A 56171-nucleotide genomic window follows, 5' to 3' on the forward strand; every position below is an offset into this window, starting at 1 on the left:
ACGACGCCAGCAAAAGGGCAGCGGTGGGAACGATAAGGCGCAGCATGAAACTCTCCTGATTCAGTGACTGGTGGTTCGACCAGCCCTGTGGCTGTGCGTTCAGTGGCGGCGAATTATAGGGGAGCAGGCCTGGACGGTACAGGCTTGCGCCCACCGCTCTGGTAAACTGCCGCACTTTAATGCCCTGCCGAGTGTGTTTCGTGTCGATTTCCCTTACCTGCCGGTGCCACCTGCGATGAGCCAGGCCACGATTTTTTCGGTGAATGCCGTTGCCCGTCTGCGCGATCAGCGTGAAGAGGAGGGCATCAAGCCGATTCAGGCCCGTGGCTGGAGGGCGCCTCGCTGCCGTGCCTGCCGCGTGATCGAGAGCCACTGCCTGTGTGCGTGGCGTCCGCAGGTCGAAACCCGCTCCGGCGTCTGCCTGATCATGACCAACAAGGAAGTGTTCAAGCCGAGCAACACCGGCTGGCTGATCGCTGACGTGGTGCGCGATAACCACGCGTTCATCTGGTCGCGAACCGAAGTCGACCCGCAACTGCTGGCACTGTTGGCCGATCCCCAATGGCAACCGTATCTGGTCTTTCCCGGTGAATACGTCGAGCCCGCACGCGTGACCAATAGCGTAGCAACGGATATCGGCAAGCGGCCGCTGTTTATCTTGCTGGACGCCACCTGGACCGAAGCCCGAAAGATCTTCCGCAAAAGCCCTTATTTCGATCGCCTGCCGATCCTGAGCCTGCTGCCTGAAAAACTGTCGCGCTATCGCTTGCGCCGTTCGACCCGTAGCGAGCACCTGTGTACGGCTGAAGTGGCCGCACTGTGTCTCGATCTGGCGGGCGATACCGATGCCGCCTCGGCGCTGGATGCCTATTTTGATGTGTTCAGCCAGCACTATCTGGATGCCAAGCATCAACTGGACATGAATGTGTCAACGCCGGCTCACGCTGAACTGTTGCCTTTTGTCCAGGGCACGCCCCCGCAATCGCCCATACTGTAGAGAATCAGGGTCTTTGGTCTAAGGTCGTACAACTTGACCACCCAGACTTCGCTGGGCATGCTGGGCGCCGATTGGGGCGCGGCCGAGTTTTGATACGCCGCCGCTTTTCTACGTGAAGAGCCATGTGATTGGCGTTGAACGTGCCCTGTTGGTGCAGCTCTGTGGCTGTACCTCGAGTTGTTTTGGCGAGGCCCGAATGCATTGGGCATCCCATGAAAAACAGGATCATTTGAAAAATGGCCACATACGAAATCCTGATTGCCGATGACCACCCTCTTTTTCGCAGCGCCCTGCATCAGGCGTTGACCCTGGGCCTCGGCCCGCAGGTCCGTCTGGTGGAAGTGGCAAGCATTGCCGAGCTGGAAACCCGCCTCACCGAAAAAGCCGATTGGGATCTGGTGCTGCTGGACCTGAACATGCCAGGGGCCTACGGGTTTTCCGGGCTGGTGCTGTTGCGCGGGCAATACCCGCAGATACCGGTGGTCATGGTGTCGGCTCAGGAAGAAGCATCGATCATGGTCAAGTCCCGTGAGTTCGGGGCCAGCGGCTTCATACCCAAGTCCAGCGACCTGACGGTCATTCAAAACGCCGTGCGCGCGGTGCTGGATGGCGACGTCTTCTGGCCGCCTCAAGCGTTCGAAGCTGTCAGCGTTTCCGACGAAGCCAAAGCCGCCAGCGCAGGCCTGGCCAGTCTTACACCCCAGCAGTTCCGGGTGTTGACCATGGTCTGTGAAGGTCTGCTGAACAAGCAGATTGCCTATGAGTTGAGCGTTTCCGAGGCGACCATCAAGGCCCACGTCACGGCGATTTTCCGTAAACTCAATGTGCGGACTCGGACCCAGGCGGCATTGCTCTTGCAACAACTTGAGTCAATTTCGAGCCACTAAGTCACTGCCGATTCACGCTTTTTTGACTTTCGTTGATCTAGCTTTCCCATTCCTTTTGGTTCAGTTGCCCACTCTTATGTCACCTTTCAAAGGCCAGACCGGCCTAAAACGCATCCTCAACGCCTCCGGCTACTCCCTGGACGGTCTGCGCGCAGCCTTTACCGGCGAAGCGGCCTTTCGCCAACTGGTGCTGCTCAACGTTATCCTGATTCCGCTGTCGTTTTTCCTCAGCGTCAGCCGCGTCGAGCAGGCGTTGCTGATCGCCGTGTGCCTGCTGGCACTGATTGTCGAGTTGCTCAATTCGGCGGTTGAAGCGGCCATTGACCGCATTTCCCTTGAGTTGCACCCGTTGTCCAAGAACGCCAAGGACATGGGCAGCGCAGCGCAATTCGTGGCGTTGACCATGATCGCGCTGGTGTGGGCGGTGATTCTGCTTTAAGCGATGCTGGGCAGGACGATCTCGTCGCTGCGCTGCACCCCGGCGGTGAAGGCACGGCACAGATCGAGGAATTCGCGCATCGCCGACGTCTGATATTTCTGTTTGTGCCAGATGAAATAGAACTGCCGCGCCAGGTCCAGATCCGGCGTCTCCACCGGCACCAGACTGCCCCGGCGAAACGCATCGCGCAGCGCCAGCCGCGAAATGCAGCCAATCCCCAGCCCTGACTCCACCGCACGCTTGATCGCTTCGGTGTGCTCCAGCTCCAGTCGAATGTTCAACGCGCTGCGGTGGTGGCGCATGGCCTGGTCAAACGTCAGTCGCGTACCAGAACCCTGCTCACGCAGAATCCACGCTTCGCGGGTCAGCTCTTCCATGGAAGCACGGCCACGCTGGGCCAGCGGATGCTGCGGCGCACAGAACACCACCAGCTCATCCTCGACCCAGCTTTGCACTTCGATATCAGGATGGCTGCAATCGCCTTCAATCAGACCCAGATCAATTTCGTAATGAGCAACTTGTTGCACGATGTTGGCCGTGTTCTGCACATGCAGCTTCACCTGGCTTTCCGGGTGGCGCTGCATGAAGCTGCCGATCAACAGGGTGGCCAGATAATTGCCGATGGTCAGGGTGGCACCGACCGCCAGCGAGCCAAAACCGGACTTGCCGTTGAGCAGGTCTTCGATTTCCTTGGCTTGATCAAGCAGTGCCACCGCCTGGGGCAGCAGCTGTTTGCCGAGAGCGTTGAGGCTCAGCCGTTTGCCGGCGCGGTCGAACAGCTGGCAGCTGGACTGGCGCTCTAGCTCGGTGATCGAGGTGCTGGCGGCCGATTGCGAAAGGTTAAGCAGGCCCGCAGCACGGGACACGCTTTCCTGTTGGGCAACGGCGACGAATACTTGAAGTTGACGGAGAGTAAATCGCATATCTATATAACCGATAACCCTTATCTTGATAATCCATTTAACAGATATTGTCGTCGCGATTAGAATACGATGCAATTGCGCAAGCTGGCTTGGCGCAGAGCATGCGCAGACAAATCTCCAGGAGTCCCACGTACATGAGCAACATGAACCACGAGCGTGTCCTCAGTGTTCACCACTGGAACGACACTCTGTTCAGCTTCAAGTGCACCCGTGATCCGGGCCTGCGCTTCGAGAACGGTCAGTTCGTGATGATCGGCCTGCAACAGCCCAATGGCCGCCCGCTTATGCGTGCTTACTCGATTGCCAGCCCGAACTGGGAAGAGCATCTGGAATTCTTCAGCATCAAGGTGCCGGATGGCCCGCTGACTTCCCAGTTGCAGCACCTCAAGGAAGGCGACGAGATCATCATCAGCAAAAAGCCTACCGGCACGCTGGTGCTGGACGACTTGAAGCCTGGCAAACATTTGTACCTGCTCAGCACTGGTACCGGTCTGGCGCCGTTCATGAGCGTCATCCAGGACCCGGAAACCTATGAGCGTTTCGAAAAAGTGATCCTGTGCCACGGCGTGCGTTACGTCAACGAAGTCGCCTACCGCGAATTCATCACCGAGCACCTGCCGCAGAACGAGTTCTTCGGCGAAGCGCTGCGTGACAAGTTGATCTACTACCCGACGGTGACCCGCGAGCCTTTCGAAAACGAAGGCCGCCTGACCGACCTGATGCGCAGCGGCAAGCTGTTCAGTGACATCGGTCTGCCACCGATCAACCCGCAGGACGACCGCGCCATGCTGTGCGGCAGCCCGAGCATGCTCGACGAGACCAGCGAAGTGTTGAACAGCTTCGGCCTGAAAGTTTCGCCACGGATGCGCGAGCCGGGTGATTACCTGATCGAGCGAGCGTTCGTCGAGAAGTAAACACCACTGAACGGCTCTGCTTTCCCCTGTGGGAGCGAGCCTGCTCACGAAGGGGGTGTGTCATTCAACTTCAAGGTTGTCTGACACGCCCCCTTCGTGAGCAGGCTCGCTCCCACAGTGGTTTCTGGCGCTCACATTTTTGCGGGGATGACTTCCAGCACCCGGATAACGCCGGCTTGCGGGTAATGCCAACGCACATCCAGATCCCAGAACTGCGCGCCATATTCCCGCTCAGGCGTTGGCGTCTGGTACGCCGGCCGTGGATCCTGTGCCAGACACTGCTCGATCAGCTCAACCAATGGCTCTTCAAGGCGCTGAGCATGGCCATGGGCCTGTTTCAGGGCCGAGTCCGTCCACTGCACGGGAATCAGCTGTGGCGCGGCGCTGGCGATGCTGTTGGAGGCTTTGTCGATGATGTCGGCGTAAGGCACGTAGGGCTTGATGTCGAGCACCGGTGTGCCGTCCAGCAGGTCAATGCCCGAGATGAACAGGCGATTGGCTTCAACCCTGTCCAGCTTCACCACCGACTGGCCGATGCCATTGGGGCGGTGCGTCGCCCGGGTGGCGAACACGCCCATGGATTTGTTACCGCCCAGGCGAGGAGGGCGGACTTTGAGTCGTGGCTTTTCTTCCAGTGCCTGATGGAACACAAACAGCAGCCAGACATGGCTGACGTGTTCCAGTCCTTGCACGGCGTCGCCCTGATCGAACGGCGCCACCAGCTCCAGCACGCCACGGGCGGCAGGCGCCAGTTGTGGCTGACGCGGGATGGCGAATTTCTCCTTGAAACAGGAATGCACGAAGCCGATGGGGGAGACGCTGTAGGTCATGGTCTGGGGTCGAGGCGGGAAGAGAAAATGGCGATGAAGCATGAACCTGTGGGAGCGAGCTTGCTCGCGATTGCGATGGATCAGTCAACATTGATGCTGGATGTCGGACCGCTATCGCGAGCAAGCTCGCTCCCACATTTGTTTCGCAGCGTTCGGTTATTGCGGGCGAACGCGCAGGGTCAGGCCCTTGAGAAAGTTGCGCAGCAACTGATCGCCACAGGTGCGGTAGTTGGTGTGGCCGAACTTGCGGAACAGTGCACTCAGCTCAGGCTTGGACACGGGGAACTCGGCAGCCTTGAGGATGGCATGCATGTCGTCTTCTTTCAGTTCGAAGGCCACGCGCAGTTTCTTGAGGATGATGTTGTTGGTTACCGGTACTTCGATAGGCTGTGGCGGACGGCTTTCGTCCTTGCCACGCTTGAAGATCACCAGCCCATCAAGGAAGTGCGCCATGACTTCATCCGGGCAGCGTACGAAGCCTTCCTCGTCTTCTTCTTTCTTGTCGAGATAGGTCAACAGGTCTTCCAGGCTCACGTCCATGCCGCCGACCTTGATGATCTCGATGAGTTTCTTGTCGCTGATGTCAAGCATGTAGCGCACGCTGCGCAGTACGTCGTTATGAATCATGTGGGTAGTCCTGATAATGCGTTGTGAGCGCTGCGCAAAGCGGCAGCGCTGAAATGTATGGCGGCAAAAAAAGTCTTAGAACTTCTCTTTGCCGGACAGGTAGCGCCATTGCCCCAGCGGCACTTTGCCAATGGACACGCCGCCGATGCGGATGCGACGGATGGCGACCACCTTCAGGCCGACGGCCTGGCAGAACAGGGCGATGACGCCCGGTTGCGGGTTCTTCATGGCGAAGCGCAGACGGTTTTCGTTCTGCCAGCTTGCCTTGACCGGCGGCAGTTCCTTGCCCTTGTACGTCAGCCCGTGGTTCAGACGGTTGAGGCCGTGAGCCACCATCTCGCCTTCCACCTCGACCACATACTCTTGCTCGATTTTGGCGGCGTCGGCGGTGAGCTTGCGCAAGATCTTCCAGTCCTGGGTGAACACCAGCAGACCGCTGGCATTGGCCTGCAGGTCGGTGCTGGCGGTCAGGCGCAGGAAGTGGCCCTTGAGCGGGCGTTTGCTGAAACTGTGTTCTTCGCTCAGGGTTTGCGGGCTGAGGCTCGCCATGGCCGTGTCCGCATCCATGCCCGCGGGCACGTTCAGCAGCAGGGTCACCGGCTCCGGCGCAGTGGCCTTGGCGTCCTTGTCGAGTTCCACTTTCTGGTTCTCGACCTTGAACTGAGGCTCGTCGATCACTTCACCGTCCACGGTGACCCAGCCGCCCTCGATGAACAGCTCAGCCTCCCGACGGGAACAGCCGACGAGTTCGATGAGGCGTTTGGAGAGACGAATCGGGTCAGTCATGACAGGGCCGTAACAAAAAAGGGGTGGGCATTGTACCTGCTGGACGCCGGTTAATCGCGGGTCCATTTCAGTGTGGATGTTTTTTGTGGGAGCTGGCTTGCCTGCGATGCCGGCAACGCGGTCTGCCAGTTGCACCGAGGTGCCTGTATCGCAGGCAAGCCAGCTCCCACATTTCTATGTCGTGTCAGCCATTGCGTGCCAGTTGTTGCCCTTGGCGCATGCGCATGTGCAGCAGCGGATAGGGCTGGCCCATGCCATCAACTTCCGAGCGACCGATCACCTCGAAGCCCTGTTTGAAGTAAAATCCCAGGGCTTGCGGGTTCTGTTCGTTGACGTCCAGTTCATTGGCGTTCAAGTGTTCCAGGGCGTAACGCAGCAGCTGTTTGCCCAGCCCCTGGCCCCGATGCTCCGGGTCGATGAAGAGCATTTCGATCTTGCCCGCCGCCACCCCGGCGAACCCGGTGATGCGCTGGCGCGAGTCTCTGGTGCAGATCAGCATCACCGCGTCGAGGTAGCGGGTCAGCACCAGGTTTTTCAGCAGCTCGATGTAGCTCTCGGGCAGGAAGTCATGGGTAGCGCGCACCGATGCTTCCCAGACACGGGTCAGTTCTTCGTAGTCGCTGTGTTTTGGTGTATGGATGACCGACTGTCGGCGCATGCCGCCTACCCCTTTTTGCGGTGAATGACGAGAATCCGTTCTTCACGAAACGATAGCCGTAAAAAAGCCCCGCATCTCGTCAAGAGAGCGGGGCTTTGTGTATTTTTTGCGTTTAGATCTGTTCAGCCCACAGGTCGTATTCGTCGGCGTCAGTCACTTTGCACCAGACCTTGTCGCCCGGCTTCAGGTTGCTGCCGTTGTCGATGAATACGTTACCGTCGATTTCCGGGGCATCGAAGAAGCAGCGACCCACGGCGCCTTGCTCGTCGACTTCATCCACCAGCACTTCGATTTCACGACCGACGCGCATTTGCAGGCGTGCCGAGCTGATGGCTTGTTGATGGGCCATGAAGCGGTCCCAACGGTCCTGCTTGACGTCGTCCGGCACGATGGCCGCGTCCAGCAGGTTGGCCGGTGCGCCTTCGACCGGCGAGTACTGGAAGCAGCCGACGCGGTCCAGCTGGGCCTCAGTCAGCCAGTCCAGCAGGTACTGGAAGTCTTCTTCGGTTTCGCCGGGGAAGCCGACGATGAAGGTCGAACGGATGATCAGGTCCGGGCAGATCACGCGCCAGTTCTTGATCCGCGCCAGGGTCTTGTCTTCGAAGGCTGGGCGTTTCATGGCTTTCAGGACTTTCGGGCTGGCATGCTGGAACGGGATGTCCAGGTACGGCAGGATCTTGCCGGCGGCCATCAGCGGGATCAGCTCGTCGACATGCGGGTACGGGTAGACGTAGTGCAGACGGACCCAGACGCCCAGCGTGCTGAGGGCTTCGCAGAGTTCGGTCATGCGGGTTTTCACCGGCGCGCCGTTCCAGAAACCGGTGCGGTATTTCACGTCGACGCCGTAGGCGCTGGTGTCCTGGGAGATCACCAGCAGCTCTTTGACGCCGGCCTTGACCAGGCGCTGGGCTTCGTCGAGCACGTCACCGACCGGGCGGCTGACCAGCTTGCCGCGCATCGACGGGATGATGCAGAAGCTGCAGCTGTGGTTGCAGCCTTCGGAAATCTTCAGATACGCATAGTGGCGCGGGGTCAACTTGATGCCTTGTGGCGGCACCAGGTCGATCAGCGGGTTGTGATCCTGGCGCGGCGGCACGGCGTCGTGCACGGCGTTGACCACTTGCTCGTACTGCTGCGGGCCGGTCACGGCCAGCACGCTTGGGTGCACCTTGCGAATGTTGCCTTCTTCGACACCCATGCAGCCGGTCACGATGACCTTGCCGTTTTCCTTGATCGCTTCGCCGATCACTTCCAGCGACTCAGCCTTGGCCGAGTCGATGAAGCCGCAGGTGTTGACCACCACGACGTCGGCGTCTTGATAAGTGGACACGACGTCATAGCCTTCCATACGCAGCTGGGTAAGGATGCGCTCGGAGTCGACCAGTGCTTTGGGGCAACCCAGGGATACGAAGCCAACCTTTGGATTGGCCGGCGCAGGAGTGGTGGACATGTCTAACCTCGGTATTTGTGACGCCTCAAGCCGATCAGGGCAGGGACGGACGGGCGTTTGGGCACGCCTCTGATCAAAAAGTGCGCAATTCTAGCGATGAGCCACGCACTTGACCAGCTTTATGCAGGGAAATACGACGAGTGCTGCGCTATGCTTCGCGCCGTTGGGCTTTACCGATTTTTTACAGTCAACAAAACGTCTGTAACCTTAAGTAAAACGGTGCATGCTGCACGGCAAAGCATAGTGCTTCTTATAAGAAGTCCGGGTCTGAGTAGTAGGAGTATTGGATGGGGCAGGCAAGTAGTCAGGCCGCGGGCACCGAGCATTCGACGGCAAAACCGTTGGGCATGCTGGTCGCGGCGGTCGGGGTGGTTTACGGCGATATCGGCACAAGCCCGCTGTACACCCTCAAAGAAGTGTTTACAGGCCACTACGGAGTGCCGGTCAATCATGACGGGGTCTTCGGGATTCTGGCGTTGATCTTCTGGTCGCTGGTCTGGGTAGTCTCAATCAAATATGTATTGTTCATCTTGCGCGCTGACAACCAGGGCGAAGGCGGGATCATGGCGTTGACGGCGCTGGCCCGTCGCGCCGCTGCGCCTTATCCGCGGTTGCGGGCGGTGCTGGTGATTCTGGGGTTGATTGGCGCTGCGCTGTTCTATGGCGACAGCATGATCACCCCGGCGATTTCCGTGTTGTCGGCAGTAGAAGGCCTGGAACTGGCCTTCGACGGACTGGAACGATGGGTGGTGCCATTGTCGTTGATTGTGCTGGTCGGGTTGTTCCTGATCCAGAAACACGGCACTGACAGGATCGGCAAGCTGTTCGGCCCGGTCATGGTGTTGTGGTTCGTGATGCTGGGCGTACTCGGTATCAATGGTATCCAGCAGCACCCTGAAGTGCTCAATGCGCTGAATCCGATCTGGGGCGTTCGATTCTTCACCTTGCACCCGGGCATGGGCGTGGCGATTCTCGGCGCCGTGGTGCTGGCGCTGACCGGTGCCGAGGCGTTGTACGCCGACATGGGCCACTTTGGGCGCAAGCCGATTGCTCGTGCCTGGTTCGCGCTGGTTCTGCCGGCGCTGGTGCTGAACTACTTCGGCCAGGGCGCCTTGCTGTTGGGCGATCCGGAAGCGGCGCGTAACCCGTTCTACCTGCTGGCACCGAGCTGGGCGTTGATTCCGCTGGTGGTGTTGTCGACGCTGGCCACGGTGATTGCGTCCCAAGCAGTGATTTCCGGTGCGTTCTCGCTGACCCGTCAGGCGATCCAGCTGGGTTACATCCCGCGCATGCACATTCAGCACACTTCCAGCGCCGAGCAGGGGCAGATTTATATCGGTGCTGTGAACTGGGCGCTGATGATCGGGGTCGTCCTGCTGGTCATCGGTTTTGAATCCTCCAGCGCCTTGGCCTCTGCCTACGGCGTGGCGGTGACCGGGACCATGCTCATCACCAGTATTCTGGTGTCGGCGGTGATGTTGCTGCTGTGGAAATGGCCTCCGATACTGGCGGTGCCAATCCTGATTGGCTTTGTGCTGGTGGACGGGCTGTATTTCGCCGCCAACGTGCCGAAAATCATTCAGGGCGGCGCCTTCCCGGTATTGGCGGGGATCGTGCTGTTTATCCTGATGACCACCTGGAAGCGCGGTAAGGAGCTGCTGGTGGACCGCCTGGACGAGGGTGGGCTGCCACTGCCGATCTTCATCAGCAGCATCCGCGTGCAGCCGCCGCATCGTGTTCAAGGCACCGCCGTGTTCCTGACCGCCCGCCCGGACGCTGTGCCTCACGCCTTGTTGCACAACCTGTTGCACAACCAGGTACTGCACGAGCAGGTGGTGCTGTTGACGGTGGTGTACGAAGACATCCCACGGGTGCCGGCGCAACGGCGTTTCGAGGTCGACTCCTACGGTGAAGGGTTCTTCCGTGTCATCTTGCACTTTGGCTTCATCGATGAGCCGGACGTGCCAGAGGCGCTGAAACTGTGTCATCTGGATGATCTGGATTTCAGCCCGATGCGCACCACCTACTTCCTCAGCCGCGAGACGGTCATCGCCTCCAAGATCGAGGGCATGGCGCGCTGGCGTGAGGCCTTGTTCGCCTTCATGCTGAAGAACGCCAACGGCAACTTGCGCTTCTTCAAGCTGCCGGTGAACCGGGTGATTGAGTTGGGTACTCAGGTCGAGATGTAAGCCCCATCAAAAAGCCCCCGTTGCCAGTCTGGTAGCGGGGGCTTTTTTTGTGTCTGGGGTGTCTTGCTTCAATGCAGTGAAGACCCTTTGTGGGAGCGAGCGGGCTCGCTCCCACAAAGGGTCTATGTATGTTCCCAGAGCGTAAAAAGCCCCCGCAACCTACAGGCTGCGGGGGCTTTTTGTCATGCGTGGCTCAGATCATTCCTGTGCCGTTGCATCATCCTGCGCCTGGCGCTTCTTGATGATGTCTACCAGGCGCTGTGCCAGCGCCGGGTAGTTCTCGTCGAAGTGGTGGCCGCCAGGCAGTTTCACGGCTTCGCCAACGGCGGTCTTGTCGGTGCAACCACTCTCGTCGACTTCTTCCGCGCCGTAGATGCACACCACTTTCGCCGGTGGCAGCTTGGCCATTTCCGGGCCGGTGGCGGCTTCTTTGCCGGCGTTGCCGAGCCAGCCTTCGACTTCGATTTCGAAGCTGCCGGTGCGGGCGAAGGCCAGCAGGATGATTGCATCGACCCGTTGCTGCTCGGATTCGGCTAGGCGGTTGTAGATCGCTGGCAGAACGTCGGCACCGAACGAGTAGCCGGTCAGAATGAAGCGCTTGGTGCCCCATTTCTGGCGGTAGTGCTGCATCAGTTCGGCCAGGTCCAGGGCGCTTTGCTCTGGGCTCTTGTGCTGCCAGTAGTAGCGCAGGGTGTCGATGCCGACCACCGGATAGCCGATCTTGGCCATCTCGCCCGCGACGTCGCGGTCCAGGTCGCGCCAGCCGCCGTCACCGGAAAGAAACAGGGTGACAGTGTCCTTCGCCTGACCCGCCGGCACTTCAACCACCGGGATTTGCAGACCGCCGTTGCCCTTGTCGGCACCCACGAGGATCTTGCGCAGCTCGTTATTCAGCACTTGCGGCAAGTTGATGTCGTAGTCGCTGATGCTGGTTTCGGCGTTCGGTTGATCGCGCACAAACCCGGCACTGGTATCGTCCGGGTTGTCGTTCCAGGCTACCAGCCAATGGCCGTGTGCCGCTTTCTTCGGCAGCAGTTTGGTGGTGCAGGTGGCTTTTTCCAGCGCCAGGTCCACCGAAATGGCCTGTGCCTTGTCGTCCTTCTGCTCCGCCAGCCAGCGCCAGGCCAGCACGGCACCTGGGCCGATACCGCTGACCAGGGTTGCCGGGGCGTGGAGTTCTCGCTCGGCCGCTTGCATGGCGCGGTCTTGCAGCAGGCAGTCCTTGGGCAGAATCACCTGAACGATATGCGCCGAAGCGCTACGGCTCAGCGCTTTCAGTTGCTGGTCGTTGAGCTTTTGTTCGTCGGTGACGGCCACGATCACCTGGGCTTTCGCCTGGGTGCCGGGTGTCACTCGAGTCAGCGCGACGCCGTCGGCCGGCGTCAACTGTTCGAGGGTCGGTTCCGGTGCCGGGCGTTTCAGGTACCAGTAACCGCCACCGAGAATCAGGGCCAGCACTACCAGAGTGGCCAGTACGTACCGCAGGGAGCGTTGAATCATCAGCGTTTCACCAATCCAGTCAAGCCGCCCGCAATCAGGGCAGCAGTATCGGCCAGGGCTACCAGCGGATCGAGTCCTGCTGGCACGGCCATATAACGGGGTTCCCAGTCAGGCTGGAACTTGTCTTTGAAGCGGCGCAAGCCTTGGAAATTGTAGAGCTGCTCACCACGGCGGAAGACCATCGAGCCCAGGCGCTGGGTCAGTGGTGCGCCACGACGGGGTTGCAACCCCGACAACGGCACCATGCCCAGGCTGAAACGCGCGTATCCATGATTTTTATAATGTTGAATCAGGCCGACCATCATGAACTCCATGGTCAGCTTCGGAGCGTCCGGGTGGGCGCGCATCAGGTCGAGGCTGGCCAGATCATGGCCATAAGTCTCGAGCAGGTTGGCGAACGCGACCGGACGCCCTTCGAAATGAATCACCGCGACGCGGAAATGCTTGATGTAGTCGTCGCTGAAGCGGCCCAGCGAGAAGCCTTTCTCGCGCACGTTCTTGCCGGTCAGCCAGGCATCGGAAATCACCCTGAGCTCGTCCATCGGCGCGTGCCCCGGTTCGTAGATCTCCAGTGACAGGCCGTCACGGCTGCCACGGTTCCAGGTGTAGCGCAGGTCTTTCATCTCTTTGCCTTTGGCTTCGAGATCAAAGCGATGCAGATCGACTCGGGCTTCTTCGCCCAGCTTGATCGCGGTCAGGCCGATGTCCATGTAGTACGGCAGGTTCTCGGCGCGCACCTGATAGAACACAGGACGAGCGTGGTGAAGATCGCACAGGTCGCGAAACTGCCAGATCATTTCCGCCCGTTGCTGGGTGGGGCCGATCGGGTCGTACAGCGCCACCAGGCTGCGGCCACGGCGGGCGTACATCAGAAACGCCTCGTCGTTGGGGTGAAACAGCAACGCCTTGTCACCGGTCAGCGCGAGGCCGCCGTCGGGCTGGGAGGAGGCCATGAGGATTTTCACGGCGCGATCCAGTTCGTCGGGAGTCGGCAGATGGATGATCGGGCGCGCGGTACGCAGCAGCCAGGTCAGGGACACCACCACCAACAGCACAGCGGCGCCGAGCAGCGAGCGCAGGCCCCGGGGTGCGTCTGCGTCGAGGGTGAACTGCCACCACAGTTGATGGCTGTAGGGGACGTCCTGATAGGCAAACAACAGCAGCCACATCGAGGCACCGAGTACACACAGGCTCGCGACCAGGTAAAGCGGCGAGAAGGGCACCTCGGTCAGGCGGCTCGGGCGGTAGAAAGAACGACGGAAAACCCCCAGCAGGCTCGCGGTCAGGGTCATCAGGCTGGCTTCTTCCCAGTCGAAACCCTTGAGTAGCGACAGCACTGCGCCCACCAGCAACAGAATGGTGGTCAGCATCCATGCCGCCGACAAGCGGCGACGCAGGCCCTGGGCCAACAACAGGCAGAGCACGCCGACCAGGCTGGCGCCAAAGTGGGAGGCGTCTACCAGGCGGTGCGGGATCAGAAAGCCGATGTGTTCCAGGCGGGTGTCGATTTCTGGCGTGGCACCGGAAAACAGCAGTACCACGCCCGACAGGAACACCAGCAGCGACAGAATCGGTGCAGCGAGACCGGACGCAGCACGCAGTGACTGCCGGGACTGGAACAGGCGCTGGCCTTCGTTGATCAGCAGGAATACGCACGCGACCAACAGCGGCAGCACCACATAGATCAGGCGATACAGCAGCAGCGCGGCGGCCAGTGGTGCGGCACCGAGCTTGTCGGCGAAGGCGGCCAGCAGAATCGCTTCGAACACCCCGACACCGCCGGGCACATGACTGAGCACGCCGGCGGCCAGTGCCAGCAGGTACACCAGCAGGAACGCGCCAAAGGGCGGAGCTTCGGGCAGCAACAGATAAAGCACGGTTGCGGCAGCGGCTACGTCCAGGGCGGTGATGAGCAGTTGCAGGAAAGTCAGGCGACGGCCGGGCAGGCGCAGGGTGCGGCGTCCGGCCTTGACCAGCAGGTTGTCCGGGTAAGGCTGTTCCGGCAGGCGACGGCGATAGATGCCGATCACCAATACCGACATCAGCAACAACACGCCGGCGGCAACCAGGCCCAGCAAGGTTTCGGAGAGCCCCAGGGCGGCGGAGGCGGCAGGCAGGTTGCTCAGGGTCGCCAGAGCGGCCAGAGGGGGCAGGGCGCAACCGAGCGAGAGGCTGGCGAACAACGTCATGTGGGCGACGTCGGAGGCCCCCAGGCCATGGCGTGCATATAAACGGTAGCGGACGGAGCCGCCCGACAGCATCGACAGGCCAATGGCATTGCCGATGGCAAAAGCGGTGAACCCGCCCAGGGCCATTGTTCGCGGCGCCAGTGTTACGCCGGCATAGCGGCTGGCGGACCATTCATAGCCCAGCAGGATAATGAAGCCGACGACGGTGGCGGCCAGTGCGCCGAGCAGGGCCGGTTTCGGAACTTCCAGAATCGAATCATGAAGCGCATACAGATCGAGTTCGCTCAACAGGTGGCGACAGGCAATCAGCGCGATAGCGAACAACAGCAAGGTAACCGCCAGGCCAATCGGCTGACGGTATTTGCTGACCAGATCAAGCAGGCGCAAACGCTCGGGCTTGATAGGGTGGGTCGCTGTGACGGTGTCTTGTGGATCAGACGAATTGGCGCGCATCAATCACCTCTTGGATTGTGCGCGACAGGATGGAGGTATCGAGCCAAGTTACCAATCCCTGTAGAAAAATAATCACGAATATTAACGCCCTCACCGGTTTTCGGCGATGACACGTCATCGATTGTAAAGGGTCTGCCCGCGACTCAGCATAGTCTGATCTCAGAGCCCGGTTATCCCGAACGGTTCAATACACAGTGACAGATCATTGTTGCGAAAGGACTTTTTCAGCAGATACAAAAAAGGCCACTCTTTCGAGCAGCCTTTTTTGATGTTTGGTTGCGGGAGCCGGATTTGAACCGACGACCTTCGGGTTATGAGCCCGACGAGCTACCAGACTGCTCCATCCCGCGTCTGTGTGGCGGCATTCTACAGGCGAACGGCGGGGTGTCAACCGTTAATCCAGATATAGGTCAAATAAGCGTAAATGAGTGGCAAGCGGTCGTCCTCGTCATCTTAAGTTTCGGAATCGGAACGCTTTCTCTATCCAGGCGTGTGCCGGCTGGATAGGGGTCTTTCTACAAAAAAGGCGCGCACAAAAAAGGCCACTCTTTCGAGTAGCCTTTTTTGATGTTTGGTTGCGGGAGCCGGATTTGAACCGACGACCTTCGGGTTATGAGCCCGACGAGCTACCAGACTGCTCCATCCCGCGTCTGTGTGTCGGCATTCTACAGCGGATCGCAGGGGTGTCAACCATCAATCCACAAAAAATCTGTTCCTGTTCAATCGCTTAGCTGTTTCAGGGGGTGGGCTGAAGCGCTGAAAGGCTTGTGCAGCAAGGCTTTCAGCTCTATCAGGCGATGCTTTTCGATTGAGAAAATAAATTCATCAGCGGCATTTCCTACGCTAGATGAAGAACATTCAGACTACTGGTGCTATATACAGGTGTCGGTGAGATACTGCTGATCCTGCTGACTTATCCTTCATTTAACTGTCATGAACGCCGCTTTTATATGACCCAGCGAAAAATCATCCACGTTGACTGTGACTGCTTCTACGCCGCCATCGAGATGCGTGACGACCCGCGTCTGGCAGGCAAGCCGCTGGCAGTGGGTGGGTCGGCGGACAGGCGCGGGGTGATTGCGACCTGTAATTATGAAGCGCGGGCTTTTGGTGTGCGGTCAGCGATGTCTTCGGGGCATGCCCTGAAGCTTTGCCCGGACCTGACCATCGTCAAGCCGCGCATGGATGCCTATAGAGAGGCGTCGAAGGAAATTCATACGATCTTCAGCGATTACACCGACCTGATCGAGCCGCTTTCTCTCGACGAGGCCTATCTGGATGTGTCGGATAGCCCGCATTTTGGCGGCAGCGCTACGCGCATTGCCCAGGATATCCGCCGCCGGGTTTCCAATCAGTTGCACATCACCGTTTCGGCGGGCGTGGCGCCCAACAAGTTTCTGGCCAAGATCGCCAGTGACTGGAAAAAGCCCAACGGTCTGTTTGTCATCACGCCGGACCAGGTCGAGGACTTTGTCAGTGGCTTGCCGGTGAGCAAGCTGCATGGCGTGGGCAAGGTGACCGCTGACAAGCTGGGCAAGCTGGGGATTGTCGACTGTTCGCAGTTGCGCGAATGGAACAAATTGGCGCTGGTGCGCGAATTTGGCAGCTTTGGCGAGCGACTCTGGAGCTTGGCGCGTGGGATTGATGATCGCCTGGTGCACAACGACAGCCGTCGGCAATCAATCAGCGTGGAAAATACCTACGATGTGGATTTGCCGGATCTGGTGAGTTGCCTGGACAAACTGCCGGAACTGCTGGAAACCCTTGCCGGACGAATGGCGCGGATCGACAGCAGCTATCGCCCGGGCAAGCCGTTCGTCAAAGTGAAATTCCATGACTTTACCCAGACGACGCTGGAGCAGGCCGGAGCAGGGCGGGATCTAGGCAGTTATCAGTTGTTGCTGACCCAGGCGTTCAATCGCGGCGGTAAGCCGGTGCGGTTGTTGGGGGTGGGGGTGCGGCTGGAGGATTTGCGGGGCGGGTTTGAGCAGATGGAGTTGTTTGAGCGGTAATGTCTGGCTTGGGTGTGGTGGTGAATATCAAGCCGCCTTCGCGAGCAGGCTCGCTCCCACATTTGGAACGCATGAGCCTGTGGGAGCGAGCCTGCTCGCGAAGCTTGTAGAGCTCTAGTTCACCCCAGGATCCGCCACCAGTCGCCCGGCATCCCTGGTCAGTGATTTCAGGAATTCGGCCTGCAGCTCAGGATCATTGCGAGTCAGCTCGATCAGGCTTTGCTCCAGCTCGCTGGCTTCTTCTTCCAGACCCAGTTCCGACAGGCGTTTGACCCGGTGGACCCACTGGCTCACTTCATCGTCTTCGAGGTCGTCGTAAATCAGCGCGTGGGCCTCAAGCAGTTTGCCGCGCAAGCTGTTGCTGATGGCCAGGGTCGAATCCGTGTGCACATCGTCCTGGGCATCTTCGACGGTGATTTGCAGGTTGCTCAGATGATTGAGGTCATGTTCGGCAAACGGGCTGTCCAGCAGGTTCAGGCGCAGCACGCCGTTCTTGTCGGTGCTCATTTCGAACGTGTTCTTGCCGGCCTTGACCTGCACCGGGCGCTCGCTCCATGGCAGGCTCGAATACTCCGTGCGTTTATCACGCTGGACTTCATCGATGCTCGCCAGGTTTTGCTGGGCGCGACCATGAGACTGCACGTTCATGAACGGGTTGACCCCGGCAAAGCCGTAGCTGAGCCAGTCCTTGGTCACGCTGTCTGGCAGCGTGCCGAACGCAAACACATTGACCACGTTCGCTCCGATACCGGCCACGATGGCCACCGCACCCAGCGGGATCTCATAGATCTCCCGCCAAGGCTGGTAAGGCGTGTAGCGATCGTAGTTGCGCGTGACTTCGAATTCGGTCACTTCGAAGGTCTTCTGCTCGTGGATGCGCACCCGACGTTGCGGCAATTCAAGCGCCTTCGGTTCGCCGACATCGATCTGCAGGCTGTGGTCGAGCAATTTCCGCTCGACCCGCTCCTCGTGCTCGCTGCGTTGTGACATCTGATTGGCACAGCCGCTGACCAGCAGGGCGCCGCACAGGGCGGCACCACCGAGGCCTAAGGTGTTTCGCTTGAACATGACTTCTCTATCTGGTGTCAGCGGCGGATACGGGCCTGAAGGAAAGACAATACGTCAGCAACCGGCAGCGCTTGCGCTTCGGCTTCAGTACGGCTCTTGTATTCCAGGTTGCCTTCGGCGAGGCCGCGGTCACTGACCACGATCCGGTGAGGAATGCCGATCAGCTCCATGTCCGCGAACTTGATGCCGGGGCTGGTTTTCTTGTCGCGGTCGTCCAGCAGTACTTCGAAACCGGCGGCGGTCAGTTGCGCATACAGCTTGTCGGTAGCTTCGCGAACCAGATCGGTTTCATAGCGCAATGGGACCAGGGCGATCTGGAACGGCGCCAGTGTGTCGCTCCAGATGATGCCTTTGTCGTCGTTGTTCTGCTCGATGGCCGCAGCCACCACGCGGGATACGCCAATGCCGTAGCAACCCATTTCCAGGGTCACCGGCTTGCCGTTCTCGCCCAGCACTTCGCACTTCATCGCCTTGCTGTACTTGTTGCCCAGCTGGAAGATGTGCCCGACTTCGATGCCGCGCTTGATTTCCAGGGTGCCCTGGCCATCAGGGCTTGGGTCGCCGGCCACGACATTGCGCAGGTCGGCCACGGCTGGAACCGGCAGGTCACGCTCCCAGTTCACGCCAAAGTAGTGCTTGTCGTCGATGTTGGCACCGATACCGAAGTCGCTCATCAGCTCGACCGAGCGATCGATGATGATCGGCAGTGGCAGGTTCAGCGGGCCGAGGGAGCCGGCACCGGCGCCAATGGCGTCGCGCAGCTCGGATTCCGACGCCATGACCAGCGGGCTGGCAACGCCAGGCTGGTTGGCGGCCTTGATTTCGTTCAGTTCGTGGTCGCCACGGATGATCAGGGCAATCAGCTTGCCTGCTTCTTCAGCGTGAACCACGAGGGTCTTGATGGTCTTTTCGATCGGCAGGTCGAAGCCTTCGACCAGTTGCGCGATGGTCTTGGCGTTCGGCGTGTCGACCAGGCGCAGCTCTTCGCTTGGTGCGGCGCGGGACGTTTCCCGTGGCACGGCTTCGGCTTTCTCGATGTTCGCGGCGTAGTCGGAGCCGTTGCTGAATACGATGTCGTCTTCGCCGGACTCGGCCAGCACGTGGAATTCGTGGGAGCCGGCACCGCCGATGGAGCCGTTGTCGGCTTCAACAGGGCGGAACTTCAGGCCCAGACGGGTGAACACGTTGCAGTACGCCTGGTGCATGCGGTCGTAGGTGAGCTGCAGCGATGGCTGGTCCGCGTGGAAGGAGTAGGCGTCCTTCATGATGAATTCGCGGCCGCGCATCAAGCCGAAGCGTGGACGGATTTCGTCACGGAACTTGGTCTGGATCTGATACAGGTTGATCGGCAGCTGTTTGTAGCTGCTCAATTCGTTGCGCATCAGGTCGGTGATGACTTCTTCATGGGTCGGGCCGGCGCAGAAATCGCGGCCATGACGATCCTTGAAGCGCAGCAGCTCCGGGCCGTACTCTTCCCAGCGACCGGATTCCTGCCACAGCTCAGCCGGTTGAGTGCTCGGCATCAACACTTCAAGAGAGCCGGCGGCGTTCATTTCTTCACGAACGACGGCTTCGACCTTGCGCATGACTCGCAAGCCCATCGGTAGCCAGGTGTAGAGGCCCGAGGCGAGTTTGCGGATCATGCCGGCGCGCAACATCAGCTGGTGGCTGATGACGACCGCGTCGGAAGGCGTTTCTTTCTGTGTGGCGAGCAAAAATTGACTGGTGCGCATGGTTGGCCGTTGTCGGTTGCTGATGACGAGAAATGACGGAGCATTGTACGGGCGAGATCCGCTGGCGTACAGGCGTGTGGCCGGCGGTGAGGCAGGAAGGGCGGAAATCTCCGGCCCTTCAGGACATTTCCTACGACTCTTCCGCGACCTGGGTGGGTACCCGCTCGGGTGCCGGCTGCGGCTCGGAGTTGGGGCCGTTGCGGCGGTTTTCCTGATACCAGTGCAGGGCAATCAGCAATAGCGTCGGAACGCCAAGCAGGGCGGTGATGATGAAGAAATTATGGTAGCCGAACTTTTCCACCATGACCCCCGAGTAGCCGCCGATCAGGCGTGGCAGCAAGAGCATGATCGAGCTGAGCAGGGCGTACTGGGTGGCCGAAAACTTCAGGTTGGTCAGGCTCGACAGGTAGGCGACGAACGCCGATGTCGCCATGCCTGAGCTGAAGTTGTCCAGCGAGATGGTGACGATCAGCATCTGCAGGTTGGCGCCCATGTCGGCGAGCATCACGAACAGCAGGTTGGTGGCGGCCGAAGCCACGCCACCGATGAACAGGATCGGCAGGATGCCGAAGCGCACGATCAGCAGGCCGCCCATGCCGGCACCGATCAGGGTCATGATCAGGCCGAAGATCTTGCTGACACCGGCGATCTGATCCTTGGTGAAGCCCTGGTCGATATAGAACACGTTCGCCATGACGCCCATGACCGTATCGGACATCCGGTACGTGGCGATCAGGCCGAGCAGCAGGAACGCTTGCCAGCGGTAGCGCAGAACAAAATCGTTGACCGGGGTTAGCACCGGCGCCAGGCCTCGGCGGCCCATGGTCGAGAGGCACAAGGCGGTCAGGAGGCCGTAAAGGATGGCCCGCAGGAATGCGCGGTCTTCGAGCAGCAAGTCCAGCGGGCTCGCACCGCCGAACAACACACTGGCGAAGTCGGTGTTGTAGAGCTGCGTCCCCAGGGCCGGTACCGATACCAACAGTACGATGAGTACAAATACCGACGCCAGTTGATGCCCAAAGCTGTAGCGCCCGGCCTGCAATTGCGTGCGCAGAGGCACCGGCGGTTCGCGCATGAACAGGGTGGTCAGCAGGGCCGGGATCATCAGGGCGCCAAACAGCACATAGGTGCCGGTCCAGGCCGAGTGTTTGTAATTGAAACCGGTAGAGCCGAAGCCTTCAGCGAAGAACAGTGCACCCGCTGTTGCCAGCAGTGCCGCGACCCGATAACCGGACATATAGCTGGCTGCCAGTGCTGCCTGTCGGCTGTCGTCGGCAATTTCCAGTCGATAGGCATCCACCGCAATGTCCTGCGTCGCCGAGGCGAAGGCGACGACCACGGCAATGGCGATCAGCCAGGAAAGGTGTTTTTGCGGGTCGCAGAAGCCCATGCCGATCAAGCCGAAGATCACCAGGGTCTGGGAGAGCACCAGCCAGGAGCGGCGACGGCCAAGTTTGCCCAGCAATGGCAGGCGCCATTGGTCGAGCAGCGGGGACCACACCCATTTAAAGGCGTAGGCGAGGCCGATCAGACTGGCATAGCCAATCGTTTCGCGAGCCACACCGGCTTCGCGCAGCCAGACCGAAAGTGTCGAAAACACCAGCATATACGGCAAGCCGGCGGCGAAACCAAGGAGCAACAGCACGAGCGTCGAGGGGCTGGCATAGGCGGCGAGCGCGGCGCGCCAGGTTTTACGGGGCATGGGCTGGAGTCTGCCTCAAGAGTTACGGAAACAAAGCGCGCACTCTAACCGCTGTGCTCTACCGGGCGCCAGCCATGACGCTGAATATCAACACGATTGTTCAGGATACTGACACCTTCATCGCGCAATCGGGCGCGTTGTTCGTCCCCGGAAGCACTGCCGGCGGGCAGGCTGATCCTCCCGCCAGCGCCGAGTACGCGGTGCCAGGGCAATTTGGTATCGCCGGGTAGCTGACTCAGCGTCCGTCCCACCCAGCGGGCGGCGCGGCCCAGGCCCGCCAGCTCGGCCAGTTGCCCGTAACTCACGACTTTGCCTTGCGGTACTTGTGCAAGAGTGAGGTAGAGCGCCGTGCGTCGGATTTGCGCCGGGCTTTCGGTTTCGGTGGTCGGGTCTGTCACGTACGCAGTTCCTGAAGAAGTTCCCGTAGCTGACTTGCAGACTAGGTCCTGGATTGCCAGTTGAGTAATGAACTCAATAGAAATAGTCGGGTCAGTGCTTGCTGAAGCGTTAATCCTACGGATAATGCCGACTTTTTTTCGCAAACCAGAGCTTTCCATTCGCCTATGTTGTCCAGAACCTTGCTGTGCCTCGCTGTTGTCAGTGCGTCCACCCCCTTGCTTGCCGATACCGTCTGGTTGAAAAACGGTGACAAGTTGAGCGGCAAGATCACGGTTTTCGATGGCGGCAAACTGTTGATCCAGACCCCCTATGCGGGTGCCGTTTCCATCGACTGGAAGCAAGTCAAGACTCTGGAGAGTGATCAGGAGTTACTGGTCAAGCAGGATGCGTACAGCGGCGAGAAAGCCAAATCGTTGAAAGCGGCCGAGGATGGCAAGGTGACCCTGGCCAACGGCGAGGCACCGAAGACTGTCGAATTGGCGAGTGTCCAGCAGATACTCAAGCCCAAGCCTGTGATCGAGGATCTGGTGTGGAAGGGTAATGTCGATCTGGCGCTCGACTATCAGCGTGCGGAAAGGGACACCGACGACTACGACATCGGTTTCAAAACCTCGGCACGTCATGGCCAATGGCGACACACCGCGCAAGGCGAGTACAACCGTGAGTTCCAGGATGACGTGGTCACCACCGACAACTGGCGCGCCGAATATTCCCTCGACCGTTTCCTGACCGAACATTGGTTCTGGCAGGGGCGCCTGAGCTACAAGCGCGACCATGTCGAAGATCTGTCTCGTCAGCGTGTAGTCGGTACGGGTCCGGGTTATCAGTTCTGGGACGATGAGCTGGGCGCGTTCTCTCTCGGCTCTCTGCTCAACCGCACCGATTACGAATACCGGGATGGCGGCAAGGACAACTTCTATTCCGTGGCCATGAAGTGGAGCTACAACCGCTACCTGATTGGCAAGCGCGTCGAATTCTTCACCAATGGCGAGGTAGGTAAGCCGCTGTCGGACGTGGCCAATTTCTCCCTCGATTCCGAGGTGGGCCTGCGCTACAAGGTGACGGACTGGGCTTCGCTCAATCTCAAGGCCGAGCGCGACATCATCAGCGGGACCAAGGATGCCGATTTGAACAAGACCCGTTATACGGCAGGGTTTGGGGTGGCTTGGTAATACGCTGGAAATCAAAAGATCGCAGCCTGCGGCAACGCCTGCATTGGAATGTGAATTCCCTGTAGGTGCTGCCGCAGGCTGCGATCTTTTTTTGCGCCGCAAAAACACACAGGCACAAAAAAGCCCCGCTTTTGAGGGCGGGGCTTTTTACTAAAGCAAGTACAAGTTAGATAACTTGAACTTCTTCAGCTTGCATGCCTTTCTGACCGCGGGTAGCGATGAAAGAAACCTGTTGGCCTTCTTTCAGGCTTTTGAAGCCGTCGGATTGGATAGCTTTGAAGTGAACGAACAGGTCGTCACCGGATTGTGGAGTGATGAAGCCGAAGCCTTTTTCATCGTTGAACCACTTAACGGTACCGGTTTGGCGATTAGACATGGTGTAACTCCTTGAACAAAGATAACTGCGACGCAGGAAGAACCCTGGCCGAGACTGAGTGCAAAGAGCAGGAAAAATTCTTGTAGATGGTTGGATCGAAATTCAACATATCGTGTAGAGATTCTCAGTGACACAAGCAGCACAGTGGCGCCACCTTAACCCTTTTTCCGGAACGTGCCAATGTTTCTTGCGAAGGTTTCTCTGTTTTCGTGACTGACGGTGCATCTGATCGTCGTCACGGACCGGAAAACCGGGGGCAGAGGCGAGAATTGTACCTCGCGCTTTGAACCCGGAGCGCGCGCCTTGTAAGATGCCGGACAGATTTTTTCCACCTCGCTATTCAGGACACCCGCCATGAGCATCAAATCGGACAAGTGGATTCGCCGCATGGCGCAAGAGCACGGCATGATCGAGCCCTTTGTAGAGCGCCAGATGCGTGGCGAAGGCGCCGAGCGGCTGATTTCCTATGGTGTGTCGAGCTACGGCTACGACGTGCGTTGCGCCGATGAATTCAAGGTGTTCACCAACATCAATTCGGCGACCGTCGATCCGAAAAACTTCGATGAAAAGAGCTTCGTTGACGTCAAGAGCGACGTCTGCATCATCCCTCCTAACTCCTTCGCCCTGGCGCGTACCGTGGAATTCTTCCGCATTCCGCGCAACGTGCTGACGATTTGCCTGGGTAAAAGCACCTACGCCCGCTGCGGCATTATCGTCAACGTGACGCCGCTCGAGCCCGAGTGGGAAGGGCATGTGACCCTGGAATTCTCCAACACCACTACCTTGCCGGCGAAAATCTACGCCAACGAAGGCGTCGCACAGATGCTGTTCTTCGAATCCGATGAAGAATGCGAAGTCTCCTACAAGGACCGTGGTGGCAAGTACCAGGGCCAGCGCGGCGTCACCCTGCCACGCACCTGATCCGTTCATCTGACGGACAGCGGGAATTCTTCAGCGGGCAGACACTCTATTGGGTGTACTGCCCGGTTTGCGCAAAGCGGACCGGGCCACCGCTCAGGAGTGCTCCATGAAGATCGATCCGCGAATAACTGCCGAACTGGCAAGGCTTGAGCCCAATCAGATTGGCGTTCTCGCCTGGTCCTTGCTGGCGCATCCGCCCATCAGCATGGCCGGCGGCATCCCCGGTCAGCCGGACCCCGACACCCCCAATGAACAACCCACCGAGCCCGGTGAGCCGACCCTGCCGGACGAGCCGCCGCCGGCGCCTGTTGCCTGACAAGCGCCTGTAGCAACGCATGGCCAGTCAGCTGATGTCTGTGAAGACCTCAGCTGACTGGCCATATTTCGTTATCGCCAATGACAAAAATCCTGCTGCGGTCATCTCGTTCGACCTGAAAGCCGCCGGTAAAGGCGCCGAACGCCGGTAGCAGGCTGACGTCCAGGCCCAGCCGGAAACACGCCAGTCGCAAACTTTGCCGACCCCGGCCATTGAGTCGATAGACCGGATGCACGTGTCCTGCCAGCACATGCCGGTCCGGATGCGGCGCCGGTTCGTGCTGCAAGGCGAATGGCCCGACCAGCAACGGCTCGGGCACCACCCGGATGTTCAGCGATAAAGGCGGGTCGCCCGCGCGCTTGTCGTGGTTGCCGCGAATCAGCGTCATCGGCAGATCCGCGTGTCGCGCGCGCCACTGGGCCAAGGCGTTCAACGTGGCCGTGGCATGGGAGCCAGGCCCATGAAGAAAGTCCCCAAGAAAAATCAGTTGGCGACAGGGCAGGGCCGCCAGCAATCCGTCCAGCACGGCGATATTGCTGGCGGTGGTGCCCTGCGGCACGGGTTGGCCGAGGCTTCGATAAGCGGCGGCCTTGCCGAAATGCACATCGGCGATCAGCAAGGCTTGTTGTGCGGGCCAGTAAATGGCTTTTTCCGGCAGCAGCCACAGTGCTTCACCGGCCAGTCGCACAGGGTATGGCGTACTCATCAGGCTTTTCCTGAGTCGGCGGTTTTTTCAAGATCGCTGACCATGCGCCGGATACGGTCGGCGAGTTTTTCCGAACTCATGCTCTCGCGAAAGCGTTCCACCAGCAGCGGAAACCCCAGCGGTGTAGGACGTTTGATCTGATGCAGGTCCAGTTTCAAGCGATTGATGTGCTCCAGCGTCTGTTCCAGGCGACGAATATCCAGTTCTTCGCGCAGGACTTCTTCCCCGGCCTGAGCCAGCAGTAGATTGCCGGCGTCGTATTGTTTGAACACTTCAAAAAACAATCCGCTCGACGCTTGCACCTGGCGGGTGCTTTTCGGCGCGCCGGGATGGCCGGCGAACACCAGCCCGGCAATGCGCGCAATTTCACGAAAACGGCGCAACGCGAGTTCGCCCGCATTCAGGCTGGCGAGTACATCCGTCAACAAGTGTTCCGGGCTCAACAGTTCGGGATTCAGTTGCTGCGCCCAGTCAACAGGGGTGGCGCTGAGCAGTTCCAGCCCGTAATCGTTGACCGCGATGGAAAACGTCACTGCCTGGCGCTGGCTGACGCGCCACGCCAGCAAACTCGCCAGCCCCAGATGCACCTGACGGCCAGCGAAGGGATAGAGAAAAAGGTGCCAGCCTTCGCGCGACTTCAGCGCTTCGGCCAGCAGCGTGCTGTCGGTCGGCAAGCCGGAGTCGTGTTGTTGCACAGCCAGGAGCGGCCGCAGGGCCTGCATTTCCGGCCCCTCGAACCGGCCCTGCGCCGCTGCGCTGAAACGACTGACCACTGCACTGGCCAATTCGCTGGACAGCGGCATGCGCCCGCCATTCCAGCGTGGCACTGCGGCTTTTTTCGCGGTGCTGCGTTTGACATAGGCGGTCATGTTTTCTACCCGAACCAGCTCCAGCAGTCGGCCGCCAAAGAGGAAGCCGTCACCCGGTTTGAGCCGCGCAATAAAGCCTTCTTCGACACTGCCCAACTGTTTGCCACCACCGCCCTTGCTCCAGAACTTCAACTGGATGCTCGCGTCGCTGACGATGGTGCCGATGCTCATGCGATGCCGCCGAGCCAAACGTGCATCGGGCACACGCCACACGCCGTGTTCATCCGGTTCGACCCGGCGATAGTCCGGGTAGGCTGTCAGGGAAAGCCCGCCGTGGCGTACGAAAGCCAGCGCCCAGATCCAGTCTTCGGGTGTCAGGTCACGATAAGCCCAGGCGCCGCGTACTTCTTCGTACAACTCATCGGGCAGAAAACCGCCGCCCAGCGCCATGCTGACCAGATGCTGCACCAGCACATCCAGTGGTTTATGCGGTGACTCGCGCGGTTCGATGTGTCGCTGGGCTACCGCGTCCTGCGCGGCGGCAGCCTCGATCAACTCCAGGCTGTGGGTCGGCACCAGCGTTACCCGTGACACGCGTCCTGGCGCGTGGCCCGAGCGTCCGGCCCGTTGCATCAGCCGCGCCACGCCTTTGGCCGAGCCGATTTGCAGCACCCGCTCTACCGGCAGGAAATCCACACCCAAGTCCAGACTGGAGGTGCAGACCACCGCTTTGAGTTGGCCGTCCTTGAGCGCCCGCTCCACCCAGTCGCGGGTGTCCCGTGACAACGAGCTGTGATGCAAGGCGATCAAGCCGGCCCAGTCCGGGCGCGCCTCAAGCAGGGCCTGATACCAGATCTCCGATTGGGCGCGGGTGTTGGTGAACACCAGGCTGCCGGGGCTGGCCTCGATCTCGGCGACCACCTGCGGCAACATCTTCAGGCCGATGTGCCCGGCCCAGGGGAAACGCTCGATGACGGGCGGCAGCAGGGTGTCGACCCGCAGCGTCTTGTCGGTCTTGCCCTGCACGCTGATGCCACCGCCCTGCGGGATCAGCACCTGTTCGGCGTGAGCCTGATTGCCGATGGTGGCCGACACGCCCCAGACGATCAGTTCCGGGTTCCAGTGGCGCAGGCGGGCCAGGGCCAACTGCAGTTGCACGCCGCGTTTGTTGCCGAGCAGTTCGTGCCACTCGTCGACCACCACCATGCGCAGCGTCGCCAATGCCGTTTGCGCATCGGCGCGGGCGAGCAGCAGGGTCAGGCTTTCCGGGGTGGTGATCAGTGTTGTGGGCAGACGCCGACTCTGGCGTGCACGCTCGCTGCCGCTGGTGTCGCCGGTGCGCAGGCCGACGCTCCAGGGGATCTGCAAGTCGCCCAGCGGCGCCTCCAGCGCACGAGCGGTGTCGGCAGCCAGGGCGCGCATGGGGGTTATCCACAGGACGGTCAGCGGTTCTGCGGATGGTTTGCGCTTGCGCGATGTTTCAACTGGAGGGACAGAAGAGGCGAAGCGGTTGAGTGCGGCAAACCACACCGCATAGGTTTTTCCGGCGCCGGTGCTGGCATGCAGCAGCCCGGACTCGCCGCGCTTGACGGCCGCCCACACCTTTTTCTGAAAGTCGAACGGCTTCCAGCCGCGGGCGCAGAACCATTGTTTTGCGTAGTCGGGGGAAGTGCCCATGCCGGCCGTGTGCGCTCTGAAAGGTCTCTTTCAGTGACCACGGCAAGTGGCGACTAGTTTAATTGCCATGTTGTTTGTCGAGGCAGGCTTGCCTTGATTCCAGGAATTCAAGCGAACCAATGTGGGAGCGAGCCTGCTCGCGAAGGCGGTGTGTCAGCAAAATTTAATGCTGACTGACACGCCCCCTTCGCGAGCAGGCTCGCTCCCACACGTGTTTTGTGCAATCCGTTGTTTCGGCGGTTACTTGAGATTACCACTCAGGAACTGCTTGAGGCGTTCGCTCTTCGGATTGCCCAGCACATCTTCCGGTGCGCCTTCTTCTTCCACCAGGCCCTGGTGCAGGAACAACACCTGACTCGACACTTTACGGGCGAAGCTCATTTCGTGGGTCACCATGATCATGGTCCGGCCTTCTTCGGCCAAGCCCTGAATCACTCTCAGCACTTCACCGACCAACTCCGGATCGAGCGCCGAGGTCGGTTCGTCGAACAGCATCACTTCCGGTTCCATGGCCAACGCCCGGGCAATGGCTACCCGTTGTTGCTGGCCGCCGGAGAGAAACGCCGGGTACTGATCCGCCACTCGCGCCGCCAGGCCGACCTTGTCCAGGTAACGCCGGGCGCGGTCCTCGGCTTCCTCCTTGCTGCAACCCAGCACCCGGCGCGGGGCCATGGTGATGTTTTCCAGCACGGTCATGTGGCTCCACAGGTTGAAATGCTGGAACACCATCGCCAGGCGCGTGCGGATGCGTTGCAGTTCGTCCGGGTCGGCCACGTGCATGCCGTGCCGGTCGCTGATCATGCGGATGTTCTGGCCGTCCAGGCTCATCGCACCGTCATTGGGTTGTTCGAGAAAATTGATGCAGCGCAAAAAGGTGCTTTTACCCGAGCCGCTGGCGCCGATCAGGCTGATCACGTCGCCGGTTTTGGCCTTGAGCGAAACGCCTTTGAGCACCTGATGATCGCCATAGCTTTTATGCAGGCCTTCGATGGTCAGTTTGTACATGGGGCATGCATCCTCAAGGCGAAAGTAGGTAGCCGCTGCGATAGGCTTCGGTGCCCGCGACGTGGGCGATCACCATGCCGGCAGTGGCCATGCGCCGCAGCGAGCGGGCATACATCAGGCCGGCGGCGGTGCAATGAACAGGGGTGACGCGATCATGGATCGGGTCAATGATTTCGGCGACCAGTTGTCCGGCTTCGAGGTATTCCCCCGGCAGCGCACAGAACACCAGTAGTCCGCCTACGGGCGTTGATACTGGCTCGACGCCGGCCAGCGGCGTGGCCGGGTAGGGCAGGTCGGGCAGCGCGGCCGGTTCGCCGGCGATAGCGCCGAAGTGAATCAGGTAGTCGATCAGCGCCTGGCAGTCGAGGCTGGCCAGCGGGTGATTGACGTCGCCCTGACCGCGCAACTCGACGGTCACCGAGAAACTGCCCAGTGGAATGTTGAACTGTTCGCCGAAGCGCTCCTTCAACTGCCACCACAGCAGGGTGAAGCATTCATCGAACGACTGACCGCCGGAATCGGTGGCCAGCAGGCTGGCCTCGGCACCGATGTAGCGCGCCAGCGGCTCGACCTGCGGCCACGCCTCAGGCGTGGTGTACAGGTGCGCGACGGCTTCGAAATCGCAATGCAGGTCCAGCACCATGTCCGCATCGCAGGCCAGCCGTTGCAGGGTCAGGCGCTGGGATTGCAGTTGCGTGGCGGCGGTCTGCCGGGCCAGGGCCTGACGCAGGCTGGCGCGAATCAGTTCGAGGTTGTGCTGAGGATCATCATCCAGCCGACCTTCGATCTGATTGCCGACTTCTTCACTCAGGTCGACAAACCAGCGGTTGAAGTTCTGCCCGCTTTCCATCTCGTAGCGGCCCAGCGGCACATCCATCAATACTTGTTCGAGGCCGACCGGGTTGGCGACCGGCACCAGCACGATCTGGCTGTGCAGGCGGCCGGCAGCTTCCAGCTCGTTCAGGCGCTGCTTGAGGTGCCAGGCCACCAGCATGCCGGGCATTTCGTCGGCATGCAGGGATGACTGGATGTAGATCTTGCCTTTGGCCGTCGCGGGGCCGAAGTGAAAACTGTGGATCTGTCGTGCGGTCCCCGGCAGAGGGGCCAGCAGGTCATGAATCTGGTGGCGCATTGCAAAGTTCCTAGTGGGTCGGCCCGAGGAAGGCCAGCCATCGCCGTTCGGCGAGGCGGAACAGGCCGACCAGCGCGAAGGTCACGGTCAGGTAGATCAGTGCGGCGATGCCGAACGACTGAAAGGTCAGGAAGGTCGCCGAGTTGGCGTCCCGAGCGACTTTCAGGATGTCCGGGATGGTCGCGGTGAACGCCACGGTGGTCGAGTGCAGCATCAGAATCACTTCGTTGCTGTAATAAGGCAACGAGCGACGCAGGGCTGAAGGCATGATTACGTAGGCATACAGCTTCCAGCCTGTCAGACCATAGGCCTTGGCCGCTTCGACTTCACCGTGGTTCATGCTGCGAATCGCCCCGGCGAAAATCTCCGTGGTGTAGGCGCAGGTGTTCAGGGCAAAGGCCAGGATAGTGCAGTTCATCGCATCGCGAAAAAATGCATCCAGTACCGGTTGCGCGCGCACGGCGGCGAGGCTGTAGATGCCGGTGTAGCAGATCAGCAGCTGGATGTAGAGCGGCGTGCCGCGGAACAGGTAAGTGTAGAACTGCACCGGCCAGCGCACGTAGAAGTTCGGTGAGACCCGGGCGATGGACAGCGGGATCGACACCAGGAAGCCGATGAAGATCGAGGCGCTGAGCAGCCACATGGTCATCGCCAGGCCGGTAATGTGGTAGCCGTCGGTATAAAGGAAAGGTTTCCAGTATTCCTGCAAGAGTTCGATCATCGTACGGCCTCCCGGGAGCCGGCAGCGTAACGGCGTTCAAGCCTGCGCAGGACGAAGTTGGAAGCACTGGTAATCAGCAGGTAAATCAGCGCTGCCAGCACCAGGAAATAAAACAGTTGGTAGGTGCTCTTGCCCGCGTCCTGGGCAGCCTTGACCAGATCGGCCAGGCCGATGATCGACACCAGTGCAGTGGCCTTGAGCATCACCATCCAGTTGTTGCCGATGCCCGGCAGGGCGAAGCGCATCATTTGCGGGAACACCACAAACCGGAAGCGCTGGCCGCGTTTGAGGCCATAGGCGGTGGCGGCTTCAACCTGACCACGCGGCACGGCAAGGATCGCCCCGCGAAAAGTCTCGGTGAAGTACGCGCCGTAAATGAAGCCCAGGGTAATGACCCCGGCGCTGAACGGGTTGATCTCGATGTATTCCCATTCCATGAAATCGGTGAACGAGGTCAGCCAGGTTTGCAGGCTGTAGAAAATCAGCAGCATCAGCACCAGGTCCGGCACCCCGCGAATCAGCGTGGTGTAGAGCTGGGCCGGCACACGCAGCAGTTTGACCTTGGACAGTTTGGCAGTGGCGCCCAGCAGGCCGAGCAATACGGCCACCAACAGCGACAGCACCGATAATTTGATGGTCATCCAGGTGCCTTCCAACAGCAACGGACCGAAGCCCTTGAGGCTGAAGGCTGAGAGCCCCAGATTTTGTAAGAGGTTTTCGAACATAAATCAGCAACCTGATCGGATGAAAAAAGCGCCCATCGCGAGATGGGCGCCGGGCATTATTTGCCGCTGTACAGATTCAGATCGCCAAAGTGTTTCTTCTGAATGGTGGCGTAGGTGCCATCGTCGTGTAACGCTTTGATACCTTTATCCAGAAGTGCTTTCAGGTCTTTGTTACCTTTCGAGATACCGACAGCTGTCTTGGCTGGCAGCAGAGGATCATCAACCGGCTTGCTGACTTCGTAGTCGGCACCTTGTGGCGACTTCAAAAAGCCCAGTTCGGCTTGCAGCATGTCCTGGATCGAGGCGTCCAGACGGCCGGAGGTCAGGTCGGCATACACCTGGTCCTGGTTGGCGTAGGCCTGGGTGGTCACGCCCGCCTTGTCCAGCACGGCTTTGGCATAGGCTTCCTGGATGGTGCCTTGCTCGTAACCGACTTTTTTGCCTTTCAGCGAAGCGACGTCAGTGGTGATGCCGGAGCCTTTCTTCGACACAAAGGACGTCGGGCCGGAGAACAGCTCGCTGGAGAAGTCGATGACTTTTTCGCGGGCCTGGGTGACGGTCATCGAAGAGATCACACCGTCGAATTTATTGGCCTTGAGGCCCGGAATCATGCCGTCAAAGTCGCTTTCGACCCATTTGCACTTGACCTTCAGCTCGGCGCAGATCGCGTTGCCCAGGTCGATGTCGAAGCCCACCAGGCTGCCGTCGGCTGCTTTGGACTCGAACGGTGCATAAGAAGGGTCAACGCCAAAACGCAGCTCTTTGTATTCCTTGGCCAGCGCGGAGCCGGCGGCCATGCACAACGCCAGTGCAGAAAGGGTCAGCAATGCTTTTTTCATTATTCAATCCCTAAGAACCAAAATGAGCGCTTGTGGCGCAGAATTATTGTTACTGGAAGCGTAAGACCTAATGAAAGTAGCAATTTCCGAACCAGAGTCCCGAACAAGCGTTTTAAAAGGTGAAGAAAGATTTGGGGGGAGGGGATTTGTGCCCGAAAACGGGCGCGAAAAATTAGCTGCACCACTATGGATCGGGTTCACACAAAAACGGTGGGAGTGAGCCAGCTCGCGAAGGCGTCGTATCGGTCAATATTATTGTTGACTGGCACACCGCTTTCGCGAGCAGGCTCGCTCCCACAGGGTTTCGTGTTACCCGAGCAGGTCCTGGAGTGTCCCCAGGTTGTCCGCCTCCTCGATAGTCTTGTCCTGCCGCCAGCGCAACATCCTGGGAAACCGCACGGCAATCCCGCTCTTGTGCCGTCTGGACAGGGCAATCCCTTCAAATCCCAGCTCAAACACCAGACTCGGTTTCACGCTGCTCACCGGGCCGAACTTCTCCACCGTGGTTTTGCGCACGATGCTGTCGACCTGACGGATTTCCTCGTCACTGAGGCCCGAATACGCCTTGGCGAACGGCACCAGCGTCCGTTCGCTGGCGTGGGCCGGGCCGTCCCATACGGCGAAGGTGTAGTCGCTGTACAGGCTGGCGCGGCGGCCATGGCCACGTTGCGCGTAAATCAGCACGGCGTCGACGCTGAACGGGTCGACTTTCCATTTCCACCACACGCCCATGTCCTTGGTACGGCCGACGCCGTACAGCGCATCCCGGGCCTTGAGCATCATGCCTTCAACCCTCAGTTGCCGAGACGCTTCCCGCTGCCTGGCGAGGTCGAGCCAGTCCTCACCGACCAGAACCGGTGACAGCAACAGCGCCGGGTTGCTGCAGCTCGCGACGACCTGCTCCAATTGCGTGCGTCTTCCGCTCTGAGGTCGGCTGCGCCAGTCTTCGCCCTGCCATTCCAGCAAGTCGTAGGCGAGCAGCACCACCGGCACTTCATCGAGGATCTTGCGGTCCAGCGTCTTGCGCCCGATGCGTTGTTGCAGCAAACCGAACGGTTGCACCGCCGGTGGCGCTGACGACTGCGGATCGAAGGCGTCCTCGGTGGCCGGCCGGTCGGCTTTCCAGGCGACGATTTCGCCGTCGATCACTGTGCCGTCGGGCAAGCCATGGACCAGGCTGTCCAGCTCTGGAAAGCGCTCGCTGACCAGTTCTTCTCCCCGCGACCAGACCCATAATCGTCCATCGCGCTTGACCACTTGGGCGCGGATGCCGTCCCACTTCCATTCCACTTGCCATTGGCTGGCCGGGCCGAGCAAGGCTTCGAACTGCTCGACCGGTTGCGCCAGGGCATGGGCGAGGAAAAACGGGTACGGCTGGCCGCCCCGTTGCGCGTGTTCATCGGCGCAGGGCGCGGCGATGAGTTTCAGGTAGCTGTCGGCACCGGGGCGGTTGGACAGGTCGGTGTAGCCCACCAGCCGCTGGGCCACGCGTTTGCTGTCGAGCCCGGCCATGGCGGCGAGGGCTCGGGTCACCAGCAATTTGGACACGCCGACCCGGAAGCTGCCGGTGATCAGTTTTATGCACAGCATGACGCTGCTGCGATCCAGTTGCGCCCAGAGCGCCGGTAGGCGCTCGCCGAGAACCTCCGGCGTTGCGCCTCGCAGCGGCAGCAGTTTTTCCTCGATCCACAGAGCCAGCCCTTCGGTAGACGTGTGGGGCGATTGCGGGAGTACCAGCGAAATGGTTTCCGCCAGGTCACCGACCGCTTGATAGCTTTCTTCGAACAACCAGGCAGAGAGCCCTGAAACCTGCACCGCCAGTTCCCGCAGGACGCGCACCGGCACCAGTTGCCGAGGCCGTCCGCCGCAAAGGAAATACACCGCCCAAGCGGCGTCTTGCGGCGCGGCCTGGGCAAAGTAGTGTTGCATCGCTGCCAGTTTGGCGTTGCTGGAAGTGGTTGCATCGAGGTCGGCGTATAACGCGGCGAAGTCTTTCATGCCGGCACCTCGGCGTTCTGTTGTTCGCCAGGGGCGTGATCCTCTTCGTCGTCGCCGTACTCGGTGTTGAAGCCCTGAGCGTCGAGACCCTGTTCGCGCAGATGCCGGACCAGCACGGCGATGGAGCCGTGAGTGACCATGACCCGCTCGGCCCCGGTCTGCTCAATGGCCCAGAGCAGGCCGGGCCAGTCGGCGTGATCCGACAGCACGAAGCCCCGATCCACGCCACGCCGACGCCGGGTGCCGCGCAAACGCATCCAGCCGCTGGCAAAGCCGTCGCTGTAGTCGCCGAAGCGGCGCATCCAGCTGCTGCCGCCTGCCGAGGGCGGGGCGAGCACCAATGCCTGGCGCATCATCGGGTCGTTTTTTGGAACATCGCCCGCGTAAATCGTCGGCGGCAGGTCAATCCCGGCTTCGCGATAAACCCGGTTCAACGGTTCGACCGCGCCATGCACCAGAATAGGGCCGATGCTGGCGTCGATGCCGTGCAGGATCCGCTGGGCTTTGCCGAAGGAGTAACAGAACAACACACTGGCTTTACCGGCAGCGATATTGGCTTGCCACCACTGGTTGATCTCGGCAAATACCTGCGCCTGGGGCTGCCAGCGGTAGATGGGCAGGCCGAAGGTCGACTCGGTGATGAACGTGTTGCAACGCACCGGTTCGAACGGTGCACAGGTGCCATCTGGCTCGATCTTGTAATCCCCCGAGGCGACCCAGACTTCGCCGCCGTATTCCAGACGCACCTGAGCCGAACCGAGGACATGGCCGGCGGGATGGAAACTCAGGGTCACGCCATGATGACGCAGCGGTTCGCCATAGGGCAGGGTTTGCAGATTGATGTCCTGGCCCAGGCGCGAGCGCAAAATCCCTTCGCCGGCGCTGGCCGCCAGATAGTGTTGATTGCCGCCACGGGCATGATCGCCGTGGGCGTGGGTGATCACCGAGCGTTCGACCGGCCGCCACGGATCGATATAGAAATCTCCGGCGGGACAGTACAAGCCTTCGGGACGGGCGATAACAAGATCCATGTCGAAGCCTGAATGGAGGACTTGCTAGCTATGAGGTTTGCGCGGGGCGAGAAGTTCTACTTTATTTTTGGCAGGCAGACGACAGTCCATTGTGGGAGCGAGCCTGCTCGCGAAAGCGGTGTGTCAGCCAGAATTTTATCGACTGAAAGTCCGTATTCGCGAGCAGGCTCGCTCCCACATGGGCGGGGCTTATTTACCCGGTGTCAGGGTCAAGCGTGTCTTGCCATACGCCTTGTCGAGGTTTTGCGGCTGCATTGGCAGGCTCATGTATTGCGCCTTGAGCCATGGATCGATGCTGTCCAGATAATTCGGGCTCGCCGGGTTGCCCGACTGGCCCGTGCCGTTCTGGCCCATCAACGGTTCAGCCTGGCCGAAATCGACAATAAAACGCATCGATGGCACCAGCGTGGTGTTGAAGTCCTGGCCCCAGGCGAAGGCCGCGGTGTTCAGCGTCGTGTGGTCGCCACCCGCCATGACCGGGCCACGCACGGCCTTGCCGTTGGCGTTTTTCCACACATAACTGTGCAGTTTGCCCCACTGCCAGGCTTTGTGATCGCCACCCAACTGACTGTCGCCGGCGGTAATGGCGGCGGCCAGGCTGCGGGCGAGGATCGTCGGCTTGTCTTCTTTCTGTGGCGTGCGAATGTCATCCCAGAACGGGCTGTCCTCGCGCCCCAGCAAGTGATCGGCCTGGGCCGAGTAGGACAACGTGCCGTTGGCGACAAAGGCTTTCCACGCCGGGCTGTTTTCCGGGCCAAGTTCGTCGAGGAAGATCTGCTTCATGCTTTCTTGCAGGAACAGCTCGTAAATCGCCGCGTCGGCCGACGTCGCGCTCAGCTTGCCGTCGAAGGCCATCAGCCGGGTAAGGGCCTCTTGCGCCTTGGCACGGTCAGCCACTGGCAAGGCTTCGATTGCCTGTTTTAGCGGCTGAGACATGCCCGGCGCTGCAAACATCTTCTTCAGTTTGGCGGCGAAGGTGGTGGTCTGGTCGTATTGCATGGCGATCAGGCTGCGGCTGTCATGTTTACCCGCGCCCGCCAGTTCGGCCATGCGCTCACCGCGCTCCGGCGCCGCCCAGGAGTTGGACAGCTGCATGCCGTAACCGTGGGGGATAACCCGCTGGTTGGCGGTGCCGAGCCAGCCTTGTGCCGGGTCCTGGTCGTAGGGGTGCAGCATCGGGTCGGCATAACCGTCCCAATCGTAGCGCCCGTCCCAACCCGGCGATGGCAGCAGGCCTTCGCCTTCGCGGCGGTTCGGGTAGCGCCCCGTGACTTGCCAGCCGATGCTGTTGGCGTCGGCAAACACCAGATTGAGGGCGATGGCACGGATTTCACGGCTTGCGTCCGAGGCTTTCTCGACGGTCTGCGCGCGAGTCAGGTCGAAGAATGCGTCCAGGGTCTTGTCGTCGGTGAAGCTCGGCGTCTGTAAGGCCAGGCCGAAACCGTTGGCGATTGTCAGGCCTTGGGCGCTATTGAGCAGTGGACCGTGACGGGTCTCGAACACCGCCTCACGAATCGGTCGCTGGCCTTTGGCGAAAAAGGTTTCGTTGCGCACCGCCACTGGCAGCCATTTGCCATTGGCCTCGTAAGTCAGGCTGTTGCCCTGGCGTTTGATTTTTTCCAGGAACAGGTCCTGGTTATCGCCCATGACCGTGGTCATGCTCCACGCCACTTTGCCGTTGAAACCACCGAGTACCATCGGTAACCCGGCAATCGACACGCCGGCAGCCTGGTATTTCGGCGCGCGAATCTGCACGTAAGTCCACAGCGACGGCACACCCAGCGGGCCATGACTGTCGCTGGCCAGCAGGCTTTTGCCGCTGCGACTGCGTTGCGGGGCAATCGCCCAGTTGTCCGATGAAGTGGCGCCCAGCAGATTCAGCTCCGACAGTTGGCCGGTGGCCTTGGTCAGTTGCGCCAAACCGGGAATCGCTCCGTTGAGCTTGATGCCCTGGAGTTTTTCCGTTTCGCCCACCGGCAGTTTTTCGTCGGGAGCGGACGGCGTCAGCCATGCCAGTTTGTCGGTGCTGACGGTTTGAGCCAGCACCAGCGAGGAGATTTCTTCCGGCAAGTTGGCCGACTGGCTGAAATTCAACAGGCAGAAAATCAGCGCCGAGTCTTCCGGTGCCCAGTATTCAGGCTTGTAGCCGGTGGCCGCGAGATCTGCAGGCAGCTTGTCGCGGTAGCGGAACAGGTAGGCGTTGACGCCCCGGGCATAGACTTCGAAGAAGCGTTTGATACGTGGCGAAGAGGCCTTGTACAGCTCGCCGGCGCTTTTCTTCAGGTTGACGGCGCGCATGTAGCGGTCGGCATCCAGCAGGTCCGGGCCCGACATTTCGGCCAGACGCCCTTCGGCCAGCAGGCGCATGGTCACCATCTGGGTGATGCGGTCGCTGGCGTGGACGTAGCCGAGGGTAAACAGCGCGTCATGGAAGCTGTTGCTTTCGATCAACGGCATGCCCAGGGCATTGCGTCGTACCGAAACGTTCTGCGCCAGACCCTTGAGCGGCTGCACGCCAGAGGTGGGCGGGAGGGTGTCCTGGGTGTTCCAGGTCTGACAACCGGTCAGGCTCAAAACACCGGCCACTGCTGCGGCAACGCCGAACCGGGGAAGAAAATGTGTGAGGGCTGGCGAGGCCATGGCAAAGCTCCTGCGGGGGTGGTAACGCGATAAAGGCGCTACGTTAGTGAGCAGGAGGTGGGCGCGCAAGCGGGGTGGGGGGTTATTTCAAGAAATGTCTGATAAACCCCACACTCACCGACGCCGAATAACCCTGTGGGCGCAACGGCCTTACCCATACCATTCGTCAGCCACCCTTGTCGTTGACTGACCCACCGCCTTCGCGAGCAGGCTCGCTCCCACAGGGTTGGTGTGTATATCCTGGAGGCAAGCGTTCTCAGGATTTCGGCGGATTGATTTTCGCCGCCAGCGCATACGCCCTTACCGTCGCCGGCCGGTCCTTGATGTGATTGAACCAGCGCAGCACGTTGGGGAAGTCTTCAAGGTCCTGGCTCTGCCACTTGTGAGAAACGATCCAGGGGTAGATCGCCATGTCGGCGATGCTGTATTCGCTGCCGGCGACGAAGGCGTTGTTGGCCAGTTGTTTGTCCAGTACCCCATACAGACGGGCAGTTTCGTCGATGTAGCGCTTGATCGCGTAGGGGATTTTTTCCGGGGCGAACTGGCTGAAGTGATGATTCTGCCCGGCCATCGGCCCCAGGCCGCCCATCTGCCAGAACAACCATTGCAGCGCTTGCTGCCGACCCCGCAGGTCCTTGGGCAGGAACTGGCCGGTTTTCTCCGCCAGGTACAGGAGGATCGCCCCGGACTCGAACAGCGACAACGGCGCGCCGCCATCGGCTGGCTCATGATCGACGATGGCCGGGATTTTGTTGTTCGGCGAGATCTTCAGGAATTCAGGCTTGAACTGATCGTTCTGGCTGATATTGATCGGGTGGACGTCGTACTTGAGCCCCGCCTCCTCAAGGAATATCGAGATTTTGTGGCCGTTGGGGGTGGTCCAGTAATACAGGTCGATCATGGAGTGCTCCAGAAAATAGACGTCGTCAGAATACGGACAGCAACCGCTCGCATTAGGTCGTCCTGTTTGCACGGGATGGCTTGCCTATAGGAAGAGGTAATGCTCAAGTGCGTGAAATTCAATGACCCGACGTGAGAAATACCGGCATGGAGCTCAAAAACAACGCGGCGTTGATCATCATCGATCAACAGAAAGGCATCCTGCACCCCAGGCTGGGCCGGCGAAACAACCCGCAGGCTGAGGAACGGATGCTGGAATTATTAAACCATTGGCGCTTGACCGGGCGCCCGGTGATTCACGTCCAGCATCTGTCTCACTCGCCGGACTCGGTGTTCTGGCCAGAGCAGTCGGGCGTTGAATTTCAGCAACGCTTTGCGCCGCAGGCTGGCGAGCAGCATGTTCAGAAGCGCGTGCCGGATGCGTTTTGTGCAACGGGGCTGGAGGCGGGGTTGCGCGAGGCGGGGATTGATCAGTTGATCATCGTTGGCGTGGCGACCCATAACTCGGTCGAGTCCACGGCACGCACGGCCGGTAATCTGGGGTTTGCGGCGTGGGTGGCGGAGGATGCGTGCTTTACCTTCGACAAGGCTGATTATTTTGGCGGGGCGCATTCAGCCGAAGCGGTGCATGCGATGTCGTTGGGGAATTTGCACGGGGAATATGCGACGGTCACCAGCACTGCGCAGATTCTGGCAGACAGCTGAGATACCTGTGGGATCTGCGGTGTACACAAAGACTGTGCATAGCGCCGATCAAATGTGGGAGCGAGCTTGCTCGCGATAGCGGCGTAACTGCCACATGAATGTTGAATGTGCCGCCGTCATCGCGAGCAAGCTCGCTCCCACAGTGTCCCGTGGTGAATACAGACTTGTGTCCACCACCATCCCGGTAGGAGATTCCTGACGGATCTACGGTGTACACAAAGACTGTGCATGCGCCGTTCAAATGTGGGAGCGAGCTTGCTCGCGATAGCGGCGTCACTGCCACATGAATGTTGAATGTGCCGCCGTCATCGCGAACAAGCTCGCTCCCACAGTGTCCCGTGGTGAATACAGATGTTGTGTCCACGACCACCCGGTAGGAGATTCCTGACGGATCTGCGGTGTACACAAAGACTGTGCATGCGCCGTTCAAATGTGGGAGCGAGCTTGCTCGCGATAGCGGCGTAACTGCCACATGAATGTTGAATGTGCCGCCGTCATCGCGAACAAGCTCGCTCCCACAGTGTCCCGTGGTGAATACAGATGTTGTGTCCACCATCCACCCTGTGGGAGCGAGCTTGCTCGCGAAGGCGATTGTTCAGGCGAAAAAAGTCGTCGCCCGAATCATCAAGCGCCGTGGCACTTCTTGAATTTCTTGCCGTTGCCGCATGGGCAAGGGTCGTTGCGGCCGACGTCTTTCAGGGCGTTGCGCACCGGTTCCTGGTGAGCGTGGCCGCAGTTCGGGCCGTGGACATGGCCGTGGTCGTGATCGTGATGGTCGTGCTCGTGCTCGTGGTTGCAGTCAGGGCCATGGACATGGGGTTGCTGGGTCATGCGGGTCACTCCGGAATTAAATCGGCGGGGATTATCACGCCATTGCGCTCCAGGTGCACGTAGTGTGCGATGAATAAACCGGTTTCAAGCTCACCTTCCAGTCGGTAAGGGATAGGCCGGTCCGGGTTTTTCAGCATGTTCACCAGGTCCCGCACCTGAGGCCACAGGTTGGTGCGGACTCGAACCTTGAAGTACCCGGTTTGCTTGGGGCCGATCGTGAACCAGTGTTCGTGCTCGCCTTCGGTCAGCAGCAGATCGCCCAGGTGAATGCGGTATTCCAGGCTGCGAACGGTCAGGTCGCTGTCGTTGGGATTGTCGATGCGAAAGTGCAGCAGGAATTTCTGTTCCAGCAGTTTGGCGCGGATCACTTCGATCTTGACCAGTCGTACTTGCGGTTCCGGCTCGTCGTCACCGAACCAGGACGCGCAACCGCCAAGGCTCAGCAGCAAGAGCAGGGTAAGCAGGTGTCTGACGTGGCGCTGGCTGGGCATAGGGTGTTTCTCCTTTGGGACCCAGTCTAGCCTCAGTTTGTCGGTACGCTTCCTTGGCCTGCCGCGTCATCTCAAACGCCGAAATACCCCGCACAACACTTCTTGAATTTCTGCCCGCTGGCACACGGACAGGCGTCGTTGCGCCCGGTCTTGAGCTGCACCGTAGGGTCGATGAAATACCAGCGCTCACCGTTTTGCACGAACGAAGAGCGCTCGCGGTGGCTGTGTTCGCCCTGGCTGTCATGCCAGCGAGCGGTGAACGTGACAAAGGCGTGCTCCGGCTGGCCGCCCAGTACCTCGGAGTTTTCTACCTCAAGGCCCAGCCAGGTACTTTGCGCGCTCCAGTCGCTGATGGACTGCCGATCCAGACCGGTCTGTTGGGCCGGCAGGGTGGTCGCCACCAGATAGTCCACCAGGCCCAGCACATAGGCGCTGTAGCGCGAGCGCATCAGGGCCTCGGCGCAGGGGGCCGGATGGCCGGCGTGGTAGTGACCGCAGCAGGCATCGAGCAGGGTGCCGCTGCCACAGGGGCAAATGGATGTACTCATTGCATCACCACCAGTATTTCCCGAAGTTTTCCGGATTGGCCCAGAACCTTGAATTGAGCCAGTCGGGGACTTGTTTGTAGTCAAGCAGATCATAGGTGAACAGGGTCAGTACCTGATCATCGCGCTGAAAGCGTTCACTGGCCTGCAGGGCCAGGGAGAAAAAGTCGGTTTCCTGCCAGCCACTGACTGGCAAGTCCGCCAGCACCGCGATGCGGCTGGCATTGAGGTTGCGAATGCCGCCGAGCAGATTCAGTCCGTCGCGCTTGGGCAGGTGTTCCAGGCAATCGACCACCAGCGCCAGGTCAAAGCGCTGCGCCGCCAGATCGGCAGGCAAGGGGCCCGGTGGCGCAAACGCGACACGACTGTCCGGGTGGGCCAGCTTGAACGCCTCCAGCGCAGGGAACTCGCTGGCGCCAATCAACAACAGGCGCGCCGGCGCATAGCGATCAAGCAGCGCGGCCAATGCCTGCTGGGGCGTACGGGAAGAAATACCTGCAATCATCGAAGATCCTCAATCAGAGTCGCCAAGACTAGCCTGCCCGAGGAGCCGGGCCTAGAGCCTGTGTCTGATGAAAGTGCCGATGTGCCCTGAATACGGGACAAAACAGCACTGGCCTATTGCTGGCGGAGATTAAAACTCCGGTCTTTACTCCCTGAATCGGTTCTAAGCCGATCCCTCAGGAGAAAAACTAGATGAGCATAGTCCGGACAGCATTACCCTTGGTTCTGCTAACCAGTGTGTTGACTGGTTGCGCAGATTTGCAGAAAAGCGACTGGCCAACCTGTGCGGCGGTTGGCGGTGTCGTCGGTGCGGGTATCGGCGCGACCGAAAGCTCGGCGTGGGCCGGCTATGGCGCACTGTTGATTGGCGGCACCACGGCAGCCTACTGCTGGGTACACGGCGCAGCACCCGAGAAGTGCCCGGGCACCCCCAAAGGCGTACCGGTCGATAAAGACGGTTGCCCGGTTGCCGCCCCTGCGCCACCGGTGGTTGAGGAGGTGGTCGTCGTCAAGGAAGAGGTCATTGTTATCCGTGACGTTCACTTCCAGTTCGACAAAGCCACGTTGACCCCTTCCGACAAGGAAGTGCTCGACAAGATCGCCACGCGCCTGAAACAGGAATCGTCGACCGCCCAACTGTCCGTCACCGGCCACACCGACAGCGTCGGCAAGGCGTCCTACAACCAGAAACTGTCTGACAGACGTGCGCACTCAGTGGTGGACTACCTGATCAGGGATGGTGTGCCACGCAGCAGTTTCGTCTCGGTTACCGGTAAAGGTGCAAGCGAGCCAGTCGCTGACAATAAAACCGCTGATGGTCGGGCGATGAACCGCCGTACGGAAATCAAGATCAACCGTTGATATGTGCTGCGCAACCTTGAGCTAGAGCCCCTGGGTGACGATTTTCGTCACCCGGGCGGTCATTCGGCGGCTTGCCGAAGATTTTTCCGTTTCCCCTCTGGCTTATCCCGTGCGCAAGCCGTTACTGTGCGCGCAAAGAATAATGCTGCAAGGGGGCTGTATGAAGGTGTTTTGGGCGCTGGGGAAGGTGCTCACCTGCCTGTTCTGGCTGGTGGTGCTGGTCAATGTGCTGGATCCGTTTATCAAACCGTTGCACCTGCTGGTGAATCTGGCCGGGGCGCTGTTGCTGCTCGTCCACCTGCTGGAACTGGTGCTGTGCAACGCCAGCCTCAAAGGTCGTGCGCGTCCGTGGCGTGATCGTCTGCAAATCCTCTTTGTTGGCATCTTTCATCTGCAAACCATCCCGGCCCCGGCCGTACCGGAGGCTCCCCATGCGTAAACTCTGTCTGCTCGCTGCACTTGTCAGCCCATTGGCCTGCGCGCAGGTCGTGAGTGTCGAAAGCAATTCGCTGATGCGTTTGCCCAACACTGCCAGCACCTTGCAGCTGGAACGCCTGGACGTTGCCGATTACGGCACGTTGCTGATCCCCGCAAACGTGACCGAAGTCACCGTCGGCCAATTACATCTGGGCCGTGAAGCGCGGATCGCGATCGTGCCGAGCGAGCAACCGCTGGAACTGAAAATCAGCCATGCCGAGTTGGCCGAGGGCAGCCTGATCACCTCACGCGGCGCACCGGGCACTTATCAGAAGGCCGCCCGTTCCGGGCGCAATCTGACGCTGCAGATCAAGGCGTTGAACGCGCCGCAATTGTTCGTCGATGCCCGTGGCGGTGCCGGTGCGCCGGGTTTTGTCGGTCTTGATGGCGGCAATGGCGAGGAACCGGGTTGCACCTGGGGCGAGGCCGGTCACGGATTTGACGGCAGCAATGGCACCGATGGCCAGCCTGGCGCGCCAGGTGCATTGGTGCGTCTGCAAGTGCCACGGGACTTCCCGGCGGCGTTGATCAAGGTTCAAGTGGCCGGTGGCGCGGGCGGTCTGGCCGGGCCTGGCGGCAAGGCAGGAGCGGGCGGCAAGGCCAAGGGTTGCATCGTCTACACCACTGACGGCGGCAAGAATGGCCGTCCCGGGGCTGATGGTCAGCCAGGGCCAGCCGGTGCAGCGGGTGCGGTGTCGATTCAACGTCTTTAACTCCCACGGACAATCCTGTGCTGGAGGAGTGTTCGTGATGAGCAGGTTATCTGTGGCGAGGGAGCTTGCTCCCGCTGGACTGCGCAGCCGTCCCAAGGTAAGGGCCGCTTCGCGCCCCCGCGGGAGCCAGCTCCCTCGCCACACACGCTATTCGCCTCAGAACATCGGCCGAGCCGCCGCAATCGCCACCAGCACCAGCCCGACAATCAGGTTGATCCCCACCAACCGGCGGATTTTCCCGAGCACCGCCGCACCCGCTGGCCAGTCCTGAGCCGTCACCGCTGTACGCAACTGCGGCAGCAACAACGCCTGGATCCGGATAAACAGCGCCGTCATCACCAGGTACAAGCCCATCATCACCTGCACATAACGCGGCGCCATCTCAAAGCCGGCGAATTGCAGATGAATCATCCCCACACCGCTGATCGGCAAAAGCACCACCGCGACCCAGACCCAGCGGAAAAAACCTTGAAACACTTCCACCCACAGCTTCAATCGGCCAGGGCCTTCCAATGCCTTCATCGCCGCGGGGCGCAGCACCATCCAGGCGAAAAACATGCCGCCGACCCACACCAGGGCGGACAGGACATGCAGGGTATAAACGAGGCTAAAGGCGGTCATTGAGGTACTCCGTTCTGCGCGGGATTAATTAGCGGGGTATGATAGCGGCCGATCCGAACCACTGAAAATTTATCCAGCGTTTTTTGCGCCCGACAATCCATGATCAGCACCGAACTCAAAACCACGATCCAGGGCGCCTATTCGCGTTTTCTCGAAGCCAAGAGCCTCAAGCCGCGCTACGGCCAACGCCTGATGATCGCCGAAATTGCCAAAGTCCTCGGTGACATCGACACCGACGACGAAGGCCGGCGCAGTGGCGACCCCGCGATTGTCGCGGTGGAAGCCGGCACCGGTACCGGCAAGACCGTGGCCTACAGCCTGGCCGCGATCCCGACGGCCAAGGCCGCCGGCAAACGCCTGGTGATCGCCACGGCCACCGTGGCCCTGCAAGAGCAGATCGTCTACAAGGACTTGCCCGACCTGATGCGCAACAGCGGGCTGAATTTCAGCTTTGCGCTGGCCAAGGGGCGTGGGCGCTATATGTGCCTGTCCAAGCTCGACATGCTGTTGCAGGAAGGCCACGCACAAACCGCTACCGCGCAGCTGTTCGAAGAAGAAGGCTTCAAGATCGAGGTCGACGAGGCCAGTCAGAAGCTGTTCACCAGCATGATCGAGAAGCTCGCCGGCAATAAATGGGACGGCGATCGCGACAGCTGGTCCACCGCCCTGGAGGACGCCGACTGGGCGCGCCTGACCACCGACCACAGCCAGTGCACCAATCGTCATTGCCCCAACTTCGGCCAGTGCGCCTTCTACAAGGCCCGCGAAGGCATGGGCAAGGTTGACGTGATCGTCACCAACCACGACATGGTCCTGGCTGACCTCGCGCTGGGCGGCGGCGCCGTGCTGCCGGACCCGCGCGACACTATCTACGTGTTCGACGAAGGCCACCACCTGCCGGACAAGGCCATCGGCCACTTCGCCCATTACACGCGCCTGCGCTCCACCGCCGACTGGCTGGAAACCACCGCCAAGAATCTCACCAAGTTGCTGGCCCAGCACCCGCTGCCCGGCGATCTGGGCAAACTGATCGAGCAAGTGCCGGAGCTGGCCCGCGAGATCAAGACTCAGCAGCAGTTCATGTTCACCGCGTGTGAACAGGTGGCCGACTTCAAGCCCGGCGAAGACGTCGAAGGCCGCGAGCGGCCGCGTCACCGTTTCGTCGCCGGGGTAATTCCCGAGCACATGCGCGAAATGGGCGTCGAGCTGAAAAAAGGCTTCGCCCGTCTGACTGATCTGTTCACCCGGCTCACTGAACTGCTCAAGGAAGGCATGGACGGCGAGGTCAACATCGGCATCGCCAGCAATCAGGCCGAAGAGTGGTATCCGCTGTTTGGCAGCCTGTTGTCCCGCTCGTCGGGCAATTGGGAGCTGTGGACGGCGTTCACCGCTGAAGACCCCGAAGACAACCCCCCCATGGCCCGCTGGTTGACCTTGGCCGAAAGCGGCTCGCTGTTCGACATTGAGGTCAATGCCAGCCCCATCCTTGCGGCGGAAATGCTTCGCCGCAACTTGTGGAACGTGGCTTATGGCGCGTTGGTGACCTCTGCAACGCTGACCGCGCTGGGCACCTTCGACCGTTTCCGCATGCGTGCCGGGCTGCCGAAAAAAGCCGTCACCGCCGTCGTGCCCAGCCCGTTCCATCACGCCGATGCCGGCGTGCTGCGAGTGCCGGACCTCAAGGCCGACCCGCGTGACGCGCCGGCCCACACGGCGGCGATCATTCGTGATCTGCCTGCGCTGGTCGAAGGCTCGCGCGGCACGCTGGTGCTGTTCTCCTCGCGCAAACAGATGCAGGACGTGTTCGACGGCCTGGACCGCGACTGGCGCAAGCAAGTGTTCATTCAAGGCAACCTGTCGAAACAGGAAACCCTGAACAAGCACAAGGCGCGTGTTGATGGCGGGGATTCCAGCGTGCTGTTCGGCCTGGCGAGCTTTGCCGAAGGCGTGGATTTGCCCGGTGCCTACTGCGAACACGTGGTGATTGCCAAGATCCCGTTCTCGGTGCCCGATGATCCGGTAGAGGCCGCGCTGGCTGAGTGGATCGAGGCCCGTGGCGGCAATCCGTTCATGGAAATCTCGGTGCCGGATGCTTCGCTGAAACTGGTCCAGGCCTGCGGTCGACTGCTGCGCACCGAAGAAGATCGCGGCACCATCACCTTGCTTGACCGGCGTCTGGTCACCCAGCGCTACGGCAAGGCGATCCTCAATGCGTTGCCACCATTCCGTCGTGAAATTTCCTGATACACGGGTGGGCGGTTTCGCCCACCGCGTTGTCTATTTCTGCGCCACCGCTTTTCCATTGGCCATTGTTGGTCGCAAGGGAGAATTTCGTTCTCATGATTCGCCGTTCGTTGCCCGCTGTTTTTGCCCTGATGTTCGCTACACCGTTGTTGGCCGCCCCCGCCGGTCAGCAGACGCTGTTCAACTTTGTGCGCCCCGCCGATGTGGTCAAGGTGGCGACGCAGGACGCCAGCCTGCCGCAATCCAACGCCGAGCAAACGGCCGAAGGCGAGGTGCTGCGCCGGGTGACGTTTAATCCGGTGGCCCGGCCGACCCTGAGCCTGGCCCCACAAACCGGCGCCTGGGACTGGTCACAGTCGGGCATGATGAGCTTGCGCCTGCAAAGCGCGATGAACTGGGCTGTGACCCTGTACGTGACGATCCAGAGCAACGACGGCCGGACCCTGACCAGCCGCGTCGACCTGCCAGCCGGCCCTGCGCAAACCCTGCTGGTGCCGCTGGTGGCGAGTTCGCCGTTGAGCCAGGGCATGAAGGCCGGACCGCCAATGCCGATGACGTTCGAGGGGCAACGCGTGTTGCTCGCCAGCAGTACCGGTGAGATAGACCGCAGCCAAGTGGTGTCGGTCAGCGTGTCGATGGACCAGCCGAAAGTCGCCCAGAGCATTCTGCTGGAGCGCTTCGGCGTGCAGGACGGCGAGGCCGTGACCAAAGCAGCCTATGGCGCTCTGGTTGATGCCTACGGTCAATCGACGCGAGCCAAATGGCCGGAGAAAATCAGCAGCGACGAGCAACTCAAAGCCGCCGCCGCCAAGGAACAGCAACAGCTGAAAACCTGGCTGGCCGAGCGCGAAAAGTCCTCACTGGACAAATTCGGTGGCTGGAGCAAAGGCCCGGCGTTCAAGGCCAGCGGCTTTTTCCGTACAGAGAAGCGTGACGGTCGCTGGTATCTGGTGACCCCGCAAGGCCATCCGTTCTACTCACTGGGCGTCAACACCGTCGCACCGGATGCCGACCAGACTTACATTGCCGGGCGCGAGTGGATGTTCGAATCCCTGCCCAAGGCCGATGAACCACTGGCCAGCCACTATGGCGAAGGCGATAACCGTGGCGGCAACGGCGTCGATCAGGGCCGCGCCTACAACGCCGGTCGCTGGTATGACTTCTATGGCGCCAACGTGCAGCGGCTTTATGGTCAGCCGTGTGTGGTGACCAGCGAAACCAAGGCGGGCGTGGCTGATGCGGCCAAAGCGGATGCACAGACCGCCGAGAAACCGGCTGCCGCGCCTTGCAAACCCGATGCAATCGATGAGAAAAACTGGGCCAGCCATACCCTGGATCGCCTGCAAGCCTGGGGCTTCAACACCGTCGGGAACTGGAGCGCACCGTCGTTGGCCGAGGCTGACCGCGTTCCGTACACGCTGCCGCTGTCGATCGTCGGTGATTACGCCAGCATCAGCACCGGCACCGACTGGTGGGGCGGCATGCCCGACCCGTTCGACCCGCGTTTCGCCATGGCCACCGAACGTGCCGTGGCCATTGCCGCGCGCGACCACCGTGACGATCCGTGGCTGATCGGCTACTTCGCCGACAACGAGCTGGCCTGGGCCGGTCCTGGCGACGATCCGAAGGCCCGTTATGCGCTGGCCTACAACACCTTGAAAATGACCACCGACGTGCCGGCCAAACGGGCGTTTCTCAAGCAATTGCGCGACAAGTACCGCAATCAGGCCGGTTTGTCGAAAGCCTGGGGCATTGACCTGCCAGCCTGGGAACTGATGGAAGACCCGGGCTTCGTGGCCCCGCTGCCAAGTGCCGAACACCCGGAAATCGAAGCTGACCTGAAATATTTCCAGAAGGTCTTTGCCGACACGTACTTCAAGACCATCTCCGATTCGCTGAAATGGCACGCGCCGAACCAGTTGCTGCTTGGCGGTCGTTTCGCCATCAGCACCCCGGAAGCGGTGGAGTCTTGCGCACAGTATTGCGACGTATTGAGCTTCAACATGTACACCCTGCGGCCGCAGGACGGTTATGACTTCGCCAAACTGCGCAGCCTGGATAAACCGGTGCTGATCACCGAATTCAACTTTGGCTCGGCGGATCGCGGCCCGTTCTGGGGTGGCGTGACGCAGTTGGCCAGGGAAGAGGATCGCGGGACGGCATACGCCAACTTCCTCAAACAGGCACTGAGTGAGCCATCGATTGTCGGGGTGCACTGGTTCCAGTACCTCGATCAGCCGGTGACCGGGCGCCTGCTGGATGGCGAGAATGGCCATTTCGGTCTGGTGGGCATCACAGATCTGCCGTTCCAGGGCTTCGTCGAGAGTGTGCGCAAGAGCAATCTGGCGACCGTTGATCAGTTGGGCAAAGAGGCCGAAAAGGCCAAGGCCGAAGCGGACAAAGCCAACCAGGAAACCGCAGGCGGGCGCAAAGCCGATGCGGGCAAAGGCGCGGGGCAGGGCGCCGGGCACGCCGGTGGGCATTCCGGCAATGGCCATTGAGTTCTGATTGCCCCTGTGGCGGGGGAGCTTGCTCCCGCTGGACTAAGCAGCAGCCCCTTCTTTTTAAAGAAAGGGCCGCTTCGCTGCCCAGCGGGAGCCAGCTCCCTCGCCACAATGGCTTTTTGAACAGATTCATGGGCATAACCGCCTGGCCCGCAACTGTTCCCAAAACCTTCAACTACTGGAACAATGCGAGCCAATTTGTAACCGTTAATCCGGGGGAGCGTCGCGGGTGCTGATTCAAGGTCATTACGAGCTTAAATTCGAAGCCGTGCGCGAAGCTTTCGCGGCGTTGTTCGAGGATCCTCAGGAGCGCGGCGCGGCTTTGTGTATTCAGATCGGCGGCGAAACTGTTCTCGATCTCTGGGCCGGCACGTCCGACAAGGACGGCAGCGAAGCCTGGCACAGCGATACCATCGCCAACCTGTTCTCCTGCACCAAAACCTTTACCGCCGTCACCGCGCTGCAACTGGTGGCCGAAGGCAAGCTGCAACTCGATGCGCCTGTTGCCCGCTACTGGCCTGAATTCGCGGCGGCGGGCAAAGAATCCGTTACGCTGCGCCAATTGCTCTGCCATCAGGCCGGTCTGCCAGCCTTGCGCGAGCTGCTGGCGCCAGAGGCGCTGTACGACTGGCAAACCATGGTCGATGCGCTGGCTGCCGAGGCGCCCTGGTGGACGCCAGGAGAAGGCCACGGTTACGCGGCGATCACTTACGGCTGGCTGGTTGGCGAGTTGTTGCGCCGTGCTGACGGTCGCGGGCCGGGGGAATCCATCGTCGCGCGGGTTGCCAAGCCGCTGGGGCTGGACTTCCATGTCGGCCTGGCCGACGAAGAGTTCTACCGCGTGGCGCATATCGCCAGGGGCAAGGGTAATGCAGGGGATGCAGCGGCTCAGCGCTTGCTGCAAGTCACCATGCGTGAGCCGACGGCGATGACGACACGGGCATTTACCAATCCGCCGTCTATCATGACCAGTACCAATAAACCGGAGTGGCGGCGTATGCAGCAACCGGCGGCCAACGGCCATGGTAATGCTCGCAGCCTGGCGGGGTTCTACACGGGATTGCTGGACGGTAGTTTGCTGGAAGGCGAACTGCTGGATGAACTGACCCGCGAACACAGCCTTGGCGAAGACAAGACTTTATTGACCCGGACCCGTTTTGGCCTGGGGTGCATGCTCGATCAACCAGACGTTGCGAACGCCACCTACGGCCTCGGCCCACGGGCATTCGGACATCCGGGGGCTGGTGGCTCCATCGGTTTTGCTGATCCAGAACATGATGTAGCCTTTGGCTTTGTGACAAATACCTTGGGGCCTTATGTATTGATGGATCCGCGAGCACAGAAACTTGTGCGGGTTCTTGCAACTTGTCTGTAATGCTTTGTTGATAGTTCCTGAACAGGAATTACGTAACTTTTTTTGATTCAATGCGTCTGTTATGCGGTCCGATTCGGGCCTGATTGTTCATTACTTCATTTTGTGGAAATCCAATGTCATACAACAAATCTCTCGCTTTGGCAGTGTGCTTCGCTATCACGGGTTGCGCGCAAACTCCGCAAAATGACGCCGACGGCGGCCACTGGTGGCAGTTCGGTTCCACCGACAAAGTGACGGTCAAGGACACGGGCGCTGTGGCGGCGGCTTCGACCGCTCCTGCCGCACCGGCCAAGCCTGCCACCGCTGCAACACCGGCGCCGGTGAAAACCGCTGCTGCTGGCGCCGCTGCTGCGCCGGCACCGCTGCAACCAGCGGCAACCGCGCCAGTGGCTGCGACGGACAGTGGCACTCGTTGGTACTGGCCTTTCGCTTCCGCAGACAGCGCAGCCAAGCCGGACGCCAAAGCTGCCGTTGCGCCAACGCCAGCCGCTCAGCCTGCTACCGTGGCCAAGGCCGATACCGGTGGCAACTGGTGGTGGCCGTTCGGTGCCAAGGACCAAGGCGCGGCCAAGGGCCAGCCTGCTGCCAAGGCCATACCGATGCCGGATCCAAAAGTTACCCAGGCCTGGCTTGACGACTATGAGCCACGCCTGCGCGCCGCCATCAAGGACAGCAACCTGCAACTTGAGCGTCGTGACAATGTGCTGGTCGTGATCGCGCCGGTAGAAGGCTCGTTCAACCCGAAACGTCCGACCATGCTGCTGCCTGTGACCCTTGGCCCGTTCAGCCGTGTCGCGAAAATCCTTGAAGTCGATCCGAAAACCGCCGTGCTGATCCTGGGCAACAGTGATACGACCGGCGCTGCACCTGATAACCAGAAACTGAGCATGCAACAAGCTCAGTCCGTCGCGGCGATCTTCAGCCTCAGCGGTCTGAAACGTGATCGCCTGATGATGCGTGGCCTGGGCGGTGATGCCCCGCGTGCCGCCAACGACAGCGAGCAAGGCCGTGCCTTGAACCGCCGTGTGGAAATGCTGGTGACTCAGCAAAACACCATGGTGGCATTGTTGAGCAAGTACAACATGCCGATGCCGGCACCGGTGATGATTGCCGCTCAGGACGTCAAGCCGGCGACGGCACCTGCTCCAGCGCCAGCAGCCAAAAAAGCCGCCGCTACCAAAAAGGCTCCAGCCAAGAAAGTCGCAGCCAAGAAAGCCCCGGCCAAAGCAGCAGCGAAGAAAACTGCTCCAGCCAAGGCTGATGCCGATACTAAGAAAGTCGCAGCAACGGACGCCGCGAAGAACTGATCATCAACCAGAAGGAATGTGCCATGAGCCAGGCCCTGGCTGATATGCGTCGCGACTACACCCGCGACGGCTTGACCGAGGCGCAAGCCCCTGCCGAGCCGTTCGCGCTATTCCACCAATGGTTCGCCGACGCGGTGAAAACCGAGCAGGCGCCGGTGGAGGCCAACGCCATGACCCTGGCCACGGTCGATCAGGATGGTCGCCCGCATTGCCGGATTCTGCTGCTCAAGGGCCTGGACGCAAAGGGCTTCACCTTCTTCACCAACTACGACAGCGCCAAGGGCCAGCATCTGGCCGCGAACCCGTTCGCGGCCATGACGTTTTTCTGGCCGACGCTGGAGCGTCAGGTACGCATCGAAGGTCGGGTGGTGAAGGTCACGCCTCAAGAGTCCGACGCTTACTATCAGGTCCGTCCGCTGGGCAGCCGACTCGGCGCCTGGGCTTCGCCCCAGAGCCGGGTGATTGCCGGTCGCGGCGAGCTTGAAGAACTGCTCAAGGCCACCGAGCAGCGCTTCAGCGACAGCCAGCCTGATTGCCCCGAACACTGGGGCGGTTATCGCTTGTTGCCGGAGCGCATCGAATTCTGGCAGGGCCGGCCAAGCCGCCTGCACGACCGCCTCAACTACCGTCAGCAGGGCGCCGACTGGATTCTTGAACGCCTGGCGCCTTAAGCAGTCTACCGACCGCAATAGCCTGCTTCAGCGGCTTCAAGCCACTGAGGCAGGTCCCGACGCTTGATCTTCTGCACCCTGGCGTGCGCCAATTGTTGGAGCATGAAGGCTTTTTTCGCTTCATCCTGACCTGCCAGCGACAATGCCAGATCGCGGTCCATCCAGCGTTTGATCCGCACGTACAGCCACCAATGGAAGTACAAACCGGCCACGGTCGTGATGGCAATGATGAAGTAATCCATGAAAATCCTTGGGTTTACGGGGCAAATTTCGTCATTTGACGCTACTGTGTTGTGACATCAGAAGGCCTGTACCGGGCCTGAATGAAACCAATTTTATCCGGGCCATGTCGTGACAGGCATCAGGCTGCGGAGTTTAATGAATACCTGTCCTTATGGAGTTTGATGCTATGCGTAAGTCTGTTCTGCTGGTTGCTTCCTTTTCCACGATGGCGATGTTGCTCACCGGCTGCCAATCCAGCCTGACCGGTGACTCCTACTCCCGTGACGAAGCGCGTCGGGTGCAGACGATTCGCATGGGCACCATCGAATCCCTGCGTCCGGTGAAAATCGAAGGCACCAAGACCCCAATCGGCGGCGTTGCCGGTGCTGTGGTCGGCGGTGTCGGCGGCAGCGCCATCGGTGGCGGTCGCGGCAGTGTTGTGGCCGCAGTGGTGGGCGCCGTCGCTGGCGGCCTGATCGGCTCCGCCGCCGAAGAAGGCCTGACCCGCACCCAGGGCGTTGAAATCACCGTCCGCGAAGACGACGGCAGCATGCGCGCCTACGTCCAGGAAGTTCAGCCAAACGAAGTGTTCCGCGTTGGCGAACGTGTACGGATTTCCACTGTTGGTGGGACTAGCCGCGTTTCGCACTAAGCGTTACGGGTAGAAAAACAAAACCCCCGACCGGGTGACTGGTCGGGGGTTTTTATTTGGGATGAGAGAACATTTTCAGTCTTCATATACAACGGTATGTTGATAGGGTTTCAACCATTGCCTGTGAGCTGGAAATAATAGAGAGGGTTTTGGAGCGGTTTTCCTGTCAGCGTCTCAAGCGCTGATAGCTGCACATGGGTCAGATCATATCCTTCCCATCCTTGCTGTTCTGTCATTCAGCCCATTATGGTTTTTATTTGCTCATCGCAACCATGCGGTAGCCCAATCGCATAGGCTTGGAAATCTGTTTTTTTGTCAAAGGCGGGCGTTGTCTCTGTTTCTCAGGACGGCAGCGCCGTGTTTTTACGGCTCGCCATCGCGGTCACCGTGTACCCGATCAGTGCCGCCAGAATCGAACCGGTGAGAATGCCCATGCGATCCATGCCGGCGTAGTCACTGACGCCCGGCTCGAAAGCCAGGGAACCGACAAACAGGCTCATGGTAAAGCCGATCCCGCAGAGGATCGCCACACCCAGTACCTGGCCCCAGTTGGCGCCTTGGGGCAGGGCGGCGATGCCGGTTTTTACCGCGAGCCAGGTCAGGCCGAACACACCCAGCGTCTTGCCCAGCAACAGGCCGACCGCGATGCCCATCGGCACGTGGTGGGTGAAGCTTTCCAGGGTCACGCCGGTCAGGGACAGGCCGGCGTTGGCGAAGGCGAACAGCGGCAGGATGCCGTAGGCGACCCATGGGTGCAGGGCGTGTTCCAGGGTCAGCAATGGCGAAGGTTCGGCATTTTTCGTGCGCAAGGGAATGCAGAAGGCCAGGGTCACACCGGCCAGCGTGGCGTGGACGCCACTCTTGAGCACGCAGACCCAGAGGATCAGGCCGATGATCAGGTACGGTCCGAGCTTGACCACGCCCAGCCGGTTCATCGCAATCAACGCGACGATGCAGGTCCCGGCCAGCGCCAGCGACAGGGTCGACAGCGTGCCGGAGTAGAAGATCGCAATGACGATGATGGCGCCCAGGTCGTCGATGATCGCCAGCGTCATCAGGAACAGCTTCAGCGACACCGGTACACGCTTGCCCAGCAGGGCGAGTACGCCGAGGGCGAAGGCAATGTCGGTAGCCATCGGAATGGCCCAGCCGCCAAGTGCTGCGGGGTTGTCACGGTTGAGGAACCAGTAGATCAGCGCTGGCACCACCATGCCGCCAATCGCTGCGGCGCCGGGCAGGACAATCTGCGACGGCTTCGACAGCTGACCGTCGAGGACTTCGCGTTTGACTTCCAGGCCGATCAGCAGGAAGAACAATGCCATCAGGCCATCGTTGATCCACAGCAGCGCCGGTTTGGCGATTTGCAGCGCACCGACCTGCGCCACCACCGGCGCGTCGAGGAAGTTGGCGTACAGCCACGACAACGGCGAATTGTTGATGATCAGGGCAAGCGCTGCAGCGGCGATCAGTAACAGACCGCTGGCGGCTTCCAACTGGAAGAAACGCGTGAAAGTGCTACGCAGAGGCAAGGTCGCTCTCCATCGATAAATTCAAAAGGTGGCACACCCTAACCCGTACCGTTAGTTGTTAAAACAAAAGTTATATTCTTTTTTGTTATAAGTCATTGCCACAGGCCCGGCCAGACTGGAGATGAGCCTAGCAGTTGGCCGGCATATTGAACCTCAGCTGTATCTGTGCGGGGTGTAGGATTTTTCCTAAGCTTGTGGGCTGAGCCTTGTCACGAGGCCGATTCTTGCCCGATTCAACGAGAAGACCACCATGAGCGACAACCGACAGTGGGCCCGCGAAGCCATCCGCATTATCGAGGCTGACTTCCAGCGCAGCGCCGATACCCACCTGATTCCCCTGCCGCTGCCGGGTTTGCCGGGCATCGAGTTGTACTTCAAGGATGAGTCCAGCCACCCCACCGGCAGCCTGAAACACCGGCTCGCCCGTTCGTTGTTTCTCTATGCACTGTGTAACGGCTGGCTCAAGCCCGGTGCGCCGGTGATCGAGGCGTCCAGCGGTTCGACGGCGATTTCCGAGGCGTACTTCGCAAGGTTGCTGGGGCTGCCTTTTATTGCGGTGATGCCGGCGACCACGTCCAAAGAGAAGATCGCACAGATCGCCTTTTACGGTGGCAAGAGCCATCTGGTGGACGACCCGACGCAGATTTACGCCGAGTCCGAGCGTCTGGCTCGCGAACACGACGGGCATTTCATCGACCAGTTCACCTACGCCGAACGCGCCACCGACTGGCGGGCGAACAACAATATCGCCGAATCGATCTTCCAGCAGATGCGTTTCGAGCAGCACCCGGAGCCGAGCTGGCTGATTTCCAGCCCCGGCACCGGCGGCACTACGGCGACCCTGGGTCGTTACGTGCGTTATCGCCAGCACTGCACCCGCGTGCTGTGCGCCGATGCCGAACGTTCGGTGTTTTTCGAGTACTACCAGACCGGTGACGCCAGCCTTCGTCTGGATTGCGGTTCGCGGATTGAAGGCATTGGCCGGCCACGGGTGGAAGCGTCGTTCCTGCCCAAGGTGATCGATGCGATGGTCAAGGTGCCGGACGCTTTGTCACTGGCGGCCATGCATTACCTGGCGCAGCGCCTGGGGCGTCGTGTGGGAGGCTCAAGCGGGACCAACCTGATCGGTGCCTTGATGGCGGCGCAGCAGATGGTGGCGGCAGGGGAGTCGGGGTCGATCGTGGCGATCCTGTGC

The 56171-nt window shown here is 60.4% G+C and carries 52 protein-coding genes and 2 tRNA genes (2 of these 54 only partly in view); 20 read left to right on the top strand and 34 right to left on the bottom strand.

The genetic code is table 11. The features are described from left to right. Window positions 1–46, bottom strand: partial view of a quorum-sensing-regulated virulence factor family protein gene (locus POF45_RS22490; RefSeq protein ID WP_259500049.1) — the beginning only. Its footprint begins 380 nt before the window's first position; the window shows 46 of its 426 coding nt (coding positions 1–46); its start codon is at window positions 44–46; its stop codon lies beyond the left edge, outside the window. Between the two features lie 189 nt (window positions 47–235). On the opposite strand from POF45_RS22490, the gene POF45_RS22495 reads away from it, so the two are divergent. From POF45_RS22495 to POF45_RS22505, 3 genes are all read left to right on the top strand, one after another. Further along, window positions 236–997, top strand: coding sequence for a tRNA-uridine aminocarboxypropyltransferase (locus POF45_RS22495; protein WP_259500051.1), 762 nt, complete (start codon window positions 236–238; stop codon window positions 995–997). A gap of 236 nt (window positions 998–1233) precedes the next feature. Then, window positions 1234–1884: a response regulator transcription factor ErdR gene (gene erdR / locus POF45_RS22500; protein ID WP_259500053.1), complete on the top strand. Its 651-nt coding sequence runs from the start codon at window positions 1234–1236 to the stop codon at window positions 1882–1884. Window positions 1885–1960: 76 nt separating this feature from the next. Next, window positions 1961–2323 (top strand): diacylglycerol kinase, encoded by a 363-nt coding sequence (locus POF45_RS22505; RefSeq protein ID WP_053159523.1) that lies wholly within the window; start codon window positions 1961–1963, stop codon window positions 2321–2323. Here the strand turns inward: POF45_RS22505 and POF45_RS22510 are convergent. Beyond that, a complete protein-coding gene (locus POF45_RS22510; protein ID WP_259500056.1) occupies window positions 2320–3246 on the bottom strand; it encodes a LysR family transcriptional regulator in 927 nt (308 codons plus the stop codon). The genes POF45_RS22505 and POF45_RS22510 overlap by 4 nt on opposite strands. 134 nt (window positions 3247–3380) lie before the next feature. Here POF45_RS22510 and fpr point away from each other — a divergent pair, with 134 nt between their 5' ends. Continuing rightward, window positions 3381–4160: a ferredoxin-NADP reductase gene (gene fpr / locus POF45_RS22515; RefSeq protein ID WP_003443014.1), complete on the top strand. Its 780-nt coding sequence runs from the start codon at window positions 3381–3383 to the stop codon at window positions 4158–4160. Window positions 4161–4291: 131 nt separating this feature from the next. Here the strand turns inward: fpr and tsaA are convergent, their stop codons facing one another. The 5 genes from tsaA to rimO all read right to left on the bottom strand — a co-directional run bounded on the left by tsaA (window position 4292) and on the right by rimO (window position 8511). Continuing rightward, window positions 4292–4990 (bottom strand): tRNA (N6-threonylcarbamoyladenosine(37)-N6)-methyltransferase TrmO, encoded by a 699-nt coding sequence (gene tsaA / locus POF45_RS22520; protein ID WP_282316804.1) that lies wholly within the window; start codon window positions 4988–4990, stop codon window positions 4292–4294. Window positions 4991–5146: 156 nt separating this feature from the next. After that, window positions 5147–5617, bottom strand: a complete 471-nt coding sequence (locus tag POF45_RS22525) for a YehS family protein (protein WP_259500061.1) — start codon at window positions 5615–5617, stop codon at window positions 5147–5149. Between the two features lie 75 nt (window positions 5618–5692). After that, entirely contained in the window at window positions 5693–6403 is a 711-nt protein-coding gene (locus tag POF45_RS22530; protein WP_259500063.1) for an rRNA pseudouridine synthase, read from the bottom strand. Between the two features lie 184 nt (window positions 6404–6587). After that, window positions 6588–7061, bottom strand: a complete 474-nt coding sequence (locus POF45_RS22535; protein WP_259500065.1) for an acetyltransferase — start codon at window positions 7059–7061, stop codon at window positions 6588–6590. A gap of 112 nt (window positions 7062–7173) precedes the next feature. Further along, window positions 7174–8511: a 30S ribosomal protein S12 methylthiotransferase RimO gene (gene rimO / locus POF45_RS22540; protein ID WP_259500066.1), complete on the bottom strand. Its 1338-nt coding sequence runs from the start codon at window positions 8509–8511 to the stop codon at window positions 7174–7176. A 347-nt stretch (window positions 8512–8858) separates the two neighbouring features. Here rimO and POF45_RS22545 point away from each other — a divergent pair, with 347 nt between their 5' ends. Next, window positions 8859–10700: a potassium transporter Kup gene (locus POF45_RS22545; RefSeq protein WP_431978631.1), complete on the top strand. Its 1842-nt coding sequence runs from the start codon at window positions 8859–8861 to the stop codon at window positions 10698–10700. 198 nt (window positions 10701–10898) lie between these two features. On the opposite strand, the gene POF45_RS22550 is transcribed toward POF45_RS22545, so the two are convergent. From POF45_RS22550 to POF45_RS22565, 4 genes are all read right to left on the bottom strand, one after another. Continuing rightward, complete coding sequence (locus tag POF45_RS22550; RefSeq protein WP_259500070.1) at window positions 10899–12200, bottom strand: virulence factor family protein; 1302 nt, start codon at window positions 12198–12200, stop codon at window positions 10899–10901. Continuing rightward, the gene (gene mprF, locus POF45_RS22555) at window positions 12200–14842 is read right to left on the bottom strand and encodes a bifunctional lysylphosphatidylglycerol flippase/synthetase MprF (RefSeq protein ID WP_282316806.1); all 2643 of its coding nucleotides are present in this window, start codon (window positions 14840–14842) and stop codon (window positions 12200–12202) included. Before mprF ends, POF45_RS22550 begins: the two co-directional genes overlap by 1 nt. A gap of 273 nt (window positions 14843–15115) precedes the next feature. Continuing rightward, window positions 15116–15192: transfer RNA gene (locus POF45_RS22560), tRNA-Met, on the bottom strand. A 222-nt stretch (window positions 15193–15414) separates the two neighbouring features. Next, a tRNA-Met gene (locus tag POF45_RS22565) sits at window positions 15415–15491 on the bottom strand. Window positions 15492–15792: 301 nt separating this feature from the next. Between POF45_RS22565 and dinB the strand changes: the two genes are divergently transcribed. Then, window positions 15793–16854, top strand: a complete 1062-nt coding sequence (gene dinB / locus POF45_RS22570; RefSeq protein WP_259500075.1) for a DNA polymerase IV — start codon at window positions 15793–15795, stop codon at window positions 16852–16854. A 114-nt stretch (window positions 16855–16968) separates the two neighbouring features. On the opposite strand, the gene POF45_RS22575 is transcribed toward dinB, so the two are convergent. From POF45_RS22575 to POF45_RS22590, 4 genes are all read right to left on the bottom strand, one after another. Continuing rightward, the gene (locus POF45_RS22575; protein WP_282316807.1) at window positions 16969–17922 is read right to left on the bottom strand and encodes a hypothetical protein; all 954 of its coding nucleotides are present in this window, start codon (window positions 17920–17922) and stop codon (window positions 16969–16971) included. Window positions 17923–17939: 17 nt separating this feature from the next. Beyond that, window positions 17940–19655, bottom strand: coding sequence for a proline--tRNA ligase (locus POF45_RS22580; protein ID WP_259500078.1), 1716 nt, complete (start codon window positions 19653–19655; stop codon window positions 17940–17942). A gap of 130 nt (window positions 19656–19785) precedes the next feature. Then, a complete protein-coding gene (locus tag POF45_RS22585; RefSeq protein WP_259500080.1) occupies window positions 19786–21357 on the bottom strand; it encodes an AmpG family muropeptide MFS transporter in 1572 nt (523 codons plus the stop codon). A 44-nt stretch (window positions 21358–21401) separates the two neighbouring features. Further along, complete coding sequence (locus tag POF45_RS22590; RefSeq protein WP_259500082.1) at window positions 21402–21755, bottom strand: MGMT family protein; 354 nt, start codon at window positions 21753–21755, stop codon at window positions 21402–21404. 165 nt (window positions 21756–21920) lie between these two features. Between POF45_RS22590 and POF45_RS22595 the strand changes: the two genes are divergently transcribed. Next, window positions 21921–22928, top strand: a complete 1008-nt coding sequence (locus POF45_RS22595; protein ID WP_259500085.1) for a DUF481 domain-containing protein — start codon at window positions 21921–21923, stop codon at window positions 22926–22928. 166 nt (window positions 22929–23094) lie between these two features. Here POF45_RS22595 and POF45_RS22600 read toward each other — a convergent pair whose 3' ends face one another. Next, window positions 23095–23304, bottom strand: coding sequence for a cold-shock protein (locus POF45_RS22600; protein WP_002554837.1), 210 nt, complete (start codon window positions 23302–23304; stop codon window positions 23095–23097). Window positions 23305–23658: 354 nt separating this feature from the next. On the opposite strand from POF45_RS22600, the gene dcd reads away from it, so the two are divergent. Both dcd and POF45_RS22610 read left to right on the top strand, forming a co-directional pair. Beyond that, window positions 23659–24225, top strand: coding sequence for a dCTP deaminase (dcd, locus tag POF45_RS22605; RefSeq protein WP_253419367.1), 567 nt, complete (start codon window positions 23659–23661; stop codon window positions 24223–24225). A gap of 106 nt (window positions 24226–24331) precedes the next feature. Further along, entirely contained in the window at window positions 24332–24541 is a 210-nt protein-coding gene (locus POF45_RS22610; protein ID WP_259500089.1) for a hypothetical protein, read from the top strand. 49 nt (window positions 24542–24590) lie between these two features. Here POF45_RS22610 and pdeM read toward each other — a convergent pair whose 3' ends face one another. The 11 genes from pdeM to POF45_RS22665 form a co-directional block, all read right to left on the bottom strand. Then, window positions 24591–25247: a ligase-associated DNA damage response endonuclease PdeM gene (gene pdeM, locus POF45_RS22615; RefSeq protein WP_282316808.1), complete on the bottom strand. Its 657-nt coding sequence runs from the start codon at window positions 25245–25247 to the stop codon at window positions 24591–24593. After that, entirely contained in the window at window positions 25247–27733 is a 2487-nt protein-coding gene (locus POF45_RS22620; RefSeq protein WP_282316809.1) for a ligase-associated DNA damage response DEXH box helicase, read from the bottom strand. The genes pdeM and POF45_RS22620 overlap by 1 nt, the downstream gene beginning before the upstream one ends. Window positions 27734–27973: 240 nt before the next feature. Continuing rightward, complete coding sequence (locus POF45_RS22625; protein ID WP_259500094.1) at window positions 27974–28738, bottom strand: ABC transporter ATP-binding protein; 765 nt, start codon at window positions 28736–28738, stop codon at window positions 27974–27976. Between the two features lie 13 nt (window positions 28739–28751). Beyond that, entirely contained in the window at window positions 28752–29870 is a 1119-nt protein-coding gene (locus POF45_RS22630) for a succinylglutamate desuccinylase/aspartoacylase family protein (RefSeq protein ID WP_282316810.1), read from the bottom strand. Window positions 29871–29880: 10 nt separating this feature from the next. Next, a complete protein-coding gene (locus POF45_RS22635) occupies window positions 29881–30591 on the bottom strand; it encodes an ABC transporter permease (RefSeq protein ID WP_259500098.1) in 711 nt (236 codons plus the stop codon). Further along, on the bottom strand, window positions 30588–31316 hold the full coding sequence (locus POF45_RS22640; RefSeq protein WP_259500100.1) for an ABC transporter permease: 729 nt from the start codon (window positions 31314–31316) through the stop codon (window positions 30588–30590). The genes POF45_RS22635 and POF45_RS22640 overlap by 4 nt, the downstream gene beginning before the upstream one ends. A 56-nt stretch (window positions 31317–31372) precedes the next feature. Next, window positions 31373–32155, bottom strand: coding sequence for a transporter substrate-binding domain-containing protein (locus POF45_RS22645; protein ID WP_259500103.1), 783 nt, complete (start codon window positions 32153–32155; stop codon window positions 31373–31375). A 309-nt stretch (window positions 32156–32464) separates the two neighbouring features. Further along, window positions 32465–34153 carry an ATP-dependent DNA ligase gene (locus tag POF45_RS22650; RefSeq protein ID WP_282316811.1) on the bottom strand — a complete coding sequence of 563 codons (1689 nt, stop codon included), beginning with the start codon at window positions 34151–34153 and terminating at the stop codon, window positions 32465–32467. After that, window positions 34150–35184, bottom strand: coding sequence for a ligase-associated DNA damage response exonuclease (locus POF45_RS22655; protein WP_282316812.1), 1035 nt, complete (start codon window positions 35182–35184; stop codon window positions 34150–34152). Before POF45_RS22655 ends, POF45_RS22650 begins: the two co-directional genes overlap by 4 nt. A 189-nt stretch (window positions 35185–35373) precedes the next feature. Continuing rightward, a complete protein-coding gene (locus tag POF45_RS22660) occupies window positions 35374–37824 on the bottom strand; it encodes a penicillin acylase family protein (RefSeq protein WP_282316813.1) in 2451 nt (816 codons plus the stop codon). A 256-nt stretch (window positions 37825–38080) separates the two neighbouring features. Next, on the bottom strand, window positions 38081–38725 hold the full coding sequence (locus POF45_RS22665; RefSeq protein ID WP_282316814.1) for a glutathione S-transferase N-terminal domain-containing protein: 645 nt from the start codon (window positions 38723–38725) through the stop codon (window positions 38081–38083). Between the two features lie 146 nt (window positions 38726–38871). Between POF45_RS22665 and POF45_RS22670 the strand changes: the two genes are divergently transcribed. After that, a complete protein-coding gene (locus POF45_RS22670) occupies window positions 38872–39429 on the top strand; it encodes a cysteine hydrolase family protein (RefSeq protein ID WP_282316815.1) in 558 nt (185 codons plus the stop codon). Window positions 39430–40053: 624 nt separating this feature from the next. Here POF45_RS22670 and POF45_RS22675 read toward each other — a convergent pair. The 4 genes from POF45_RS22675 to POF45_RS22690 all read right to left on the bottom strand — a co-directional run bounded on the left by POF45_RS22675 (window position 40054) and on the right by POF45_RS22690 (window position 41801). Continuing rightward, on the bottom strand, window positions 40054–40260 hold the full coding sequence (locus tag POF45_RS22675; protein ID WP_259500115.1) for an SEC-C metal-binding domain-containing protein: 207 nt from the start codon (window positions 40258–40260) through the stop codon (window positions 40054–40056). A gap of 5 nt (window positions 40261–40265) precedes the next feature. Then, complete coding sequence (locus tag POF45_RS22680) at window positions 40266–40751, bottom strand: LEA/WHy family protein (protein ID WP_259500117.1); 486 nt, start codon at window positions 40749–40751, stop codon at window positions 40266–40268. Window positions 40752–40822: 71 nt separating this feature from the next. After that, window positions 40823–41299 (bottom strand): YchJ family protein, encoded by a 477-nt coding sequence (locus tag POF45_RS22685; RefSeq protein ID WP_259500119.1) that lies wholly within the window; start codon window positions 41297–41299, stop codon window positions 40823–40825. A gap of 4 nt (window positions 41300–41303) precedes the next feature. Continuing rightward, on the bottom strand, window positions 41304–41801 hold the full coding sequence (locus POF45_RS22690) for a DUF6231 family protein (protein ID WP_259500121.1): 498 nt from the start codon (window positions 41799–41801) through the stop codon (window positions 41304–41306). A 191-nt stretch (window positions 41802–41992) separates the two neighbouring features. On the opposite strand from POF45_RS22690, the gene POF45_RS22695 reads away from it, so the two are divergent. The 3 genes from POF45_RS22695 (at window position 41993) to POF45_RS22705 (ending at window position 43851) form a co-directional block, all read left to right on the top strand. Then, a complete protein-coding gene (locus POF45_RS22695) occupies window positions 41993–42661 on the top strand; it encodes a PA1041 family peptidoglycan-binding anchor lipoprotein (protein WP_259500122.1) in 669 nt (222 codons plus the stop codon). Window positions 42662–42821: 160 nt separating this feature from the next. Beyond that, complete coding sequence (locus tag POF45_RS22700; RefSeq protein ID WP_259500124.1) at window positions 42822–43100, top strand: DUF1145 domain-containing protein; 279 nt, start codon at window positions 42822–42824, stop codon at window positions 43098–43100. Then, window positions 43093–43851 (top strand): collagen-like protein, encoded by a 759-nt coding sequence (locus tag POF45_RS22705; protein ID WP_282316816.1) that lies wholly within the window; start codon window positions 43093–43095, stop codon window positions 43849–43851. The genes POF45_RS22700 and POF45_RS22705 overlap by 8 nt, the downstream gene beginning before the upstream one ends. A gap of 156 nt (window positions 43852–44007) precedes the next feature. On the opposite strand, the gene POF45_RS22710 is transcribed toward POF45_RS22705, so the two are convergent. Then, window positions 44008–44472: a CopD family protein gene (locus POF45_RS22710; protein ID WP_259500128.1), complete on the bottom strand. Its 465-nt coding sequence runs from the start codon at window positions 44470–44472 to the stop codon at window positions 44008–44010. Window positions 44473–44571: 99 nt separating this feature from the next. Here POF45_RS22710 and dinG point away from each other — a divergent pair, with 99 nt between their 5' ends. The 5 genes from dinG to pdxH all read left to right on the top strand — a co-directional run bounded on the left by dinG (window position 44572) and on the right by pdxH (window position 52573). Beyond that, a complete protein-coding gene (gene dinG / locus POF45_RS22715) occupies window positions 44572–46716 on the top strand; it encodes an ATP-dependent DNA helicase DinG (protein WP_259500130.1) in 2145 nt (714 codons plus the stop codon). 95 nt (window positions 46717–46811) lie between these two features. Further along, complete coding sequence (locus tag POF45_RS22720; protein ID WP_259500133.1) at window positions 46812–49217, top strand: beta-agarase; 2406 nt, start codon at window positions 46812–46814, stop codon at window positions 49215–49217. Window positions 49218–49449: 232 nt separating this feature from the next. Next, window positions 49450–50595 (top strand): serine hydrolase domain-containing protein, encoded by a 1146-nt coding sequence (locus POF45_RS22725; protein ID WP_282316817.1) that lies wholly within the window; start codon window positions 49450–49452, stop codon window positions 50593–50595. A gap of 113 nt (window positions 50596–50708) precedes the next feature. Next, entirely contained in the window at window positions 50709–51902 is a 1194-nt protein-coding gene (locus POF45_RS22730) for an OmpA family protein (protein ID WP_282316818.1), read from the top strand. 23 nt (window positions 51903–51925) lie between these two features. After that, window positions 51926–52573 (top strand): pyridoxamine 5'-phosphate oxidase, encoded by a 648-nt coding sequence (gene pdxH / locus POF45_RS22735; protein WP_259500139.1) that lies wholly within the window; start codon window positions 51926–51928, stop codon window positions 52571–52573. Window positions 52574–52578: 5 nt separating this feature from the next. On the opposite strand, the gene POF45_RS22740 is transcribed toward pdxH, so the two are convergent. Next, window positions 52579–52815 (bottom strand): hypothetical protein, encoded by a 237-nt coding sequence (locus POF45_RS22740; RefSeq protein WP_259500141.1) that lies wholly within the window; start codon window positions 52813–52815, stop codon window positions 52579–52581. A gap of 167 nt (window positions 52816–52982) precedes the next feature. Between POF45_RS22740 and POF45_RS22745 the strand changes: the two genes are divergently transcribed. Further along, window positions 52983–53447, top strand: coding sequence for an outer membrane lipoprotein (locus POF45_RS22745; RefSeq protein WP_259500143.1), 465 nt, complete (start codon window positions 52983–52985; stop codon window positions 53445–53447). Window positions 53448–53788: 341 nt separating this feature from the next. On the opposite strand, the gene nhaA is transcribed toward POF45_RS22745, so the two are convergent. After that, window positions 53789–54976, bottom strand: a complete 1188-nt coding sequence (gene nhaA, locus POF45_RS22750) for a Na+/H+ antiporter NhaA (protein WP_259500145.1) — start codon at window positions 54974–54976, stop codon at window positions 53789–53791. Window positions 54977–55226: 250 nt separating this feature from the next. On the opposite strand from nhaA, the gene POF45_RS22755 reads away from it, so the two are divergent. Next, window positions 55227–56171: the 5' portion of a PLP-dependent cysteine synthase family protein gene (locus tag POF45_RS22755; RefSeq protein ID WP_259500147.1), read on the top strand. Its footprint extends 150 nt past the window's final position; 945 of the gene's 1095 nt are visible here — the first part of the coding sequence; the start codon lies at window positions 55227–55229; its stop codon lies beyond the right edge, outside the window.

It is taken from the genome of Pseudomonas fungipugnans (genome assembly GCF_029955235.1).
In the GTDB taxonomy this organism is placed as follows: Bacteria; Pseudomonadota; Gammaproteobacteria; order Pseudomonadales; family Pseudomonadaceae; genus Aquipseudomonas; species Aquipseudomonas fungipugnans.

Bases quoted from the DNA above. Each gene is read 5' to 3' on its own strand.
- POF45_RS22745 (WP_259500143.1), top strand. From the start codon at position 52,983: ATGCGTAAGTCTGTTCTGCTGGTTGCTTCCTTTTCCACGATGGCGATG.
- dinG (WP_259500130.1), top strand. From the start codon at position 44,572: ATGATCAGCACCGAACTCAAAACCACGATCCAGGGCGCCTATTCGCGT.
- POF45_RS22650 (WP_282316811.1), bottom strand. From the start codon at position 34,153: ATGAAAGACTTCGCCGCGTTATACGCCGACCTCGATGCAACCACTTCC.
- POF45_RS22655 (WP_282316812.1), bottom strand. From the start codon at position 35,184: ATGGATCTTGTTATCGCCCGTCCCGAAGGCTTGTACTGTCCCGCCGGA.
- mprF (WP_282316806.1), bottom strand. From the start codon at position 14,842: ATGCGCGCCAATTCGTCTGATCCACAAGACACCGTCACAGCGACCCAC.
- POF45_RS22530 (WP_259500063.1), bottom strand. From the start codon at position 6,403: ATGACTGACCCGATTCGTCTCTCCAAACGCCTCATCGAACTCGTCGGC.
- POF45_RS22710 (WP_259500128.1), bottom strand. From the start codon at position 44,472: ATGACCGCCTTTAGCCTCGTTTATACCCTGCATGTCCTGTCCGCCCTG.
- POF45_RS22595 (WP_259500085.1), top strand. From the start codon at position 21,921: ATGTTGTCCAGAACCTTGCTGTGCCTCGCTGTTGTCAGTGCGTCCACC.
- POF45_RS22675 (WP_259500115.1), bottom strand. From the start codon at position 40,260: ATGACCCAGCAACCCCATGTCCATGGCCCTGACTGCAACCACGAGCAC.
- POF45_RS22535 (WP_259500065.1), bottom strand. From the start codon at position 7,061: ATGCGCCGACAGTCGGTCATCCATACACCAAAACACAGCGACTACGAA.
- POF45_RS22575 (WP_282316807.1), bottom strand. From the start codon at position 17,922: ATGTTCAAGCGAAACACCTTAGGCCTCGGTGGTGCCGCCCTGTGCGGC.
- POF45_RS22680 (WP_259500117.1), bottom strand. From the start codon at position 40,751: ATGCCCAGCCAGCGCCACGTCAGACACCTGCTTACCCTGCTCTTGCTG.
- POF45_RS22690 (WP_259500121.1), bottom strand. From the start codon at position 41,801: ATGATTGCAGGTATTTCTTCCCGTACGCCCCAGCAGGCATTGGCCGCG.
- fpr (WP_003443014.1), top strand. From the start codon at position 3,381: ATGAGCAACATGAACCACGAGCGTGTCCTCAGTGTTCACCACTGGAAC.
- POF45_RS22685 (WP_259500119.1), bottom strand. From the start codon at position 41,299: ATGAGTACATCCATTTGCCCCTGTGGCAGCGGCACCCTGCTCGATGCC.
- POF45_RS22670 (WP_282316815.1), top strand. From the start codon at position 38,872: ATGGAGCTCAAAAACAACGCGGCGTTGATCATCATCGATCAACAGAAA.
- POF45_RS22610 (WP_259500089.1), top strand. From the start codon at position 24,332: ATGAAGATCGATCCGCGAATAACTGCCGAACTGGCAAGGCTTGAGCCC.
- POF45_RS22625 (WP_259500094.1), bottom strand. From the start codon at position 28,738: ATGTACAAACTGACCATCGAAGGCCTGCATAAAAGCTATGGCGATCAT.
- POF45_RS22635 (WP_259500098.1), bottom strand. From the start codon at position 30,591: ATGATCGAACTCTTGCAGGAATACTGGAAACCTTTCCTTTATACCGAC.
- POF45_RS22730 (WP_282316818.1), top strand. From the start codon at position 50,709: ATGTCATACAACAAATCTCTCGCTTTGGCAGTGTGCTTCGCTATCACG.
- dcd (WP_253419367.1), top strand. From the start codon at position 23,659: ATGAGCATCAAATCGGACAAGTGGATTCGCCGCATGGCGCAAGAGCAC.
- POF45_RS22580 (WP_259500078.1), bottom strand. From the start codon at position 19,655: ATGCGCACCAGTCAATTTTTGCTCGCCACACAGAAAGAAACGCCTTCC.
- POF45_RS22585 (WP_259500080.1), bottom strand. From the start codon at position 21,357: ATGCCCCGTAAAACCTGGCGCGCCGCGCTCGCCGCCTATGCCAGCCCC.
- POF45_RS22525 (WP_259500061.1), bottom strand. From the start codon at position 5,617: ATGATTCATAACGACGTACTGCGCAGCGTGCGCTACATGCTTGACATC.
- POF45_RS22505 (WP_053159523.1), top strand. From the start codon at position 1,961: ATGTCACCTTTCAAAGGCCAGACCGGCCTAAAACGCATCCTCAACGCC.
- POF45_RS22495 (WP_259500051.1), top strand. From the start codon at position 236: ATGAGCCAGGCCACGATTTTTTCGGTGAATGCCGTTGCCCGTCTGCGC.
- erdR (WP_259500053.1), top strand. From the start codon at position 1,234: ATGGCCACATACGAAATCCTGATTGCCGATGACCACCCTCTTTTTCGC.
- POF45_RS22705 (WP_282316816.1), top strand. From the start codon at position 43,093: ATGCGTAAACTCTGTCTGCTCGCTGCACTTGTCAGCCCATTGGCCTGC.
- POF45_RS22630 (WP_282316810.1), bottom strand. From the start codon at position 29,870: ATGCGCCACCAGATTCATGACCTGCTGGCCCCTCTGCCGGGGACCGCA.
- pdxH (WP_259500139.1), top strand. From the start codon at position 51,926: ATGAGCCAGGCCCTGGCTGATATGCGTCGCGACTACACCCGCGACGGC.
- POF45_RS22640 (WP_259500100.1), bottom strand. From the start codon at position 31,316: ATGTTCGAAAACCTCTTACAAAATCTGGGGCTCTCAGCCTTCAGCCTC.
- POF45_RS22665 (WP_282316814.1), bottom strand. From the start codon at position 38,725: ATGATCGACCTGTATTACTGGACCACCCCCAACGGCCACAAAATCTCG.
- dinB (WP_259500075.1), top strand. From the start codon at position 15,793: ATGACCCAGCGAAAAATCATCCACGTTGACTGTGACTGCTTCTACGCC.
- POF45_RS22645 (WP_259500103.1), bottom strand. From the start codon at position 32,155: ATGAAAAAAGCATTGCTGACCCTTTCTGCACTGGCGTTGTGCATGGCC.
- POF45_RS22550 (WP_259500070.1), bottom strand. From the start codon at position 12,200: ATGATTCAACGCTCCCTGCGGTACGTACTGGCCACTCTGGTAGTGCTG.
- POF45_RS22600 (WP_002554837.1), bottom strand. From the start codon at position 23,304: ATGTCTAATCGCCAAACCGGTACCGTTAAGTGGTTCAACGATGAAAAA.
- tsaA (WP_282316804.1), bottom strand. From the start codon at position 4,990: ATGACCTACAGCGTCTCCCCCATCGGCTTCGTGCATTCCTGTTTCAAG.
- POF45_RS22695 (WP_259500122.1), top strand. From the start codon at position 41,993: ATGAGCATAGTCCGGACAGCATTACCCTTGGTTCTGCTAACCAGTGTG.
- pdeM (WP_282316808.1), bottom strand. From the start codon at position 25,247: ATGAGTACGCCATACCCTGTGCGACTGGCCGGTGAAGCACTGTGGCTG.
- POF45_RS22660 (WP_282316813.1), bottom strand. From the start codon at position 37,824: ATGGCCTCGCCAGCCCTCACACATTTTCTTCCCCGGTTCGGCGTTGCC.
- POF45_RS22510 (WP_259500056.1), bottom strand. From the start codon at position 3,246: ATGCGATTTACTCTCCGTCAACTTCAAGTATTCGTCGCCGTTGCCCAA.
- POF45_RS22700 (WP_259500124.1), top strand. From the start codon at position 42,822: ATGAAGGTGTTTTGGGCGCTGGGGAAGGTGCTCACCTGCCTGTTCTGG.
- POF45_RS22720 (WP_259500133.1), top strand. From the start codon at position 46,812: ATGATTCGCCGTTCGTTGCCCGCTGTTTTTGCCCTGATGTTCGCTACA.
- POF45_RS22545 (WP_431978631.1), top strand. From the start codon at position 8,859: ATGCTGGTCGCGGCGGTCGGGGTGGTTTACGGCGATATCGGCACAAGC.
- POF45_RS22740 (WP_259500141.1), bottom strand. From the start codon at position 52,815: ATGGATTACTTCATCATTGCCATCACGACCGTGGCCGGTTTGTACTTC.
- POF45_RS22620 (WP_282316809.1), bottom strand. From the start codon at position 27,733: ATGGGCACTTCCCCCGACTACGCAAAACAATGGTTCTGCGCCCGCGGC.
- rimO (WP_259500066.1), bottom strand. From the start codon at position 8,511: ATGTCCACCACTCCTGCGCCGGCCAATCCAAAGGTTGGCTTCGTATCC.